Annotated in this window: 32 protein-coding genes (1 of these 32 only partly in view); 24 read left to right on the forward strand and 8 right to left on the reverse strand. The window is 46.1% G+C overall.

What is annotated here, in order from left to right; translation table 11 throughout:
- A protein-coding gene (locus tag WG943_RS02050; RefSeq protein WP_340406502.1) for an ABC-F family ATP-binding cassette domain-containing protein crosses the window boundary here: on the reverse strand, positions 1-1,483 show its 5' portion. The gene continues 161 nt to the left of window position 1, outside the view; only the first 1,483 of its 1,644 coding nucleotides appear in the window; its start codon is at positions 1,481-1,483; its stop codon lies off the left edge, out of view.
- Between the two features lie 196 nt (positions 1,484-1,679).
- Between WG943_RS02050 and WG943_RS02055 the strand changes: the two genes are divergently transcribed.
- From WG943_RS02055 to WG943_RS02075, 6 genes are all read left to right on the forward strand, one after another.
- Positions 1,680-2,249 carry an NADPH-dependent FMN reductase gene (locus WG943_RS02055; RefSeq protein WP_340406503.1) on the forward strand — a complete coding sequence of 190 codons (570 nt, stop codon included), beginning with the start codon at positions 1,680-1,682 and terminating at the stop codon, positions 2,247-2,249.
- Between the two features lie 80 nt (positions 2,250-2,329).
- Entirely contained in the window at positions 2,330-2,740 is a 411-nt protein-coding gene (locus WG943_RS02060; RefSeq protein WP_340406504.1) for a hypothetical protein, read from the forward strand.
- A 175-nt stretch (positions 2,741-2,915) separates the two neighbouring features.
- Positions 2,916-3,185, forward strand: coding sequence for a heme NO-binding domain-containing protein (locus tag WG943_RS21215; protein WP_445323617.1), 270 nt, complete (start codon positions 2,916-2,918; stop codon positions 3,183-3,185).
- A gap of 478 nt (positions 3,186-3,663) precedes the next feature.
- Positions 3,664-5,250: a M20/M25/M40 family metallo-hydrolase gene (locus WG943_RS02065; protein WP_340406505.1), complete on the forward strand. Its 1,587-nt coding sequence runs from the start codon at positions 3,664-3,666 to the stop codon at positions 5,248-5,250.
- A 190-nt stretch (positions 5,251-5,440) separates the two neighbouring features.
- Positions 5,441-5,995, forward strand: coding sequence for a peptide-methionine (S)-S-oxide reductase MsrA (gene msrA / locus WG943_RS02070; protein ID WP_340406506.1), 555 nt, complete (start codon positions 5,441-5,443; stop codon positions 5,993-5,995).
- Between the two features lie 90 nt (positions 5,996-6,085).
- Positions 6,086-6,787 (forward strand): DsbA family oxidoreductase, encoded by a 702-nt coding sequence (locus WG943_RS02075; protein WP_340406507.1) that lies wholly within the window; start codon positions 6,086-6,088, stop codon positions 6,785-6,787.
- A gap of 73 nt (positions 6,788-6,860) precedes the next feature.
- On the opposite strand, the gene WG943_RS02080 is transcribed toward WG943_RS02075, so the two are convergent.
- Entirely contained in the window at positions 6,861-7,292 is a 432-nt protein-coding gene (locus WG943_RS02080; RefSeq protein ID WP_340406508.1) for a YybH family protein, read from the reverse strand.
- A 161-nt stretch (positions 7,293-7,453) separates the two neighbouring features.
- Positions 7,454-7,966 (reverse strand): glycine zipper domain-containing protein, encoded by a 513-nt coding sequence (locus WG943_RS02085; protein WP_340406509.1) that lies wholly within the window; start codon positions 7,964-7,966, stop codon positions 7,454-7,456.
- Positions 7,967-8,244: 278 nt separating this feature from the next.
- On the opposite strand from WG943_RS02085, the gene WG943_RS02090 reads away from it, so the two are divergent.
- Both WG943_RS02090 and pbpC read left to right on the forward strand, forming a co-directional pair.
- The gene (locus WG943_RS02090) at positions 8,245-13,677 is read left to right on the forward strand and encodes an alpha-2-macroglobulin family protein (protein ID WP_340406510.1); all 5,433 of its coding nucleotides are present in this window, start codon (positions 8,245-8,247) and stop codon (positions 13,675-13,677) included.
- A gap of 14 nt (positions 13,678-13,691) precedes the next feature.
- Positions 13,692-16,040: a penicillin-binding protein 1C gene (gene pbpC / locus WG943_RS02095; RefSeq protein ID WP_340406511.1), complete on the forward strand. Its 2,349-nt coding sequence runs from the start codon at positions 13,692-13,694 to the stop codon at positions 16,038-16,040.
- A 40-nt stretch (positions 16,041-16,080) separates the two neighbouring features.
- Here the strand turns inward: pbpC and WG943_RS02100 are convergent, their stop codons facing one another.
- The 3 genes from WG943_RS02100 to WG943_RS02110 all read right to left on the reverse strand — a co-directional run bounded on the left by WG943_RS02100 (position 16,081) and on the right by WG943_RS02110 (position 18,958).
- Positions 16,081-17,394 carry a sensor histidine kinase gene (locus WG943_RS02100; RefSeq protein ID WP_340406512.1) on the reverse strand — a complete coding sequence of 438 codons (1,314 nt, stop codon included), beginning with the start codon at positions 17,392-17,394 and terminating at the stop codon, positions 16,081-16,083.
- Positions 17,395-17,404: 10 nt separating this feature from the next.
- Positions 17,405-17,998 carry a response regulator transcription factor gene (locus WG943_RS02105; protein ID WP_340406513.1) on the reverse strand — a complete coding sequence of 198 codons (594 nt, stop codon included), beginning with the start codon at positions 17,996-17,998 and terminating at the stop codon, positions 17,405-17,407.
- Between the two features lie 228 nt (positions 17,999-18,226).
- Complete coding sequence (locus tag WG943_RS02110; protein ID WP_340406514.1) at positions 18,227-18,958, reverse strand: RDD family protein; 732 nt, start codon at positions 18,956-18,958, stop codon at positions 18,227-18,229.
- Positions 18,959-19,036: 78 nt separating this feature from the next.
- Here WG943_RS02110 and WG943_RS02115 point away from each other — a divergent pair, with 78 nt between their 5' ends.
- From WG943_RS02115 to WG943_RS02165, 11 genes are all read left to right on the forward strand, one after another.
- Positions 19,037-19,999, forward strand: a complete 963-nt coding sequence (locus WG943_RS02115) for a stage II sporulation protein M (protein WP_340406515.1) — start codon at positions 19,037-19,039, stop codon at positions 19,997-19,999.
- Complete coding sequence (locus WG943_RS02120; protein ID WP_340406516.1) at positions 19,974-20,864, forward strand: hypothetical protein; 891 nt, start codon at positions 19,974-19,976, stop codon at positions 20,862-20,864. Before WG943_RS02115 ends, WG943_RS02120 begins: the two co-directional genes overlap by 26 nt.
- Positions 20,848-21,582: a DUF4129 domain-containing protein gene (locus WG943_RS02125; protein ID WP_340406517.1), complete on the forward strand. Its 735-nt coding sequence runs from the start codon at positions 20,848-20,850 to the stop codon at positions 21,580-21,582. The genes WG943_RS02120 and WG943_RS02125 overlap by 17 nt, the downstream gene beginning before the upstream one ends.
- Positions 21,579-22,775: a DUF4350 domain-containing protein gene (locus WG943_RS02130; RefSeq protein ID WP_340406518.1), complete on the forward strand. Its 1,197-nt coding sequence runs from the start codon at positions 21,579-21,581 to the stop codon at positions 22,773-22,775. The genes WG943_RS02125 and WG943_RS02130 overlap by 4 nt, the downstream gene beginning before the upstream one ends.
- A gap of 2 nt (positions 22,776-22,777) precedes the next feature.
- The gene (locus WG943_RS02135; protein WP_340406519.1) at positions 22,778-23,770 is read left to right on the forward strand and encodes an AAA family ATPase; all 993 of its coding nucleotides are present in this window, start codon (positions 22,778-22,780) and stop codon (positions 23,768-23,770) included.
- A gap of 345 nt (positions 23,771-24,115) precedes the next feature.
- Entirely contained in the window at positions 24,116-25,447 is a 1,332-nt protein-coding gene (locus WG943_RS02140) for a DUF58 domain-containing protein (protein ID WP_340406520.1), read from the forward strand.
- A gap of 46 nt (positions 25,448-25,493) precedes the next feature.
- Complete coding sequence (locus WG943_RS02145) at positions 25,494-26,648, forward strand: serine hydrolase domain-containing protein (protein WP_340406521.1); 1,155 nt, start codon at positions 25,494-25,496, stop codon at positions 26,646-26,648.
- Between the two features lie 164 nt (positions 26,649-26,812).
- A complete protein-coding gene (gene hrpB, locus WG943_RS02150; protein WP_340406522.1) occupies positions 26,813-29,368 on the forward strand; it encodes an ATP-dependent helicase HrpB in 2,556 nt (851 codons plus the stop codon).
- A gap of 190 nt (positions 29,369-29,558) precedes the next feature.
- A complete protein-coding gene (locus WG943_RS02155) occupies positions 29,559-32,036 on the forward strand; it encodes a penicillin-binding protein 1A (RefSeq protein ID WP_340406523.1) in 2,478 nt (825 codons plus the stop codon).
- A gap of 317 nt (positions 32,037-32,353) precedes the next feature.
- Positions 32,354-35,551: a SusC/RagA family TonB-linked outer membrane protein gene (locus tag WG943_RS02160; RefSeq protein ID WP_340406524.1), complete on the forward strand. Its 3,198-nt coding sequence runs from the start codon at positions 32,354-32,356 to the stop codon at positions 35,549-35,551.
- A gap of 11 nt (positions 35,552-35,562) precedes the next feature.
- Entirely contained in the window at positions 35,563-36,960 is a 1,398-nt protein-coding gene (locus tag WG943_RS02165) for a SusD/RagB family nutrient-binding outer membrane lipoprotein (protein ID WP_340406525.1), read from the forward strand.
- 74 nt (positions 36,961-37,034) lie between these two features.
- On the opposite strand, the gene WG943_RS02170 is transcribed toward WG943_RS02165, so the two are convergent.
- Both WG943_RS02170 and WG943_RS02175 read right to left on the reverse strand, forming a co-directional pair.
- Entirely contained in the window at positions 37,035-37,799 is a 765-nt protein-coding gene (locus WG943_RS02170) for an oxygenase MpaB family protein (RefSeq protein WP_340406526.1), read from the reverse strand.
- A gap of 66 nt (positions 37,800-37,865) precedes the next feature.
- Positions 37,866-38,723 (reverse strand): aminotransferase class IV, encoded by an 858-nt coding sequence (locus WG943_RS02175; protein ID WP_340406527.1) that lies wholly within the window; start codon positions 38,721-38,723, stop codon positions 37,866-37,868.
- Positions 38,724-39,050: 327 nt separating this feature from the next.
- On the opposite strand from WG943_RS02175, the gene WG943_RS02180 reads away from it, so the two are divergent.
- The 5 genes from WG943_RS02180 (at position 39,051) to WG943_RS02200 (ending at position 42,993) form a co-directional block, all read left to right on the forward strand.
- A complete protein-coding gene (locus WG943_RS02180; RefSeq protein ID WP_340406528.1) occupies positions 39,051-39,722 on the forward strand; it encodes a hypothetical protein in 672 nt (223 codons plus the stop codon).
- A 164-nt stretch (positions 39,723-39,886) separates the two neighbouring features.
- The gene (locus tag WG943_RS02185) at positions 39,887-40,219 is read left to right on the forward strand and encodes an ArsR/SmtB family transcription factor (RefSeq protein WP_340406529.1); all 333 of its coding nucleotides are present in this window, start codon (positions 39,887-39,889) and stop codon (positions 40,217-40,219) included.
- A 46-nt stretch (positions 40,220-40,265) separates the two neighbouring features.
- Positions 40,266-41,111 carry an arsenite methyltransferase gene (locus WG943_RS02190; RefSeq protein ID WP_340406530.1) on the forward strand — a complete coding sequence of 282 codons (846 nt, stop codon included), beginning with the start codon at positions 40,266-40,268 and terminating at the stop codon, positions 41,109-41,111.
- A gap of 188 nt (positions 41,112-41,299) precedes the next feature.
- Positions 41,300-42,379 carry an ACR3 family arsenite efflux transporter gene (gene arsB / locus WG943_RS02195; RefSeq protein WP_340406531.1) on the forward strand — a complete coding sequence of 360 codons (1,080 nt, stop codon included), beginning with the start codon at positions 41,300-41,302 and terminating at the stop codon, positions 42,377-42,379.
- Entirely contained in the window at positions 42,376-42,993 is a 618-nt protein-coding gene (locus WG943_RS02200; RefSeq protein WP_340406532.1) for a protein-tyrosine-phosphatase, read from the forward strand. The genes arsB and WG943_RS02200 overlap by 4 nt, the downstream gene beginning before the upstream one ends.
- Positions 42,994-43,038: the final 45 nt, after the last annotated feature.

Here is a 43,038-nt window from a genome sequence, read left to right on the forward strand (position 1 = left end):
TAAGTGTACCATCGAAAGCACGTAGGGCATCTTTCAGGATATCTTTTGTCTTGATGTCGAGGTGGTTAGTAGGTTCGTCAAGTATAAGCAGGTTAACCGGCTGCAGTAATAGCTTGATCATGGCCAGACGTGTTTTCTCGCCGCCTGATAGTACTTTCACTTTTTTATCGATTGTTTCCCCGCTGAACATGAATGCACCTAGTAAATCCTTTACCCTGGTACGGGCATCACCTACGGCAATCTCATCTATGGTCTGGAAAACGGTTAGTTCGCCATCCAAAAGGGCAGCCTGGTTTTGGGCAAAGTAACCTATCATGCAATTATGCCCCAGTTGCAGCTTCCCGTCAAAGTCGATCTCGCCCATAATGGCTTTCACCAGCGTAGATTTTCCTTCGCCGTTCTTTCCTACAAAAGCAATTTTCTCTCCACGCTCAATGGTTAGTGAGGCATCCTTAAAAACTGTGTAGTCGCCATACTTTTTGGTAAGCTCTTCGGCAATTACAGGGTAGTTACCAGAACGAGGCGCCGGCGGAAATTTAAGGTTCAGGGCAGAAGTATCCACTTCGTCCACCTCCACAATCTCCATCTTCTCCAGCATTTTAACGCGCGACTGTACCTGTAGCGTTTTAGAATATGTACCCTTAAAACGATCAATAAAAGTCTGTATCTCGGCTATTTCTTTCTGCTGGTCGTCGTACTGCTTTTGCTGTTGCTCGCGGCGCTCTTTGCGCAGTTGTAAATATTGGCTATATGGTACTTTGTAGTCGTAAATGCGGCCCATTGTTACTTCAATGGTGCGGTTGGTGATATTGTCTACAAAGGTTTTATCGTGCGAGATCACGATCACGGCCTTGGCATTGTTCACCAGGAAATCTTCGAGCCACTGAATGGACTCAATGTCGAGGTGGTTGGTAGGCTCATCGAGCAGAATAAGATCAGGTTGCTGTAACAGAATCTTAGCCAGTTCGATGCGCATGCGCCAACCGCCGCTAAATTCGCTGGTCGATCTTGTGAAATCCTCTCTTGTAAAGCCCAGGCCTTTCAGGGTTTTCTCTACTTCGGCATCAAAGTTAACCTCTTCAATAGAGTAGTACTTCTCTCCTAGTTCTGATACCTGCTCAATTATCTTGTAATACTCGTCAGAATCGTAGTCGGTGCGGGTTTCCAGTTCAGCGTTCAGGGCGTCCATCTGCTTTTTCATGTCCAGCACTTTGGCAAACGCCTTCGATGCCTCTTCGAACACGGTACAGTTATCTTCGGTAAGCAAATGCTGCGGCAGGTAAGCTATCACGGCCTCTTTCGGCGCCGATACTTTACCTCGTGTTGGCTTGCTAACGCCTGCAATTATCTTTAGCAGGGTAGATTTTCCTGCCCCGTTCTTGCCCATCAGGGCTATCCGGTCGTTTTCGTTTATGTTAAAGGCAACATTGCTGAATAGCGCCGAACCATTAAACTCAACGCTTACCGCATCAACTGAAATCATATCGTAAATTTTAAAGCTGCAAAGATAAAGGAATTCCGGTTGCTGTAATGCCTAAAGCATCCGGAGATTATACTTTTAGGGGTAAACTATCGGTCTGCTTGTTGAGTTCATACTTGCAGCAATAACCACATCACGACTCCATCGTTAAAGGAAAAATTGCCAAAACACTACATTTTCCAATCTTTATACATAAGCTATGCCACACATTGCCATCATCTCCTCCAGCGTGCGCACAGGTCGCAACACACATCGGGTAGCCCTGTTCTTTCAAAAGTATATTACCGATAACAATCTTGCCACCGCCGAAATACTGGACCTGAAAGAGTATAACTTTCCTATTTTTGAGGAACGCCTAAAGTTTCAGGAGGAGCCATCCAAAAAAACACAGGAGTTTGCAGATAAGATTGCGAATGCAGACGGTGTAATCATTGCTACTCCGGAGTATAACGGCGGTTACCCTGCCAGCCTCAAAAATGTAGTAGACCTGCTGTATGATGAATGGCATCGTAAACCGATCGGACTTGCAACAGTCTCAGCAGGTCCATTTGGAGGCATGCAAGTAATGCGCGCACTGCAGTTTTCGCTCTGGAAAATGCATGCATGGGTAGTGCCAGCCATGTTTCCGGTACCTAAAGTAGCAAGCAACTACGACGAAGAAGGCAACCCCACCGATAAAGAAGGCACAGAGAAACGAGCAAAAAGTTTGATGGATGAAATGCTTTGGTGCATAGAGGCAAAAAGGAAAATGGAGCAGGAAAAATCTTAGGTGTTTAATACAAGTAATTTTCTAAATAAACAGTTGTAACTTCGTCTATCTCTAAGGGTAATTTAACTACAACAAAAAAGATGATTATTCATCAGAACAGCATCATAAAGCTGGAGTACAACCCAGCCACAGACATACTAGACGTTAAGTATCCTGACTTACAAAAATTTATGCTCCTGGAGATAAAAGAGAGCCTCAAACTATTGGTATCGACAGTCAGAAACTATGATGTGAAGCGCCTGCTACTGGATGCTAGTCATACTATAATTGAGATAAACGAGGAGGAAAACAGAGAACTTACCTTTTATTTAGCAACTGAGCTTTCCAAAACACGGTTACAAAAGCTTGCCCGCATAAAACCTGCTGACCCAAATAAAGAAGCAAGGGCTCAGGAGAATATCAAGGAGATAGAGAAGTCAGGCACAATTCCCTTCTTGGTTCGTACCTTCTCAAGCAAAACAGAAGCTATTAACTGGCTAATAATTAAATAAGCATAACTAAAGTACTGTATTATATAACAGCAACCGACGCAGAAAAAGTGGATATGATGCACGGCTCTATGTTTATGTTACTTGTCTGTTTATAGAGCACAACTACGGTTATAGTGGCTGGGCCAACTTAGCAGAGGCAGCAGGCATACCTAGTTCTTATAATCAGATGATGTAGCTGTACCCTACTGCTAAACTATTCTCTATTTTAAAAGCTGACTCCTTTGTTAGTGGTACCTCAGAGTATGAACTGCTGGAAAAGTATGGTGAGTTTTTAGTACCTGATCTTCTCCTGGTTTACAAAAAGTATGTAAGCCCTGAGTGGCATACTTACGAAATGCTTCTTCATATAGAGACGGCCATGCACGGGGCTGTAAAACTGCAAGGCAACCGAACAACTCCACCAAAGCTGCTAATTACTAAAAGAGAGCCAACACAACTTATGTAAGTTATCACCCACACCGAAAAATGGCCGGCATGGCAGTTGGTATTATTAAAGGTATAACTCATTACTACCAGGAAAGCGATACTATAAATAGTATCATGCTCACGTCCTCGGATGCGGAGTGTGTACAGATTAAGGTAGATTTCAACTAGAAACTTAAATTTATTTAAAGGTGCTGCATTAATTCTATTTACTCCTACCCTACCTTATCTCTAATTTTATTTAAGCCAGATCCTCATATTTTCTGCAGTTTCACAGCTTCTGCGTACATCTCTTACTTCTCCATTTAAACCTTAGCAACTAAAAACAGTCTTAGTACCGGCCCGTGTAAAATTGGTCTTGCATGGCTGTTTTTAAATCTGATGCCTTCCAAGCAATGTAAACACTTTTTATCTAATCCTTAAGATTTGTTAATTTACGACTGCATTAGCTGAAAACGAACATATTCACACTTTCAACCTATACTTACAAATTATCTAACATGAAAAAACGCGCACATTTCCTGTTGGCGCTGTTGCTGTTAACCGGCAGCGTTGCACAGGCACAACAGCCGCAACAAACACAACAGACGCAGGTTAAACAAGATCCTGTTATCCAGAACATCATCAAGCAGGCAACCGAGAACTCTCATCTCCAGAAGCTGGGCCATGAACTGATGGACGGAATCGGACCACGCCTGGTAGGCACGCCGCAAATGGAGCAGGCTGCTAACTGGGCTGTAGACAAGTATAAAAGCTGGGGAATAGATGCCCGTACTCAGAAGTATGGTGAGTGGCGCGGCTGGGAACGCGGCATTACACACATTGATATGGTACACCCACGTGTAAAATCTTTGGAAGGAATGCAACTGGCCTGGAGCCCTGCAACGCCATCTAAAGGTGTAACGGCTGAGGTAATCACTATGCCAGATTTTGCTGACTCTGTTGCTTTCCAGCGTTGGTTGCCAAGTGTAAAAGGCAAATTTGTGATGATCTCGATGAACCAGCCAAGCGGCCGCCCAGAGTATAACTGGAAAGAGTTTGCTACCGAGAAATCATTTGAGAACATGAAAAAAGAGCGTGATGCGCAGAACGAAGCTTACCGCAAGCGCATTTCGGCGACTGGTAAAACTTCACGCACACTGCCTGTTGCTTTAGAGAACGCCGGTGCAGCTGGTATTATCATGTCTAACTGGTCTAGCGGCTTTGGTGTAAACAAAATCTTCAGCGCTTATACTAAGAAAATCCCTACAGTAGATATTGCCCTGGAAGATTATGGTATGCTACACCGCCTGGCGGAGAACGGCAGCAAGCCACGCATTAAAGTAGTAGCAGATTCGAAGCACGCTAAAAAGCCGGTTCCTACTTTTAACACGATTGCAGAAATCAAAGGCTCTGAGAAACCTGATGAGTACGTGATCCTTTCTGCTCACTTTGATTCTTGGGATGGCGGTACAGGTGCAACAGACAACGGCACAGGCACTATCCTGATGATGGAAGTTATGCGCATCCTGAAAGAAGTATATCCTAACCCAAAGCGTACGATACTTGTAGGCCACTGGGGTAGCGAAGAGCAGGGCCTTAACGGTTCGCGCGCTTTCGTAGAAGATAACCCTGAGATTGTGAAAAACACACAGGCCGTATTTAACCAGGATAACGGTACAGGCCGGGTAGCCAACATTTCTGGCCAAGGCTTCCTGCATTCTTATGATTACATGGGCCGTTGGTTAAACGCTGTTCCGCGCGAAATCACAAGAGACATCGAGACAAGCTTCCCGGGTATGCCTGGTGGCGGTGGTTCTGACCATGCCTCGTTTGTAGCTAAAGATGTTCCTGCGTTTATGCTGAGCTCACTTAGCTGGTCGTATGGCAACTACACCTGGCACACAAACCGCGACACCTATGACAAGATTGTGTTCGACGATGTGCGCAGCAACGTAATCCTGACTGCTATCCTGGCTTACATGGCCAGCGAAGAGCCTGAACTGGTATCGCGTGAGCGTAGTGTTATGCCTTTAAACCCTAGAACAGGTGAGCCTATGAGCTGGCCGCAAGCCAGACCAGCAACCCGTAAAGGTGGTTTAGACTAAAACTGAAGCATACATAAAGCTTTACTGCTTTTAATAAAAAAAGAAGCCGCTTAAGTTTATACTTGAGCGGCTTCTTGCTTTTCGTGCTGATATCGTTTAACAATGCCGTTTATACTTTGTTAAACTGTAATCTGATACAATTGCTGCGATGCAGCGTACAAACAGAAAGTATAAATAAAGAACCTGATTAATGGAAAATAGCAACGACAACAAGTATGAATTAGCCACCTTTGCCGGCGGCTGCTTCTGGTGCATGGTAAAGCCTTTTCATAAATGGGATGGCGTAATAAGCATCATCTCCGGCTACACAGGGGGCCATACCGAAAACCCTACTTACAAAGAAGTTTGCTCCGACACCACCGGTCACTACGAGGCTGTGCAGATAACTTTTGATCCAAGTATAATTTCTTATAAAGAGATACTGGAGGTTTTCTGGGAGCAAATAGATCCGACTGATGCCGGCGGGCAATTCGGTGACCGGGGTTCTTCTTACCAAACAGCCGTTTTTTACCACAACGAGGAACAGAAAAAGCAGGCAGAAGAATCTAAAAAGGAGCTCGATGAAAGTGGCAGGTTTAGCAGCCCAATCGTGACGCCTATACTACCCGCGCAAAAGTTCTGGCCTGCCGAGGAGTATCATCAGGATTACTACCAAAAGAACCCGGCGCACTACAAAATGTATAGCATTGGTTCAGGAAGAGTAGGTTTTATAGAAAAGCATTGGCGCGACAAGAATAAGGCTTAATTCTTCAAGCAGCAGGCATAGCTACATCAAAATACAAGTTTAAACTTTAATACAATACCTTTGTTGATAGAGAGGTAATTAAACTTTGACATGACAAAACAAAAGATAAAAATAGACATCGTTTCCGACATCAACTGCCCTTGGTGCTATGTAGGAGAAAAACGCTTGAACAAAGCTATTGAGGCCACCAAATACAAGTATGAATTTGATTTGTATTACAAGCCATTTGAGTTAAATGCCAGTATTCCACAGGAAGGGCAAAACAAGCTGGATTATTTTAAAAATGCCTATGGCCCGGCTATACTTTCTAAGCTAGATGCCATGAACCAGCAAATGACGGAAACCGGTGCTGAGGTAGGTATAGCGTTTAACTTTGATAAATCTACAACGGTAAACAATACCTTTAACGGGCACAGGTTAATCTGGCTGGCTGGCGAATGCGGTGTGCAGGAAAAAGTAGCAGAGGCTCTTTTCTACAGCTACTTTACCGAGGGCAATAACATGAACGACACAGAACTGCTAACAAAAATTGGACTTGAGAATGGCATTCCAGCAGAGAAGCTCGAAGGCTTTTTTGAAAGCGAAGCAGGAAAGGCAGAAGTGCGTGAGATGGAACAATGGGCACAGGCAGCCGGCATTACAGGTGTACCTGCCTTTATCATCAACGACAAATATTTAATTAGCGGTGCACAGCCAGCTGATGCGTTCCTGAATGTATTTCAACAAGTGGCGCCTAAGTTTGAAGAGGTAAAAGCAGAGGGCGGAAGCTGCGGTATAGACGGCTGCTGCTAATCTCAGAAATATAAATAGAAAGGCCGCTGAAGTATAATTCTTCAGCGGCCTTTCTATATGTATTAACATTAATTTAGAAGTTTCTGGCCTGTACCGGCAAATCTTCTAGTTGGGCATAGTTAAGTTTCCATTCGCCGTCTTCTCCTTTTTTCCAAAGCATGATATAGTTACCCTCTCCTGTACCATGCGGCTCCTGAGGTCCGGCTGGCAATACATCTACAGTAAATGTACCGGCACCGTATGCCAGGTTTTCGTCTACAGCAGAGCTTACGTTGCTTAGCCTTAGGTTGTTAATTGTATTAATCGTTTCACGAACCCAGCGGTTAGAAACATCAGACTTGCCTCTCAGGTGCATCTCACCTTGCAGAAACTGTACATCCTCACCCAGCATCGAAACTACCTTTTCAGAGTCTTTGCTGTTCCAGGCAGATATAAAATCCTGGTTCAACTGCTGCACATCCATTTCTTCCTTGCTGCCATTACACGCTACCAAGAAAGTAAACATAAGTATAAATGCTATATAACTAAACGGTTTCATGATTCTTAAATTTAGATATGTTCATTTTTTCATTTTGCATATACACGTAAGATTTAAATTAAGGGTGCACATGCTTTAAAGAAAAAGACCAGGCGCTGAGCCTGGTCTTCTATGTTGTAAAGATCCAATTACCAGCTTTTCACTCTATATTCTGAAGTATAGTATGGTTTGCTTGGGTCACCGTAGTGCGGGTTAAGCACATAACCTGAAGTAAACAATACGTTATCGTTGGCTGCGTAAGCCGGTGCAGCTGGCTCTGGAGCAGCAGGAGTTACCGCTTTTTTAGTGGTTCTGGCCTGTGCTGGGGCTGCGCTTCTGGCTGCGGCAACTTTGTATTGGTTTGATCTTTCGATTGCGGCAATACGCTCAGCTGCTTCTGCTGCTTCTTCTTTTTTACGCTTGTTGTCGATGATTTTACCAACACCGTAACCGGCACCGGCACCAACTACACCACCTACAACACCACCCACTACGCGGTTACGCTTATGTATAATGGCACCAGCCGCACCACCTGTGGCCGCGCCAATAACTGCACCTTTAGCCTGTGGACTCCACTTCTTTCTCTCCTGCGCCTGTGATGAGCTGCTCACCACGATAAACATTAAAAATGCAAGGCTCAATACTAGACTAATCTTTTTCATAACGATGATAGTTTGTTAAAACTAATACTAACTGAACAGGTATTTGCAAGTTGCGTGCCAACAGATGAAGGTGCAGAGCAAAATTTATCTACACTAGCACCAAAAATATTGCAACACACTGATAATCAATTATAAAATTTTTAACACAAGCTACACCCAGCAGTACAAAGAATAGACCTTATAAATTTAACACAGCAGCTTTACCTGTATTTTCAAGTCTTTCGTTATAATTAAACAATGCTTACATTTAGTAAACTATTTCTGCACCCGCTCTTACTATGAATTCTAAGTCTGCACCCCAACCAACCCAATTCCATATCTGGCTAAAGGCTATACTTCTACTGCTTTTGCTTGTAAACTGCCGGGGCAACGACGATGAATTACGACTGGAAAGCAGAAACTTTGAACAAGAAGTAGCACAGGAGCAAAATCTGGTGTTTAGTTTTGATAAGGATTTAGTTGGCGATTCGTTGCTGAACAAATGGGACACCATTCCATACTTCACCATCACACCAAAGGTACCTGGCAAGTATAAATGGACGGCCCCGAACGAGCTTGTCTTTTCTCCGGATAAACCGTTTGCGCCAGCCACCAGCTATAAGACCGAACTAAGCGATAAGCTACTCAGGCATTCCGGTACCAAGTATAAAATTCCCGCCGGCCAGGGTTTTACGTTTCATACCCCATACTTAAGGTTGCAAGAGGTTAAGAGTTATTGGGTAGCAAATGACAACAACCCAAACCAACTGGAGGCAAGCCTGTTGCTTGATTTTAACTACCCGGTGCTTTTCCAGGAACTGCGGAAGCATTTAAAGATATATGCAGGAAACAAGGAGTTGCCTGTAGAACTTGCCAGCGGCAACCGCGACAACATTACAATTCGGGTAAAGAACGTGGAGGGGCAAGCAGACAAGGAGATTCCGTTGCGTTTAAGTATAGCAAAAGGCCTGCGCATTGCCGGCAGCACCAACCTAACCGACCATACTTTTGAACGTGATGTACTGCTGCCCAGCCGCCAGCGCATGCAGGTGATGGAGGTAAGCACCGCTCTGGAAGAAGGCCAAGAGCGTATTTACATCTTAACCACACAGCCTGTTACAAACAGCAATCTCGGCAACTTACTTGAGATTAGTCCTCGGCAGGAGTTCACTGTAGAGCGCCTGCAGAACGGTTTGGTATTGAAAGGGAATTTCGAACAGAGCAGCACCTACACCCTTACCCTCTCCGGCGACCTGATGGGCATGGAAGGAAAACCGATGGGGCAGCCCTACAGGCACAGCGTAACGTTTGCAGATGTGCAGCCGAGTGTGGGTTTTATAAATGCTAAAAGCATTTACCTCAGCAGCCAGGGTGCCCGCAACATTGCACTTAATATCAATAAAGTGCCACGCATCAAGATCAGCATCAGCAAAGTATACGAAAACAATATTCTGCACTACCTGCGCGAGGGCAAAGTATACGACGGTTATTACGACGAGGCAACCGAAGAATACTACTCCAACACCTACTATGATGTAAACGAGAACAACGGCAACGTGCTTTTTGAACGCGAGTACAATACTGAAAGCTTGCCAAAAAAAGGGAGTTCTTATTTATTAAACCTTAACCTGCACGACCTTGATTTCGACAGTCAGTTTAAAGGATTGTATGTGATAGCCGTTTCCAGCACTGATAAAAACTGGCTGAAGGATTCTAAGATCGTATCTGTGTCTGATATCGGGTTGATTGCCAAGCAGGGCAAAGACGAAGTAGTGGTGTTTGCCAACTCAATTCGCGAAGCTACTACCATGGAAGGTGTGGAGATTCGCTTTATCAGCACAAACAACCAGGTGGTGCACAAAGCCATAACGGATAAAGACGGCGTAGCTCGGTTCAGTAGCATGAGCAAAACGGCTCCGGATTTTAAGGTTGGTATGATCACGGCACGCAAAGGCGACGATTTTAACTACATGCCCTACAGCCAGACACAGGTAAACACCTCGCGCTTCGAGGTAGGCGGCAAACGCCTGAGCGAACTAAACTACGATGCCTTTATCTACGGCGACCGCGACCTCTATCGCCCCGGTGACACCCTTCATGTAAACACGGTAGTGCGCACCCCCGACTGGAAAATAGTGGCTGGCTTGCCTGTAAAAGTGAAACTGCTGTTGCCAAACGGAAAAGAGTACCGCAGCACCAAAGGCAAACTAAACAGCCAGGGCGCCAGCGAAACAAGCTTTATATTGAACGGGGCAGCCGTAACGGGCACTTATACTCTAGAAGTATACTCTGGTAACGATGTGCTGCTAAATTCTAAGAAGATTGGCGTGGAGGAGTTTATGCCGGACCGCCTGAAGGTGACAGCTACTTTGAATAAAAGCATTTATACTTCCGGCGAGAAGCTTATACTTAACCTAACAGCGCAAAACCTTTTCGGGCCGCCAGCTGCCAACCGAAACTACGAAACACAGCTCAACCTGAAAAAGAAGACCTTTGAGGCCAAACGCTACCCAGATTATACTTTCGACATCAAAACCTCCGGCGATGTGAACATACAAACCAGCACCCGCCAGGGCCAGACAGATGAGCAAGGCAAAGCGCAGGAGGTGTTTGAGCTGGAGAATTTCCAGGATATAGGTTTGCTGGACGGTTCGCTTTATACCACTGTTTTCGACGAGACCGGCCGCCCTGTAAATCGCTTGAACAAGTTTGATGTAAGCACGCAGCAGGCTTTCTTCGGTATCAAGAACTTTGATGATTATGTGAGCACCCGCCATGCCATGAACATCCCTATCATTGCCCTTGATCGTAACGGTTCTCCGGTGTCATCAACAGCTAAGGTGCAGCTGGTGCGATACACTTACGAGTCGGTAATTGAGCGGAACGTAGAGGAGTATAACTATAAGTCGCAGCGAAGAGAAAACGTCCTGATCAGCAAAAACATTAACATACCTACTTCTGGCGCTACTTTTAACTTTACGCCTGCCGCTTCAGGGCAGTATGAGATTCGTGTGATGCGACCAGGCGCTTACAACTATGTGGCGCAGGAGTTTTACGCCTACGGCTGGGGCGATACCGAAAGCACCTCCTTTGCCGTGAGCACCGAAGGCGAAGTAGACATCTCTTTGGACAAAGAAAAGTATGAGGTTGGTGACGAAGCGAAAATCCTGTTTAAATCTCCATTTGCGGGTAAGATACTGGTAACGGTAGAGCAGGGTAATGTGCTGAGCTATCATTATCTGAAAACCGATAAGAAAGCCGCCTCAATTACTTTACCCATTAAAGACGAGCATCTGCCAACGGCCTACATCACTGCTATTGCGTTGCGCCAGGTAAAGGACAACCAGATGCCGCTTACCATAGCACGTGGCTTTAAACCGATTACCGTTACCAAAAAGAGTACGCAACTACCTGTAGCCATATTTGCCCCGGAAACATCCAGATCAAACAGGCTGCAAACCGTGAAGGTGAAAACTGCACCTAACGCTGAACTTACATTGGCGGTAGTAGACGAAGGTATACTTCAGATTAAAGATTATCAGACTCCAGACCCACACGCATACTTTTACCAGAAGCGCGCGCTGGAAGTAAATTCTTATGACCTGTACCCCTACTTATTTCCAGAGCTTGGTTTCCGCTCCAGCGTAGGCGGCGACGGCTACGATCTGGCAAAACGCATCAATCCGCTTACATCCAAGCGTGTAAAACTTGTATCGTTGTGGAGCGGGCAGTTAAAGGCTGATGGGAACGGCGAGGCCACCGTGCAAGTGCGCATTCCTGAATTCTCTGGTGCCGTTCGCATCATGGCAGTGGCTTACAGGGATAATGCCTTTGGCTCATCAGAAAAAATGATGCGGGTTTCTGATCCGGTTGTGATTAGTTCGGCTTTGCCTCGTTTTGTAAGCCCAAGAGATACGGTGCTGGTGCCGGTTACGCTAAGTAATACGACAGGCAAAAAAGCAAATGCCTCCAGTTCAATCTCTGTTACAGGGCCGCTGCGAGTAGTAGGAGAAAGTCGTAAATCAGCAAGTATAAACCCGAACGCCGAGGCACAGGTAACTTATAAATTAGTGGCTACACCTGCCATTGGTCAGGCAACAGTAAAGGTGGTTGTAAGTGCCCTAAACGAGCAGTTCAACAACAACACCGACATCACCGTTCGCCCTATTGCTCCACTTACTAAAGTAACAGAGGCCGGAAGTATAAAAGACGGAGCCACAGCTGACATCAAATTAGCCAACGACTTTATACCTTCATCGGTGTCGGCTAAGCTGGTAGTGAGTCGTTCGCCGCTGGCGCAGTTCACCGACGATATTACCTTCCTGCTGCGCTACCCGCACGGTTGCCTGGAGCAGACTACTTCCACTGCTTTCCCGCTGCTATACTACACCGACCTGGCCCGCTCACTAAACCAAGATAAGAAAAGCCGAACCTTTAACCCGAACTACCTGGTGCAGGAGGCTATTACCAAAATTGAGCTGATGCAGCAATACGACGGTGGTTTTACCTACTGGCCCGGCGCCACCTACACCGACTGGTGGAGCAGTACCTACGCCACACATTTCTTACTGGAGGCCAAGAAAGCCGGTTTCCCGGTAACGCAGGAGGTGCTGGATAAAGCCGTTCGGTACCTGCAGCAAAAGGTGAAAGGTAAGGCCTTGGAAGAGTACCGTTATTACGACGCCAGCCGAAAGGTACAGACAAAGTATATCGCTGCCCGCGAAACGGTTTACTCGCTGTACGTGCTAAGTATAGCCGGCAAAGTAGATTGGTCTACCATGAACTACTACAAAGCTAAACCGGAGCTGCTGTCGCTGGATTCGCGTTACCTGCTCGCCAGCACCTACGCCCTGAACGGCAGCCGCGAGAGCTTTAACCAAATCCTGCCCCGCTCCTTTTCCGGCGAAACTTCGGTTCGTGCTTTGGATGGCAGCTTCTATTCCCCACTACGCGACATGGCTATCTCGCTAAACGGTTTGATGGAGGCTGATCCGGATAATCCGCAGGTTGGTACGCTAGCCAAGCACTTGTCGCAGGAACTACGCTCGAAACGCTGGTACAACACTCAAGAACGTGCTTTTGCCTTAATGGCTTTGGGTAAGCTCTCGAGCAGAAGCGGAGGCTCACAAACCGCACAAGTATACCAGAATGGCAAGCAAATTGGCACCTTTACCGGCAAGGACCTTACCTTAAACAATAACATTGGCAGCGGCCCGATCAGCATACGCAGCAAAGGAACAGGCAGCCTGTACTATTTCTGGGAGCTGGAAGGAATCAGCCAAAGCGGCGATGTGAAGCGCGAAGATAGTTATCTGAAGGTTCGCAAAACATTTTTTGATAGAAACGGCAAACAGATTACTAACAACACTTTTAAACAAAACGACCTGGTAGTGGTGGGTGTCGAGTTGCAGTCGTTGGATGGTAGAAGCATACCAAATGTAGCCATAACAGATATGCTGCCCGCCGGCTTCGAAATAGAAAACCCACGCTTGATGACGGCTCGTGAATTCAGTTGGATAGAAGCTCAAAAACCAGCTACCCCGGATCATATTGATATCAGAGACGACAGGATCAACTTATACGCCACAGCCAAGCCTGAGCAGCAGTATTTCTTTTACCAGGTGCGTGCTGTTAGCAAAGGTGAATTCCAGTTAGGGCCTGTTGGCGCAGACGCCATGTATAATGCAGAGTATCATAGTTATTCGGGTGGTGGAGTTGTGAAAGTGAGGTAAGCGGATAAACCAAAATGCCAACACAAGAAACAAAGTATAACCTTAGCCAGCAGCTGCTAACCCACAGCAAGCCTTTGCTGAAGTATACTTTATACTTTGCGCTTATACTTTGCTTCGCCTTTGCTATCCTCAATCAACTATACCCGCTAAAAGTAAACATCTCCTACTCCACCGTCATCACCGCTTCCGATGGCAGCGTGATCAATGCATTTTTGAGCAGGGATGATAAGTGGCGCATGCAACTGGAGCCAGATGAGGTAAACCCGGTACTTAAAAAGGCGGTGCTGCTAAAAGAGGACAAGTACTTTTACTACCATCCCGGCATTAATCCTTTTGCTATTACCAGGGCGTTAGCAAACAACATAATCAGAGATAAAAAGACATCAGGCGCCTCTACTATTACTATGCAGGTGGCGCGGTTGCTGTACCCGCAGCAACGCACATATGCCAATAAACTGAAGGAGATATTCCGGGCATTGCAATTGGAGTGGTATTACAGCAAAGACGAAATTCTGCAGCTATACTTAAACCTGGTGCCATTTGGCGGAAACATTGAGGGCGTGAAAGCAGCTTCTGTTTTATACTTCCAACAGTCTCCAAAAAGGCTAAGTCTGGCACAGGCTGTAACGCTAACAGTTATCCCAAACAAGCCGTCTTCGCTGCGCATTGGCGAGCAGAACGAACAGATCGTGGAGTTCAGGAACAAGTGGCTGCGTTACTACCAAGATCTTAACACTTTTCCGGCTTCGGAGATTGAAGATGCCTTGCTGGAGCCGCTGGAGGCGCGCAGGCAGGATGCACCCAAAGTAGCCCCTCATTTTGCTTACCGGATGTACCGGAAGTATAAAAATCAGCCCATCATCAAAACAACACTTAACCGGCAGGTGCAGGAGAAAGTGGAGCAACTGGCTTACAATTACATGCAGCGCCTGCGCTACCAAAATATCCACAATGCAGCGGTGCTGGTCATAAACAACCAAACCAAAGCTGTAGAGGCATACTTGGGTTCGGCTGATTTTAACGATTATGCGCATCATGGGCAGGTAGATGGGGTGCGGGCAATTCGCTCTCCGGGCAGCACACTTAAGCCGTTTCTGTATGCAACGGCTTTTGACAAAGGCTTGTTCACTCCTAAAACTGTGATTACAGATGTTCCTGTAGACTACGCCGGTTATCGCCCTCAGAATTATTTTGGCAACTACAATGGCAATGTAACTATTGAGCAGGCGCTGGCTACTTCGCTAAATGTACCAGCCGTAAAAGTGCTCGACCAGCTGGGTGTTTATACTTTGGTGCAGAAGCTGCAGCAAGCAGAATTCTCTGAAATGAAGCACAGTGGCAACCAACTGGGACTGTCGTTGATCTTGGGTGGATGCGATGTGAAGCTGGAGGAATTAACACTACTTTACTCTGCTTTTGCCAACCAGGGAAAGTATAGCGCTGTTAACTGGCTGCAACAGGACTCTCTGAAACAAGAAACACAATTGCTCTCACCGGCATCGGCCTACATGACAAATCAAATTTTAACACAACTCACCCGCCCAGACCTGCCGCACAATGCCCATAACAGCCCGAACCTGCCCAAAATTGCCTGGAAAACCGGAACATCCTATGGCCGCAAAGATGCCTGGAGCATTGGCTACAATAAAAAGTATACTGTGGGCGTGTGGGTTGGTAATTTCTCCGGTGAGGGTGTACCTGAACTTAACGGCACCGATTCGGCCACTCCCCTGCTTTTCGACATCTTTAACAGCATCGACTACAACTCCACTTCAGGGTGGTTTCAGCAACCAAAGGGCATAGGTTTAAGAGTGGTGTGCGCCGAAACTGGCAATCCTGTTAACAGGTTTTGCAAAAACCAGGTACTGGATACGTTCATTCCCGGCATCTCCTCCACACAAAAGTGCAGCCATTTAAAGAGAATCGCAGTTTCTAAGGATAAAAAGTATAGCTACTGCACCAGTTGCCAGCCTGCTACAGGTTTTGTGCAGCAATTATACCCGAACCATGCTCCGGAACTGCTCACCTTTTATACTTCTGAGCATATTCCTTACCAGCAAATACCGCCTCACAACCCAGGCTGTAGTCGCATCTTTAAAGAAAACGCTCCTGTTATTACGTCTCCTGCCCCAGGCATGGAATACATTTTGGTACAGGAACAACAACAACAACTGATGCTGCATTGCAATACCCACAATGAGGTAAAGCAGGTTTACTGGTACATCAACAACAAGTTTATAAAAGCCGCAGCAGCCAACGAAAAAGTGTTTTTTGAGCCAAAACAGGTAGGAAAGTATAAAATATCCTGCACCGATGACCAGGGCAGGAATACAGACAGCTATATAACTGTGAGGTTTTTATAAGGGCAAATCGCAAATGTTTAAATCTTGATTGACTGAGTGTCTACTCCAGCACGAGTGGTTTTAAGGTTTTACAAAACCGTATAGATACTTCTGTACCTTTCTCTGTGTCCACATCCATACTTCCGTCTAGTTGCTTCAGCAGCGAGTTTACCAACTCTATACCAAAAGTCTTTGTTTTGCCGTTGGTTTGCATGCCGGGGCCGTTATCATAGACCTGCAGCAGGTAATCGTTTTGGTGGCTTGTTAGTTTTATCTTGAGTAATGGTTCCTCAGCGTCTTGGTAAGCATATTTAAAGGCGTTTGTGATGAGCTCGTTGCATATAAGGCCTACAGGTATGGCCGCCTCTACATCCATCCAAATAGGTTCGATGTCATACACAAGCATCTCTTCGTCAAAGAAACTGTTGTAGGTAAACATGATCGTTTCTGCCAGTTCTTTCAGGTAGTCAGGCATATACACCTCTGTGGCGTTCTCGTTTTGGTAAAGTCGTTGGTGGATTAGGATCATCGATAGCAGGCGGTTTTTACCTTCCAGCAGCGCTTTTCTGGCATTTTCGTCGGAAATGGCATAGGCTTGCAAATTCAAAAGGCTGCTTACCACCTGCAGGTTATTCTTAACTCTGTGGTTCAGCTCTCGCAACAGTATGTTAATATGCTCGTTCCGCTCGTTTGCAACCCTCACTGATTCCTCTAGCTCGCGGGTTTTCTCTTCCAGGTGTAGGCGCTGCTCCGATATTTTTCCATTAAGTGCTAATAACTGTTTATTTTGCTCCAACACTGTTTGCCGCTCTGTATTATAGCTCCTCCTGTAGGTAACAATTAACAGCGTAGAGTAAAACAGCGTGTACATCATCGTAACACCATGATCCAGCATCCGATCTTCTATTCTCTTGTAAGGCAGTACCCACTCTGGGTTATAATATTCCAGTAACAGCAGTAAAAGCAGGTCGCAGTACATAATTCCGAATACCCAGTACTGGTAACGCGGGGGCACCATCAGCAAAAAGATATTCAGGAACATGATGATCAGGTAGAAAATATTGCCGTCGACACCGCCGTTGTAGAAGTGCATAACACTGAGCAGCAGCAATGTGGCTATCACATAGCAAAAAATCAGGCTGGCCGAGAACTTACGCTTTATCCTTCCTACATAATATAGCCGAGCCGATACTACTGCACCAATAAAGCTCAGCCACACAGTTGGGTGAGGCAGTCCAATAAAATAATTAGCCGTTCCGCCAAGAATGGCAAAAGTAGTGATGAAGAAACCTGAGATGTTAAAGATGCGGTGCTCCAGGCTAAAGTCTGTTCTTTGGCCTGTGATAGTGCGTATAATGTTGCTAAGATACTGCATGCCTACTGTACTAGCCTCTGATCCACTTTAATCTTACAGCAATGGCAATAAGCTCAGAACTCGTTTTCAGATCATACTTCCGGAGGAGGTTGCGCCTGTGCGTGCGCACTGTGTTCTCGCTTATAAACAGCTTTTCAGCTATTTCGCGGCTTTTGTAGCCTTCTGCCAAATAGCGCACAATATCCATTTCACGGTCAGAGGGAGGCTGAATGTCTGGGTCTCCGGATCCAGTGGCGGCTTGTGTGCGCAGGGCCATCTTAACAGCTACGAGTAACTGCCTCTCAGTAAAGGGCTTTAGCACATAAGCAACAGGCTCAGTAGAGAGAGCATCTTCTAAAGTGTGCTGCTCTGAGTAAGCCGTTAAATAAATAACAGGTACTTGTTTAAATGCCTGAAGCTCTTTTACGATCAGATGCCCCTCGTATACGCCAAAAAGATTAAGATCACTGATGATCAGACTTATAGAATGCTCCTGATATAGCGCTGATGCCTCCTGCCTGTTACTCGCTATCAATACGTTCTCGTAGGTTGCCGATTTTAAAACAGAGCAGATGTACTCTGCTACAAGTCTTTCATCTTCTATTACCAGAATTTTGTTTTGCATAGAACAAGAGTTACAAATGTGAGGAGGCAAGGCTCTGGCAAACCAGAGGGTAATACACCAAACTAAATCACCATTAAAACATCCAATATAAATATTAGCGTTATACTATAGAAGTAAAATTCATACTTTATTTAAGATGCTTTGCTTTATCTTGATTAGAAAGTATAAAAGGGCCGCCTCCTGAAACAGAAGCGGCCCTTTTATACTTTCATTGTGTTTAACCAGAAGTTAGTTTACCTCCATCTCTCCATGGGTATAATGATGATAGTCTTTAACAACTGTTTTCAGAAATTCCCAATCGGATAACTCAGTTTGGATACCGGTAACTTCTTTTACACGCAGGGCAATTTTTTCGAGTAGTTCAAAATTCTGGTGCTGTTTTGCCTTGTACACCAGCTTCCTGATCTGGGCTACATCCTGGTCGTTTAACTGGCTAACTTCCGGAAACACGATCTGGTAGTTTTCTTCTGTGGTAAACACAGGCGCTCTTCTCTGAACGGCGCGTGTACGGATAACACAGGTACCGGCTGCCATATCGCCGAGGCGCTGCCCTTTGCTGCTGGCAGCAACAGTAATTACGGCCACCAAACCACTGGAAAGCCCCATATCCACCAGCCTAAACAACCAGCGCAGCAGGTAATCCCCTATTGTAGGCGACTCTCCCGATAACTTTATCACTTTGATATCGCGTGCCTTTTTGCCTATACTTTGCCCATTCAGGAATATTTCGCAAACTAAATGATAGAAAAGCAAAGGCAAGTATACCAGTACCATCATGATCACAAGGCCTATACCACCCTCCTGAAACCAATTGCCAAAAGCAAATATTACGGCAATAGCCATAGCCCATACAAACATCACTACCCCATCAATAAGGGTGGCCACAATTCTATCGCCCACACTTGCCAACGGATACTCTACCTCAACGTGCTGCGTCGTCTGAATTTTTACGGTATTCATTTAATAAAAAAGTTTGCTTTCTTTTATTTACATCACAAGATATATATATTTGATCTATAACACAACACGAACAGTACCGTGCGCGAGGCAGCCTTTATCAGAAAAAACAAACTTAAGTGGAAGTCCTACGAAACAGAGGCTGCGGCTAACCCCGATGCACTGGCCGACAGGTTTATAGAACTGACCGACGACCTTTCGTATGCCCGCACGTTTTACCCCAACTCCGAAACTACTGCGTACCTTAACAGCCTTGCCGGCAAAACGCACCAGGCCATCTACAAAAACAAGAAGGAGAAAAAGAACCGCTTTGTTACCTTCTGGAAGTATGAGTTGCCCTTGCTGTTCCGGGAGCACCACCGCCAGCTATTCTATGCTTTCCTGATTTTTGCAGTAGCCTGCTTTATCGGCGCACTTTCTGCCGCCATGGACGATACTTTTGTAAGACTTATACTTGGGGATGGCTACGTAAACCAAACCTTACAAAACATCCGCAACGGCGACCCTATGGCTGTTTATAAAACTATGGGCCAGGCTGAGATGTTTCTCATGATCACGATCAACAATATCCGGGTTTCTTTCCTGGCCTTTGTACTGGGGGTATTCTTTTCGCTGGGTACTTTTTGGGTGTTATTCAGCAACGGTATCATGCTGGGCGCTTTTCAGTACTTCTTCTACCAGAAAGGTCTGCTTTTAACTTCTGTACTCACCATCTGGATACACGGTACCCTGGAGATATCGGCCATTGTAATTGCCGGTTGCGCCGGTTTTGTGATGGGCAATAGCCTGCTATTCCCTAAAACCCATTCCCGACTCCACTCTTTTAAACAGGGTGCCCGACGTGGGCTAAAGATTGTGGTGGGGCTGGTGCCGATCTTTATAGCAGCTGGCTTTCTGGAGGGCTTTGTTACCCGCCACACCGAAATGCCAATGGCGCTGAGCCTGTTCATTATACTTACATCCGCAGCGTTTATACTTTACTACTTTATACTTTACCCACGTTTACTGCACAAGCAACATGCACCAGACCAGCCAGAAAATTAACTTAAGGCAAGAACGCGATTTTGGCGAGAAACTCAACGCCACTTTCCACTTTATAAAAGCCAACTTTAAACCACTGTTTAGGGCAATCCTGCTTTATGTAACCCCTGTGGCCTTACTGGCTGGCATTTTTTCTGGCTTATACCAGGCACGCTTGTTTCAGAGCATTACCGGCAACGGCGACTATAAAACCTACGGCGAGTTCAGCTTTTTTCAGCAGATAACCTCGCTTAACTACATCGTGATGCTGTTTTTCTCTATGTTAGGCTATATTATGGTGTCGCTGGTGGTGTACAGCTTTATGGTAGTATACATGGATAGCGAAGAAGAAGTATCGCCGGCTGCTGTCTGGGAGCACGTAAAGGCGAATATGGTACAGGCCATTTATGCCGGCATCGGCCTTGGCATTGTGTGCTTCTTTGGCTTCTTTTTGCTGGGCTTCGGTTTATACTTGGGTGTGGTTTGCTCTGTATTCTTTATGGTAATGATCCGCGAAGAAACCGGCGTAGTAGAGTCGATAGAGCGATGCTTTTACTTGGTAAAACACAACTGGTGGGCTACTTTTGGCTTTCTGATTGTAGTCGGGATTATACAGGGTATGATCGGCTGGCTGGGTGCATTACCGGCTGGCCTTGTTTCTATCCTGCGCATGTTTGAAATACCCGGCACGGACAGCGATGTACTGCTGGTTGTAACCAATACCATAGCTTCTATTTTCGCGATATTTGTTTCCACTATTTCTATGGTAGCGGTAGGTTTCCAGTATTTTCACCTGGTAGAGCAGAAGGACGGCATCGGCTGGATGGAGCAGGTAAACCTTATTGGCAAGCGCGACAGCAACACATTTAACAATGAGGGTGACTTTTAAGCAGCTTTATACTTTTATACTTATACTTTGCCTGCTGCTCGGTTTTGGCCCGGCTTCCTACGCCCAACAAGATAGCATACCGGCCTCAACAACACCTGTAACGGTACGTCATTTTAACGAGCAGGATCTAAAGCAACTAAAGTCTAGCAAAGACTTTGAGTATTTTGAAGAAGCAAAACCTGACCAGACGTTCCTGGAAAAGCTATGGAGCGGATTTAAACGGTGGTTAACAAAAGTGTTTTACGGTGGCCAGTCCAGCGGCATCTGGGAATTGCTTATCTATGTGGTTATAGTAGGCGCCATTATACTTCTAATCATCAAGATACAGGGAATGGATATTCCTAGCCTCTTCGGCAAAAAGTCTGAGGTAAGCGAAATGCCGTACCAGGTATACGAGGAAAACATCCACGAGATGGATATGCAGGCCCTGATTGAAGAGGCCGTGCAGCAACGTGATTTCCGTAAAGCCATACGCCTGCACTACCTGCAAAGCCTGAAGCACCTTACCAACCGTGGATTTATACTTTGGAAGCCAGGCAAAACTAACCGCAGCTATATCAGCGAGATCAACTCGCTGGAACTGCGCCGCGAGTTTGAGCAGCTTACCAGCATGTTTGAATACGTGTGGTATGGCGGTGCAGCCTTAGGCGACGAATTGTTTGCTTCTGCACGTGCCGAGTTTATACTTTTCGATAAACAGCTAAACCAGTACGCATGAAAGGATATCGCAACTATATCATCCTGATCGTGCTGCTGTTCGGTGCTTTAGTAATGCTGGAGTACTTCCGCCCAAAGCCAGTGGACTGGTCGCATACGTATAGCCGCAAAGATAAAATCCCGTTTGGCACCTACGCCCTTTACGACCTGCTGCCAGGCATTTTTCCGGGACAGGAAGTGCAGGAAGTGCAGGAAGTACGGGAGCCGATCTACAACCTGCTGCAAGACTCCACACTATCGGGCAACTATGTATTCATCAACAGTTATTTTGAGGCTGATAGTGTAGACACCAATGCTCTCTTGGACTTCGTGAGCCGTGGCAACCAGGTTTTTATTGCGGCAGAAAATATCTCCAGATTCCTGACCGATACCCTAAGGTTTGATACAGACCATATGGATAGCGACTCTCCGGATTCTACAGCTTTACACTTTACCAGCCAGCAAAAGCACCTTGTCTATAGTTATCCTAAAAACCAGGAAGCAGTATACGTAGATGCCGACCACAAAGCCGGACATGTGGCCTTGGGCCGTAACAAAGCTGGTTATCTGAACTTTATGAAAGTGCCATTTGGCAAAGGTTGGTTCTACATCAACTCTGCACCACTGGCCTTTACCAATTATCAGTTGCTTAGCCAAGACCAAAGCGAGTATGCTGCTACTGCCCTGTCGCACCTGCCTGTAGCACCAGTGTACTGGGACGAGTACCAGAAACAGGGCCGCATGGAAAGCCAGTCTAAATTCAGAGTGCTGATGGAGCATGAACCGCTTACCTGGGCTTACTATATTGCACTAGCAAGTATGGTGCTATTCCTGCTTTTCAAGAGCAAGCGCACGCAACGCATTATTCCGGTTGTGGAGCCACCACGCAATACTACCCTCGATTTTGTGAAGACGATCGGCAGTTTATACTTCAACAACGGCGACCACAAAAACATAGCAGAGAAAAAGATTGCATATTTTCTGGAGCACCTGCGCCTGCACTACCACCTCAGCACCAACACCTTAGACGAAGAGTTAAAAGACAGATTAGTAAATAAATCCGGGGCAGACGAAGCGCTGGTAGCCAATATCTTTAACCTGATCAGCAGCATCCGGGAGAGTAGCAGCATAACAGCACAAACGCTGATGATGCTCAACAATTATTTAGAAGAATTTTACGCACAAACATCCATAAGGCCAAAGGCTAACGCATAACCATGGAAGAAGAAATATTCATTACTGCACAGGAAAACAAAACAGACTACAGCGCCCTACGCGAGGCAACAAATCGTATTAAAGCAGAACTGCGCCAGGTAATCGTGGGACAGGAGAGTCTGATAGAGTTGTTGCTCGTAGCTATGCTGGCAGAAGGCCACGTGCTGATTGAAGGTGTACCCGGCATTGCCAAAACTTTAACAGCCAAACTGCTTGCCCGCACCGTGCAGGTAGATTTCAGCAGAATTCAGTTTACCCCAGACCTGATGCCATCTGACGTGTTAGGTACTTCGGTATTCCACCCCGGCACCGTGACATTTGATTACAAACGCGGCCCTATTTTCGCCAACATTGTGCTGATAGATGAGATAAACCGTGCCCCTGCCAAAACCCAGGCTTCGTTATTTGAGGTGATGGAAGAGCAGCATGTAACCCACGACGGTGAAGTATATATACTGGCATCTCCCTTTGTAGTACTAGCTACCCAAAACCCGATTGAGCAGGAAGGCACCTACCGCCTGCCGGAAGCTCAACTGGACCGTTTCATGTTTAAAGTTCTGGTAGAGTACCCAAGCCTAGAAGAGGAAGTAGCCATACTTGAGCTGCAGCATAACGGCAACAAACTGAAGCGAGACCTGGATTGCGTACAGCCAGTACTTTCTGCAGATGAACTGATCGCTTTAAGAGAAGCCGTGCAGCAGGTGCACCTGGACAAAAAACTACTGGAATATATTGCTCAGATCGTAGGCGAAACACGCACAAACAAATCGTTATACTTGGGAGCCTCACCTCGTGCCTCTATAGCGCTGCTAAACAGCTCCAAAGCCCTTGCCGCCCTGCGTGGCCGTGGCTTCGTAACGCCTGAAGATGTGCAGGAACTGGCCCCTGTAGTCCTCCGCCACCGCATTCTGCTAACCCCGGAACGCGAAATGGAAGGCCTAACCGCTGACGACGTGATCAAACAAATCATTCAGAAGATAGAAGTGCCGAGGTAGTATAAACTGCCCTGGCGCGGGAATTTTTCCCGTGTCTTAAAAATAATGTCGAATCTGAGATTCGACTGGGCCAGAGGCCCAACTATAGCAAGTCACGAGCGAGGACGCTCGCGCCATGATTATACTATAGCAACCAAAGCTACGTAGCAACGGCCTTGGCCATGTGCACTAATGACGGTCCACTGTTCGAGCGGTCAGCGAGTTTGGAGCGTCTTGACTTTTTTGCCTACTTTTTGTGTCAAGACAAAAAGTAGGGCCCAGCCGGCGAGGCGAAAAGCCAGCTAAGAGTAAAAGAGCTGAAATTTTGAAAAACTTTAATTTGATGATCAATTTAACCAAATTCTAGTGCAGTTCATCCGCAGTCTATACTTCACCAGTCGCCTATACTACAGCTTGGCAGCTTTAACCTGCCTGTTTGTAGTAGCATTCTTCATACCCGTACTACTAATATTCGCCAAAGTAGCCTTTGGTGTATTGCTGCTGCTTACCCTGCTGGATCTGTTACAACTTTACCGCAGCAAAGAAGGAATGCATGCCAGCCGCAGTATGCAGGAAAAACTCTCCAACGGCAGCGATAACGACGTTTATCTGTACCTGGAGAACAAGTATAACTTTGCCATAGATGCCGAAGTAATAGACGAACTGCCTTTCCAGTTTCAGCGACGTGATACTGTTTTTAAAGCACATATTCCGGAAGGGCGCACGTACATCATCCACTACACTGTCAGGCCAACCAAGCGCGGCAGCTACAACTTCGGGGCGATCAATGTGTTTGCCATGGGTAAGCTTGCTCTGGTAAAACGCCGTTACAAATTTGCCCAGGACCAGGAAGTGCCGGTATACCCGTCATTTATCCAGATGCGGCAGTATGAGCTGATGGCCATCTCGAACAGACTGCACGAGATTGGCGTGAAAAAAGTACGTCGTATCGGCCATAGTTCAGAATTTGAGCAGATTCGCCCATACGTTGCCGGCGACGACCAACGCACCATCAACTGGAAAGCTACTGCCCGCAAATCCGACCTGATGGTGAACAGCTACCAGGACGAGAAGTCACAGCAAGTATTTTGTTTGATAGACAAAGGCCGTGTAATGCAGATGCCATTTGAGGGCCTCACGCTGCTCGATTATGCCATCAACGCCTCACTGGTGATCTCGAATATCGCCCTTAAAAAGCATGACAAAGCAGGCCTGATCACTTTTTCAGACAATATCAGTAACATGCTGCCAGCCCAGCGCAAAGCCGACCAGATAAGGCGCATCATGGAGCTGCTCTACAACCAGAAAACCAAGTACCAGGAAACAGACTACGAAAGACTTTATGCCACCATCCGGCACAAAATTAAACAGCGCAGCCTGCTCCTGCTCTTCACCAACTTCGAAACGTTAAACGGTGCACAACGCCAGCTGCCCTACTTACGCGCTATGGCCAAGCACCATTTACTGGTAGTTATCTTCTTTGAGAACACTGAACTGCACGCCGAGCTGCACAAGCCAGCCGCCAACACCGAAGAAGTATACACCAAGGCTATTGCCCAGAAATTTGACTACGACAAACGCCAGATCGTGAAGCAGCTGCAACAGCACGGCATCCACGCCATACTTACTCCGCCTAAGGATTTGACGGTGAATACGATTAACAAGTATCTGGAGCTGAAGGCAAGGGGGTTGATATAATGCTGCAATTATGTTAAAACTAAAGTTGAAAATAAATTAGAGGCACATGAAGCAACTCCTCCTCATTTCTGTTCTTCTGTTAACAGCTTTAAAAGTAATAGGTCAGAATCATAGCGCCTCTTTAACAAAAAACTTAGCAAAACTTAATGAAAAGAAGGTGCTTCCGGGGTTTGCCGTCTCAGTGGTTAACTCTGATAGTATCATTTACTCCCACTCCTTTGGGCTCTCCAATATTTCTAGCCGGAAACCTTTTACTGACAAAACAATACTTAATATAGGCTCGGTAAGTAAGACGTTTGTTGGGGTAGCTTTGATGAAGGCAGTCGAACAAGGGCACTTAAACCTGGACTCAAACATTAATGATTTCCTACCATTTGAGGTCCGGAACCCATATTACCCCAACAGGCCAATCAAAGTTATTCACCTCGTCACCCACACCTCTGGTATAATTGACAGGGAAGAAGTATATAAACAGACTTATACTCAAGATCTGGATGCTGATGAATATAAAGCTTTCCTGAAAGAGTACTTGAGCAAAGAAGGCAGTAATTATTCAGAAAAGAATTTCACAAAGCATGAACCTGGAGAGTGGCAGGATTATAGCAACATAGCCTCAGCACTCGTGGCATGCGTAATTGAGGGCGCCACCAAGGTACCCTTTAGCGAATATACCAAGAAAAATATCTTAGAACCCCTAAATTTAAATTCAACTGGCTGGTTTTTCAGAGACATCGTTAAAGAGAGCCACGCCACACTATACGACGCCATCCAGCAACCTATACCATTCTACTCTCTCCTAACCTATCCTGACGGAGGTTTGAAATCTAACTTGAAGGATTTAAGCAGTTATCTACAGGAAATCATTAAAGGCTATGCCGGTAAGGGTGAGCTGTTTAATGAATCCTCCTACAGAATGTTGCTTGAGCCTAAGTTTGAGAACAATTTTAAACCCAAGAATATCAATCCAAAAGAGCCTAACATCGGAGTGTTTTGGGTGCATAAAAGGAACGGGGAGATAGGCCATTCAGGAGGCGACCCAGGTATAACAACTTTTGTGTTCTTCAACCCAAATACAGCTACGGGTAGAATATTCATGACTAATACCCTTCTTGAAGAAGAAGATCAGGTGGTGATGTTCTCTAAGGTATGGCAGCTATTGAGAACGTTTGAAGAAAAATCAACGACTAAGAACAAGAATTAAGACGTCCCTCGCTGCCGCGAGTTTGCAACTCGTTCATTGTAATGACATCGAGTTTATAAATAGACTGGGCCAAAGGCCCCCACTATAGCAGGTCACAAGAGAAAACGCTCGCACCATACTTCTGCCTCCTCCCCTGCTGCATCCCAACAATATTTTTCAGACCTTTGCAGCAGATGGTTATCACAGACTTATTTCACCGTTTACCCGATTTACCTGTAAAGGAGGCGCTGCCGCAACTATTAGCTGCCCTCGACAACCATACACGTGTGGTACTTGAGGCACCTCCTGGAGCCGGTAAAACTACATTGGTACCTTTGGCATTGCTGGAAGCATCCTGGCGAAGCGGTGGTAAAATTCTGGTGCTGGAGCCACGCAGGTTAGCTACCCGTGCCGCTGCGCAGCGCATGTCAGACATACTTTCAGAGCCGGTTGGGCAGACAGTAGGTTACTGGGTTCGGATGGAGCATGTGGTGTCGGCTAAAACGCAGGTAGAAGTAGTAACCGAAGGTATACTTACCCGCCTGCTGCAGGAAGACCCGGCACTGGAAGGCATTTCAGCCATCATCTTCGACGAATTTCACGAACGTAACCTGCAGGGTGACTTGGGATTGGCCCTTGCCCTGGATGCCCAGGCTGTACTTCGGCCCGACCTGCGCATTATGGTGATGAGTGCCACCTTAGATGCCGCTGCCATAGCCAGATGGTTGGATGCGCCGGTGGTGCAAAGTATGGGACGGCAGTACCCTGTAGAAACAAATTACCTCTCTAACTCCGAAGTAGCCGCAGCTGGTACACGTCCGGCACAACGCTTGGTAAGCCTGGTACCGAAGGCAATCCGGCAGGCGCTGGAACAGGAACCTGAAGGCGATATACTTGTATTCCTGCCAGGCATGGGCGAAATGCGAAAAGTAGCCGAGCAACTGGAAGGACGTTTATCCCAAAGTATAGACTTACACATCCTTCACGGCGACCTAACCTTATCGAAGCAGTTAGCTGCTATACAACCAGCCCCTAAAGGCAGGCGAAAAGTAGTGCTGGCCACCAGCATAGCCGAAACCAGCTTAACCATAGAGGGCGTAAAGATTGTAATTGATGGAGGATTTGCCCGTGTGCCTAAGTTTGTTCCGCGCACCGGGCTCACCACCCTCGTCACCATACCAGTTTCCAAAGCTGCTGCCGACCAGCGTCGTGGCCGTGCGGGTCGTTTAGGTCCCGGAATCTGCTACCGCCTATGGTCTACTGCCGACCAATTGCAACTCCCCGAGAACCAGACTCCCGAAATTTGCGAAGCCGACTTAACTGGTGTTGCCCTGGAGCTTGCCATCTGGGGAGTTAAGGATGCTACAGCTTTAAATTGGCTTGATGTACCTCCTGCCGCTGCCTTATCATTAGCACGTGACCTGCTTTTGCGCCTAGAGGCTATTAACGATGCAGGCAATGCCACCGCACATGGTAAAGCCATTGCTTCGATGGGTTTAACGCCACGCCTGGGGCACTTGGTAATTCGTGGACGTGAGCTAGGTCATACTTCAGCGGCGTGTGCTCTGGCTGCTTTGCTTTCAGAGAAAGATGTTGTAAAACCTGTGCAACAAACCTGGTCAGAGCCCCTACCCGACTTGCAGGTGCGCCTGGAGCTTCTGGAGGGCAAAAGGCCATACTTGCCCGGATTTACAATAGACGAGAACGCCCTGCGCCGGGTAAAGGAACAAGCACAGCACCTGCGCCAGCGTTTACGTGAACCTAATTCAGCATTGGTTCCTGAGGCAGTCGGTATACTGACAGCACTCGCCTACCCGGATCGTATTGCCCAACAGGAAACCTCTGGTCGTGTGCGTTTGGTAACTGGCCAGCGTGTTGCTTTACAAACTGAATTGTTCGGTGAGGTACCTTTCTACAGTATAGCTCACCTAGAGATTGGTTCCAGAGCACGTGCCTTGCTGGCTGCCCCACTTACAAAAACTGAACTACTAAAATACTTTGAAGACCAACTAGAAGTACTGGACGAAGTACGCTGGGATGAGCCAACAAACCGTGTAATAGCCAGAAGTGTAACCCGGCTCGGCGCTTTGGTGCTGGAGGAAAAACAGCAGCCAAACCCGGACATGGAGCAGATAGCCGATGCGCTGTTCCAGGCCCTGCGAGAGAAAGGTGTAGAACGCCTACCTTGGACTGATGAGGCTATCAAAACCCGCAGACGACTGGCGTTCCTGCACCAGCTGGCTTCTGAAAACTGGCCTGACGTAACTGACGAAACCTTGCAACAAAGTATGGAATCATGGCTGCGCCCTCACCTGTCTGGATTACGGTCTTTGGACCAGGTGGCGAGGCTGGATTTCAACGAAGTCCTGCTGTCTGATCTAAGTTGGGAGCAGCGCCAGGAATTGGATAGACTGGCTCCTACACACCTGCAGGTACCCAGTGGCTCAAGAATAGCCATTGATTATTCGGATGCTTCCACACCAGTACTTGCTGTGCGCCTGCAAGAAGTATTTGGTATGCTTGAAACTCCAAGGATAGGAGGCGGTAAAGTACCTGTTCTCATGCATCTGCTCTCCCCTGCCTCACGCCCCGTACAGGTAACCCGCGACCTCCAAAGTTTCTGGAATACAGGTTATTTTGATGTGCGCAAAGATTTGAGAGGCCGTTATCCGAAGCACCATTGGCCGGATAATCCCCTGGAGGCCCAGGCGACACGGGGCACGAAGAAGCGGCCGGGGTAATCTGTTTTTGCAAAACTGGGTCCAACCATCTACCCCCTTTTATCTATTCTGATCTAATAAATCCTGATTCAAATAAGGCCGGCCCAGTTATTGCTAAACAGATAATGCACCAAAACAACAGATAAATCGTTTGTATGCAGTATGCCCAGAAGCGGAGGCAATTCGGGCAGCAAATGTTCAAGATTATAACATGAAGCGTACGCTTAAGCAGATAATAAAATTTATTGTTACAAAAATAATGGCGCCGTTTGTGCGGCTTGTTCACGGCGAACTGTCGGCTTTTTTCGGTAGCCTTAAGTCAAAGTTCACCCGCACTTACTGGCAACGCAAATGGGCTGAGTGGCAGGAAAGCCGCAGCCAATCCAATTATAAATTCCTGTTCCGGATATTCTACAAGCTTGCTTTGGTCGGGATACTTATCCTGGTGCTCTTTTACTTTGCCATCTACACCGGCTTTATGGGCGGCATGCCGTCTACCAAAGAATTGCAGTCGGTGCACAACAACACAGCCTCCGAAGTATATGCTGCCGGAGGTGAGCTACTGGGCCGCTACTACATCCAGGACCGCACCAATGTAAAGTATGCTGATATCTCCCCTGCTGCTATTGATGCCTTAATCGCAACAGAAGACGTCCGCTTTTATAATCACAACGGTGTGGATGCGCGCAGCCTTGGTCGTGTACTGGTAAAATCGTTGCTGATGCAAAATGAGAGCTCGGGTGGCGGTAGTACTTTAAGTCAGCAGTTGGCAAAAAACCTGTATCCACGTAAAAATTACTGGTTCGGAGATATGTTGGTAAACAAGCTGCGCGAAATGATCATAGCCCGTAAGTTGGAAACCCTCTATACTAAAGAGCAGATACTGGAGCTATACTTGAACACGGTACCTATGGGCGGCAACTTGTATGGCATTGAGCGTTCGGCGCAGCGCTTCTTTAACAAACCTGCCAGCGAGCTCAAAACCGAAGAGGCAGCGGTACTTATCGGAATGCTAAAAGCCACTACCACTTATAACCCAAGGCTTTCACCTGAAAGATCACAAACAAGGCGAAATATAGTACTTAGCCAGATGGCAAAGTATGAATTTTTAACACCTGAACAAGCCGATTCGCTGAAGCAACTGCCACTAAAACTAAACTATAAAGTAGTTACCCATAACGATGGAATTGCGCCATACTTTCGGGAGCAGCTGCGCCTGGAGCTAGTGGAATGGGCAGCCAGCAAAAAAAAGAAGAACGGGCAGCCTTACAACCTTTACAAAGATGGTCTGAAGATTTATACCACTATTGATGCAGGAATGCAGCGCCACGCCGAGGCCGCTGTACGAAAACAAATGGCCCAGTTACAAAAAACCTTTAACGCACATTGGGGTGGCCGTAACCCATGGGGTAATAATTCTGATGTGATACAGCAGGCAATGCTGCGCTCAGAAAGGTATAAAAAAATGAAAGCTGCAGGTGCCTCTGACGGAGACATTGCAAAAGCTTTTAGAGAACCAAGAAAGATGCAGGTGTTTAGCTGGGCAGGAAATATCCAGCGCACTTTAAGCCCTATGGATTCTATAGTTTATTATCAACGGTTTCTAAACTCTGGCCTGTTCTCCGTTGAGCCGCATACCGGTTATGTACGTGCCTGGGTAGGCGGTGTAAACCATAATGTGTTTAAATATGACCATGTGCGGGCAAAGCGGCAAGTGGGCTCTACGTTTAAACCTATTGTGTATGCAGCTGCACTGGAAAGAGGCCTGAAACCATGCGATTACTTCCCGAACGAACGGATAACCTTTGAAACAAATGACCAATGGTCTCCTAGAAATGCCAACGAGCAGTATGGCGGAGAGTATACCATGCGCGGTGCTTTAGCACATTCTGTAAACACGGTGTCGGCCCAGATCATTATGAAAACTGGCGTGGACAAAACTATCAGTATGGCGCATCGCCTGGGCGTTAAGAGCGACCTGCCAGCGGTACCTTCTCTGGCTTTAGGTACAGCCGACTTATCGTTACAGGAAATGGTGACTGCCTATGCTACTTTCGCTAACCGGGGCCTGCGTGTAGATCCTGTTTACATCACCAAAATAACTGATCGTGAAGGTAACATTATTCGACAGCACCAGGATGGCCGCGATGTAAAGCGCGTGATATCGGAACAAACTGCTGCCGTAATGCTATACCTGATGCAAGGCGTTGTGGAAGAAGGAAGCGCAAATAAGCTAAGGACGCAGTATGGTTTGCAGATGGATATTGCCGGCAAAACCGGTACTACACAAGATAATGCTGATGGTTGGTTTATAGGTATCACACCCCAATTGGTAACAGGCGTATGGGTGGGTGGTCAGAGTCCGCAGGTACGTTTCAGAACACTGGAACTAGGCCAAGGCTCCAGAACAGCACTACCTATCTGGGGAGATTATATTCGTCGCATTGCCATAGACCCAGCTTACAAAGGCTATTACAACAGTAGATTCGACAGGCTGCCACCAAGTATACTCTCCAGCCTCGATTGCGAGTCTTACAGAGCGGAACCGCCTCGTGAGAATTTCCTGGAGCGTGTATTTAACACTGTGACTGGTAAAGCCGCTCAGTCTTTTGAAGAGTGGAAAGAAAGCTGGAAAGAAAGGCGAAAAGAGCGACGTGAAAAAAGAAAGAAAGATCGGGACCGAAATTAGTAGTAACACTGATTAAACCCACCTGTATTTATACCTGATTAATCACTCTACTTACTCAGTCCTAATGCATAACGGAGCCAATTTATACTTGGCTCCGTTTTTTTATACTTTAGCTTAAGATTCCGGCAACTTCACGCAAATACCTGGTATATAGCTATTCTTTATAATTAAATTTCTTAACGATAAGGACTAATACTAGTGCAATTAATATTGCCCAAACATGCGGGTATATATTATACTTTCACAGAAAACCGCACTTAACCTTTTGTTAATACAATAATATTGCTATTTTAGTATTAATATTAACTAACTATACTATGGATAAAAAACTTCTACTGATCGTGTTGCCCTTGATCCTGTTTATAACAACAGGAGCTTTCGCGCAACAAAGAGATGTACGCGGTAAGGTAGTGGGGGCCGAAGACGGCTTTGCCATACCGGGTGCAAGTGTTGTGGTGAAAGGCACAACCACAGGTGTTGCCACTAATGCTGATGGTACTTACCAGATACGAGTGCCTGATGAGAATGCTGTTCTTGTATTTAAATTTCTGGGGTACCTGCAGCAGGAAGTGCGTGTGGGCAACCAGAGTGTAATAGATGTAAGACTAGCCACAGACAGTAAACAATTAAGCGAAGTTGTTGTGACTGCCCTTGGCATTGAGCGAAGCGAGCGTTCGCTGGGTTATGCTACGCAGCAGGTGCAGGGCGAAAACCTTACCCTTACAAAAGAGCAAAACGTGCTTGGCTCACTAACAGGTAAGGTAGCTGGTGTGCAGGTAACAGGTGCATCAGGCGCTAGCATGGGTGGTACGCAGAAAATCAAAATCCGTGGTGTAAACTCTATTACTGGTGCAGACCAGCCTCTGATTGTGGTAGACGGAACGCCTATCTCTAACGCTAACTTTTCCGGCAGCGATAAAGCCGACTATGGCAACCTCGCTCAGGATATCAACCCTGAGGATATTGAATCGATCAACGTACTAAAAGGACCAGCTGCCTCTGCATTGTATGGTATTCGTGGCCAGTACGGTGTGATTATGATTACGACAAAGAAGGGAAGCAAAGGTCCAAAGAAGGTTAACGTACAGTTAAACTCTGCTTTCTCTATAGAAAGAGCGGCTAACTTTCTCCCACTGCAGAACATTTACGGCGGTGGATCAAGTCAGACTTGGAGAACGTTACCAAATGGCGACAAATATGTAGACATGTCGGTAGACGAAAGCTGGGGTCCGAAAATGGATGGCACTCCGGTTCGCCAGGTATTCAGCTTCTATCCCCAGGACCCTGAATATGGCCAATTAACACCATTTGTTCCTCATCCGGATAACATCGAAGACTACTATGAGACAGGCTATAACCTGAACAATGGCGTAACAGTAACAGGTGGTAACGAGAACTCGAATTTCCGTCTGAGCTTTAACGATGCCCGCATAGAAGGTGTAGAACCAAACAGTTGGTTGAAAAGAAACAACTTGGGTGTAAGCGCAGGTTTGGACATTACTGAAAAACTTAATGTTTCTACAAACATTAACTATGCCACCAACAGCGCACAGCGTCCGGCGCAGGGCTCTGAGTATGGTGCTCGATACATGGTGCAGTGGTTTCAGCGTAACGTAGACATGGAGCGCTTGAAGAACTACAAATACGACGACGGTACGTTCCTGAATTGGAACCTAAACAGGCCTAATGCCACTACCGGAGAGTTTACCAGCTTTAGACCACTATACTGGAACAACCCATACTTTGAGGCTTATGAGAACCTGAACAATGATAACCGTGACCGTTTCTTTGGGGATGTAGGTTTAACATACCAGTTCACGCCTGACCTGAAACTAAGCGGCTTTGTTCGCTCTGATATGTATACTCAGAATATTGAGGAAAGAACTGCATTTGGTGGACGCAGAGTACCGGCTTACACCGTAGGGAAGTACCAGAACCGTGAAATGAACTATGAGCTACTCGCGCAGTACAACAAAACATGGGGCGATTTCTCACTCAATACGAACCTGGGTGCTAACATCTGGGAAAGAAACTATACTTATGTATCGCAAGCAACAGTTGGAGGTTTATCAGCACCTGGTTTCTACAACATCGATGCCTCTATAGACCGTCCGACTACTAACTCTTACATACTGGAAAAACAACTGCGAAGCGGATACGGTATGGTCTCGTTAGGATATAAAGACACCTACTTCATCGATGCCTCTCTACGTAACGATATCTCCTCTAACCTGCCAACAGATAATAACTCGTACTGGTATCCATCAGTATCAGGTAGCTTCGTGTTTAGCGAGCTTGCCAACTGGAAGCCACTTTCTTTTGGTAAGTTAAGAGTAAGCTATGCACAGGCTGGTTCTGATCTGGATAACTTCAGAACAACCTTCTTCTACAATGCAGGCACAGTTTACGCTGATGAGACCAGAACCGTCAACACGATGTATGTACCGGATATCTTGAACAACCCTGATATCAAGCCATCTTTTGCACACTCTTATGAGGCTGGTGTTGACCTGAAGTTCCTGGATGGCCGTTTAGGTTTGGACTTCACATACTATCAGCAGAAGAACAAGAACCAGATTCTACCTCTTACAGTGTCAGGTGCCAGCGGTTACAGCTCCACGTACATCAATGCCGGCCTAATCGAGAACAAGGGTCTTGAGCTTGCTCTAAATGGTTCTATTATGAGAGGTAACCTTTTCTCGTGGGATGCTACCTTTAACCTGGCCAGAAACAGAAGCAAAGTAATAGAGTTGGCTGAAGGCATGGAGGTTTATCCACACTACTCTACCACCTACTCTAGTGTTACTAGCTACTTAAACTCGTATGTAGGCATGCCTTTCGGTAGCCTGATCGGAACTGCTTATCAGCGTGATGAGGCAACAGGGCAAATTCTGCTTGACAAGAACAACCTGCCACTATACACTGATGCGACATACAATTTCGGCACTGTATTACCAGATTACACTGGTGGCTTCCTGAACAACTTCAAGATCTGGAAATTTGACCTATCAGCCATGATCGATTACCAAATGGGTGGCCAGTTCTTCAGCCGTACTAAGATGCTTGCCATGCGTACCGGTATGGATGCTGAAACTGCCGTGCTGAACGACAGGGGTAAAAATGTTCGTGACCCACTGTCTGAAGGTGGCGGTATAAAAGTAACCGGTATTTCCGCTGAATCTGGGCAGGAAGTTACTGCTTATGTAGATGCCCGCGCATACTACAACGTGGTAGGGCGCAGAATTTACGAAGAGTGGTTATACGATGCTTCTTATATTAAACTAAGAGAAGTTCGCCTAGGCTATTCGTTCGACAAAAACGCTTTAGGTAAACTACCTTTTGAAAGAGTTAGCATTGCGCTGATTTCCCGTAACCCAGCGATGCTGTGGCAAAAAGCACCAGAAGGTATAGACCCTTCAGAGATTTCAACAGGTGCACAAGCCATCAGCTGGTACGAGTCTGGTCAGGCTAACACAGTTCGCTCTTATGGTGTTAACCTAAACATTTCCTTCTAATCCTGAATAGCATGAAAAAGTTATATATTTTCTTACTGGCCTGTTTACCGTTAACAGCCTGTACTGATTTTGAAGACGATATCAATATCAACAAAAACCAGCCAAGCCAGGCCTCTGGTACGCAGCTGATTGCAAACGCGCAGCTTTATCTGCCAGGCCTTAGCTCTTCGCCAACCGGTGAGTTCTTGGCCCAGTACCTTGCAGAAACACAGTACCCGGGAGCATCACTTTACCCGGAGGGTGGCACGAATTTTTATGGCCTGTATCAAGGGCCACTCCTGAACCTGCAGGAGGTACTTAACTCTCAACAATTAAGCACATTGGATGGTCCTATCAGTAACCAGCTAGCTGTTGCGAAGATACTCAGAGCCTACTTTTTCTGGCATATTACCGACAGATGGGGTGATGTGCCTTATTCTGAGGCACTGCAGGGCAAGGAGAACTTTAAGCCTAAGTATGACTCGCAGGAAGCTATTTACAATGGCTTATTTGCCGAGTTGGATGAAGCCAATAACATGATCGTAGCAGGCAATATCACCAATGATATTATCTACAACGGTGATATTAACAAATGGAAAAAGCTGGGCAATACCATTCGCATGCTGATGGCGCTACGCCTATCAGAAGTGGCTCCGGCAAAAGGACAGGAAGAATTTAACAAGGCGCTGACTGCAGGTATTATTACCTCTAATTCAGACAACCTTGTATTTAAACACCTGGCCAATGCCAATAACCAAAACTACTGGTTTGGCCAGATAGTAAACCAACGCCGTGAGTGGTGGGCTTTAACAGAAACGTTGGTAAATGAGATGAAACCTGTAAACGACCCAAGATTAGCAGTTTACGGCAATCCAACTAAAACAGGCGCACAGTTTATAGGGCTTCCTTTCGGTACAACTACAGGCCTGCCAAACGTAACTAATTACTCGCTTCTGGGTTCTGCTGTTCATGCTCAAAATGCTCCTGTATACTTGGTAACATATGCACAGGCATTATTTGCCAAAGCTGAGGCCGCAAAACGCGGCTGGATAAGCGGCGGCGATGAGGAGGCTAAAAAGAACTACGAGCTCGCTATCCAAAACTCTATTTCTCAATGGACTGGAAGCACGACAGGCGCTAGCACACTAATAAGCCAGTCTGGTGTAGCCTATAATCCAGCTAACGCCATAGAGCAGATCGCTACGCAGCGTTGGATCCACCTGTTTATGCACGGCTATGAGGCATGGGCAGAATGGAGAAGAACTGGTTATCCGGACAACCTAGTAGCTCCTGCAGGTGCCGCAGTACCAAACAGGCAGGGTTACCCTGCCGATGAAAGCTTTAATAATACTGAGAACTATAATACTGCATTACAGAGAGCATTTGGGGGCAACAACAGCCAGTACGGCAAAGTATGGTGGGATAAATAAACCACAACTACTATAAAAAGAAAGAGGCTGCGTAAATTACGCAGCCTCTTTCTTTTTATAGTTAGGTACTCAGATTATACCGGCGCATGATCCAAAGCCTTTATTTCCTTTTTATAATCTCCCGGAAGTATAGCCTCTTTCAAAAGCCAGTCTAAATTGAATTGGCGCGTAACCTTATATATAGCCAATACCGGCACCAACCAATTAATATTACTAAGCTTCAGCATACTTTTTACAAGTTGGGGCACTACCAGCTTCTGCGCCTCTAACAATAACAAGTATCTAATTGGCCCTAAGTGCTTTTTATACTGCTTATACAAATCAAAACTATACTTGCTATGGTGTAAGTTCTTTGCCAGGTGTTCCTGCCTTGCCACCAGCCACTGCGGATATGTTTGCGGCAGATCTTGTAAACCCATGCGGCTGCCTACCCTGTAAAAAGTATCAAATACTTCGGCCTTCTCCGGTTCGCTTAGTTTGCGTTCGAGTAGTTCAAAAGAGCTAATAGAGTAGTCTATCAGCATGAAAAGCACATCGCGGTAAGCCCAATCCGGTATACTTTGCCCCCGCTTCTGCTCCACCCCGGCATGAATGGCAGCCATTTTATCAATAGCTTTGTGCGCCACCTCCTCTGTAGAGAAAACAATCTGCCGCGCATAACCTACTGTAGAAAATAAACGCCCCAACGGATCGGCAGGCAGGCGTCCAGTAAAGTATAACCAGTCAACAGCTTTGTTTAGGGCAAACTCTGCAGAGGCACCAGCAAAGATAAAAAGCACCGTATCACTCTTGCCCCAAATCTGCCGTACCACAGAGTCCTTGTTCACGAACATTTTCATACTTTGAGAACGATAGGAGGTTTGAAAACGTGCCGTAAAACTGGCAGATTTAAACTTAATAAAAATTTATCTTACAACCTCTGCCACAACCTTCTCTTCCAGTGCAAACAGGTTCTGCAGCAGTTCTAATGTAACAGGACCGGGAGTACCAGCGCCTATTAAATTACCATCCACCTGCACAATAGGTAAAATTCGTTTAGTGGAGCTGGTCAGGAAGGCTTCTTTCGCCTGCATTACCTCATTCAGCGTTATATCCCTGGTCTCTACTTTATACTTTTTGGCGGCCAGGGCTAGTACGTTTTTGCGGGTTATACCTTTTAGTATGTTACGAGAAGGTGTTACAAGCGTATTATTATCGGTAACTATAAAGAAGTTGCAGCGCGGAAACTCGGTTACTATACCATTTATATAATAAAGTACTTCTTCGGCCTTGCGTTCTCTCATGTGGTGCAGCAGCCGGATACCTGTTGTATAATTTATACTTTTAACTTCAGGCAGGTCGCGCAGGTACTCATAGGTAATAATGCTGATGCCCTTTGCTACTTTGTCTGCAGATGGCAGCGTAAGCGGCTGTTGCTGTATGAGCAGGTTTGGCGCAGCCGGGTCAAAACCATTCTCGGAGTAGCCACCCGTTAGGATCATCTTCACTCCAGAAACATCCAGGTTATTAAGGCTGATAAGTTTCTCGATTATCTGCTTTAGTTCCTCCTTCTGATAAGGCACCGGCAGGTACATCAGGCTGGCAGAAGTATAGAAACGCTCCAGGTAATCATCCAGAAAAAGTGGCGTTTGTTTCTCTACTTTAAAAAAATCGAACACACCAAAACCACGCTGTATAGCCAGATCGCTGATGTGCAGAGATGCCTTATTTGATGGTAAAAACTCGCCGCTCAAAAAAACCTGTAGTATAGCCTGAGAATCCATAATATGAGTGCTTAATGGTTAAAGCAAATGTATCAGAAAATTTCATGTAAGGCACGTGCGAAGCTGCATTTTTAGCTCCTAAGCCATTACTAAGTACAATTGCCATTTCTGCAATCAATTAAAGATCGAATTAGAAATATGCAAACATAAAAGTTTGATTTTTTAAATTTTTAGGTTTTCTTCGAACTAAATACAATAATCAATCCTTTATAGTGTTTAGCTAAACAGGTGGCTACACCTGCTCCGGATGGTTAAGGCAGTTTATACTTTAACTTGTCTGGTAAAAATTTTCAACCTTTTTAAGTACTTAAATAATTGTTCAAGATTATGAAGGCATTTATTTTATCCCTGGTTTTTATGTCGTCTGTTGCTGTTACAACACAAGCACAGAACGCCGCAACGAAAGAGGTTAGGTCCTCTGACCAACTGCAAAATCAGTTTAAAAGCCTGAAAGAAAACGCTAACAGTTACAGAGAAGGCAACCGAGAGTATAAGGTAGTAAGCGTTAGCTCGCTGGATGCATTCTGGAAGAGCGTAGAAAGCAACATTAAAGTTACCGAAACCAAATTAGATAAAGCCAGAAGCGGATCTAAAGAGGAGATGGAGCAGGCACAGACTAAGATAGACGCACAGCAGTCGCAGATCGAAGCCTTGCAAAAAGACAATGCTCTGAAAGATGAGGAAGTAAAGAAAAGCGACAGCATTTCTGTTTTTGGTATCTTCTATATTCCGAAGCAGGCATTTGTGGTTATGATGTTCTCTGTTATTGGCTTACTGTTGTTAGTAGCAGGTATTTTATACTTCCAGTTTAAGAACAGCAAAATTGTAACTGACCAAAAAAAGAAAGCTTACGATGAAATTGATGCTGAACTGCAGGATGTAAAGAAGACAGCCCGCGAAAAAGAACTAAAACTGAAGCGTGACCTGCAAACAGAAATGAACCGCATCGAAGAACTGAACCAGGAAATAGCTGCCTTACAGAAAAAAGTAATGGCGTAAGTTGTTCTAGAGTTTAAAACAAAAAGCCCCGGAGAGTGTGAAACTCTCCGGGGCTTTTTGCTTCTCTGTCTTTTCTCACTGCATTCGAAATAACACTTTAGAATATTTTTTCTCAAAACCATTTGCATTCGCAACTATTAATCGTAATTTTACGATAATAAAATATGGGAGCTACAAAAACAGAAGATTTCACGCTGGCCGATATCACAATAGCCAGATACGCGAAGGCGCTGGGGCATCCGGCAAGGATTGCCATACTTCGTATACTTTTAGAACGCACCTCCTGCATTTGCGGCGATATTGTGGAGGAGCTGCCGCTGTCGCAGTCTACGGTGTCGCAGCACCTGAAAGAGCTGAAAGAGGCTGGCTTGATAAAAGGCGACATTGAGGGCAAAAAAGTATGCTATTGCATAGACACCCAAGCCTGGAAAGAAGCCCAGCAACTACTACAGGTTATGTTTGGCAAGTATAAGCCCTGCGATACCAGTTGCTGTTAAAAAAATTTGAATAATTTAATCGTAAAATACCGATAAATATAAAACTATGAGCAACGCAGAAGAATTAAAGAAAATCGTTCGCGAAAAGTATAGCGAGATCGCCAATCAAAGCAAAGATCAAAATGAAGCCTCCTGCTGTGGTGCCACAGGCTGCAGCACCGTAGATTACGCTATTTTTGCTGATAACTATACTACATTAGAAGGCTACAATGCAGATGCTGACCTCGGTTTAGGTTGCGGCCTGCCCACAGAGCTTGCCCAAATTAAAAAAGGCGATACGGTGATAGACCTTGGCTCTGGCGCAGGCAACGACTGCTTTGTAGCCCGTGCCCTGGTAGGTGAGAGCGGCAAAGTGATAGGGGTAGATATGACGGAAGCCATGATCAAGAAAGCACGTAAAAATGCAGATAAACTTGGCTTTAACAATGTAGAGTTTCGCCAGGGTGAGATTGAGGACCTGCCAATTGCCGGCAACCGCGCCGATGTGGTGGTCAGCAACTGTGTACTGAACCTGGTGCCAGATAAGCAAAAGGCTTTTGCCGAGACTTTCCGGGTACTTAAGCCAGGTGGCCACTTTAGTATTTCTGATGTGGTGCTAGTAGGCGAGTTACCAGAAGGATTAGGGAAAGCCAGCGAAATGTATGCTGGCTGCGTGTCTGGTGCTATTCAAAAAGAAGCTTACCTAAAAATTATCCGTGAGGCTGGTTTTGAGAACATTACCGTGCAAAAAGAGAAAGCCATACAGGTGCCAGACGAGATACTGAAAGATTACCTGAGTGGTACTGAGATCAAAGATTTTAGAAACAGTAACACCGGTATTTTCAGCATCACCGTGTACGGCGATAAACCAGCTGCCTCAGGTTGCTGTGAGCCTGGCGCCGGCTGCTGCTAAAGTATAGTCTTTTCAGCTGATTGTCATACCCCTGACTTTAAACTATTTTATGGTGCGAGCGTCCTCGCTCTCGCCAGCGAAACATAATACTAAAGTCACCCTCTAAAGTCTCAGACTAGTTTCTGAAAGGTGGAGGGGGATAACAATCAGCTGAGAACAACAATAAATAATCAGCAATTAAACACCACATGGAACATTGTGCACCTGCTCATAACCGCAAAAAATTAGGGTTCTTAGACCGTTACCTCACCCTCTGGATTTTCCTGGCGATGCTGGTGGGTGTGGGTATAGGCTATTTTTTACCAGAAAGCTCAGGTTTTGTAAACTCCCTCTCCAGCGGCACCACTAACCTACCCATCGCCATTGGTCTGATCCTGATGATGTACCCGCCGCTGGCAAAAGTAAATTACCGCCTGCTGCCGAAGGTGTTCGGTAATGTAAAAGTTATCGGGCTTTCGCTGCTGCTGAACTGGGTAATAGGCCCGGTGCTCATGTTTATACTTGCTATCACGTTTCTGCGCGACTACCCCGAGTACATGACCGGACTTATACTTATTGGTCTGGCACGCTGTATTGCCATGGTATTGGTTTGGAATGATCTTGCTGATGGTAGCCGGGAATATGCAGCAGGACTAGTGGCCCTTAACAGTATCTTTCAAGTGTTTTTATACAGCTTCTATGCCTGGCTGTTCATCACCAAACTACCTACCCTTTTTGGTTTTGAAGGCGCTATCGTGGACATCTCCATCAGTGTGATTGCGGAGAGTGTAGCCATATACCTGGGGATACCTTTTCTGGCTGGTGTGCTTAGCCGGGTTATACTTGTGCCGCTAAAAGGCCAGGAGTGGTATCAAACTAAATTCATACCTGCCATCTCCCCTATCACACTTATTGCCCTGCTGTTTACCATATTAGTCATGTTCAGTTTAAAAGGAGAACTTATTGTAAGCATACCGTTTGATGTGCTTCGCATTGCGGTGCCGCTGGTAATATACTTTGCCATCATGTTCCTGATCAGCTTTCTGGTAGGTAAGGCTGCAGGAGCCAATTACTCCGAAAACGCTTCGGTGGCTTTTACGGCAGCCGGTAACAATTTTGAGCTCGCTATTGCGGTGGCCATTGCGGTATTTGGCATTAATTCCGGCGAGGCATTTGCAGGTGTGGTGGGGCCGCTGGTAGAGGTGCCAGCCCTTATTGCGCTGGTAAATGTTGCCTTCTGGCTCAGAAAGAAACTATATACGAAACAAGCTAACACCATAAAAGTATGAGCTTACTCCCTACCCTTACCCAAACTGCACAGCAGCTTACCCATACGTTTGCTCAGATCTCAGAGGAACGAAAAGAAGTGTTGCAGCAATTATCTGCCTATATTCGTGAAAAAAGAGACGCAGGTAAGGCAACAGAACTAGTGTTTATCTGCACCCACAACTCCCGCCGCAGCCACATGGCGCAGCTATGGGCACAGGCCGCAGCCACATATTTTGCCGTTGACAGGATAGTTACCTACTCGGGAGGCACTGAGGCAACAGCCTTTTACCCAGCAGCTGTAAAGGCCATGCAAAAAGCAGGCTTTGATATTACCAAAACTGAAGAAAGCACGAATCCAAAGTATAAAGTGGTTTACGCTGATGACAGAGCACCGGTAGAAGTGTGGTCCAAGAAGTTTGACGATGCGGCTAATCCTGACTCCGGCTTCTGCGCCATCATGACCTGCTCCGATGCCGATGGCAACTGCCCGTTTGTACCCGGTGCCGAAAAACGGATTGCAATCACTTACGAAGACCCGAAGGTCTCAGACGGAACAGCAGCACAGCATGAAGTATACTTGGAAAGGGCACTCCAGATTGGCAGAGAGATGCTGTACGTTTTCAGTAAAGTATAAAATGAAATAGAGACGCAGGATATTGCGTCTCTATCTTTATAAATA

The organism is Pontibacter sp. H249 (assembly GCF_037892465.1).
Lineage (GTDB): Bacteria > Bacteroidota > Bacteroidia > Cytophagales > Hymenobacteraceae > Pontibacter.

Bases quoted from the DNA above. Each gene is read 5' to 3' on its own strand.
- WG943_RS02055 (WP_340406503.1), top strand. From the start codon at position 1,680: ATGCCACACATTGCCATCATCTCCTCCAGCGTGCGCACAGGTCGCAAC.
- WG943_RS02060 (WP_340406504.1), top strand. From the start codon at position 2,330: ATGATTATTCATCAGAACAGCATCATAAAGCTGGAGTACAACCCAGCC.
- WG943_RS02065 (WP_340406505.1), top strand. From the start codon at position 3,664: ATGAAAAAACGCGCACATTTCCTGTTGGCGCTGTTGCTGTTAACCGGC.
- msrA (WP_340406506.1), top strand. From the start codon at position 5,441: ATGGAAAATAGCAACGACAACAAGTATGAATTAGCCACCTTTGCCGGC.
- WG943_RS02075 (WP_340406507.1), top strand. From the start codon at position 6,086: ATGACAAAACAAAAGATAAAAATAGACATCGTTTCCGACATCAACTGC.
- WG943_RS02080 (WP_340406508.1), bottom strand. From the start codon at position 7,292: ATGTTTACTTTCTTGGTAGCGTGTAATGGCAGCAAGGAAGAAATGGAT.
- WG943_RS02085 (WP_340406509.1), bottom strand. From the start codon at position 7,966: ATGAAAAAGATTAGTCTAGTATTGAGCCTTGCATTTTTAATGTTTATC.
- WG943_RS02090 (WP_340406510.1), top strand. From the start codon at position 8,245: ATGAATTCTAAGTCTGCACCCCAACCAACCCAATTCCATATCTGGCTA.
- pbpC (WP_340406511.1), top strand. From the start codon at position 13,692: ATGCCAACACAAGAAACAAAGTATAACCTTAGCCAGCAGCTGCTAACC.
- WG943_RS02100 (WP_340406512.1), bottom strand. From the start codon at position 17,394: ATGCAGTATCTTAGCAACATTATACGCACTATCACAGGCCAAAGAACA.
- WG943_RS02105 (WP_340406513.1), bottom strand. From the start codon at position 17,998: ATGCAAAACAAAATTCTGGTAATAGAAGATGAAAGACTTGTAGCAGAG.
- WG943_RS02110 (WP_340406514.1), bottom strand. From the start codon at position 18,958: ATGAATACCGTAAAAATTCAGACGACGCAGCACGTTGAGGTAGAGTAT.
- WG943_RS02120 (WP_340406516.1), top strand. From the start codon at position 19,974: ATGCACCAGACCAGCCAGAAAATTAACTTAAGGCAAGAACGCGATTTT.
- WG943_RS02125 (WP_340406517.1), top strand. From the start codon at position 20,848: ATGAGGGTGACTTTTAAGCAGCTTTATACTTTTATACTTATACTTTGC.
- WG943_RS02130 (WP_340406518.1), top strand. From the start codon at position 21,579: ATGAAAGGATATCGCAACTATATCATCCTGATCGTGCTGCTGTTCGGT.
- WG943_RS02135 (WP_340406519.1), top strand. From the start codon at position 22,778: ATGGAAGAAGAAATATTCATTACTGCACAGGAAAACAAAACAGACTAC.
- WG943_RS02145 (WP_340406521.1), top strand. From the start codon at position 25,494: ATGAAGCAACTCCTCCTCATTTCTGTTCTTCTGTTAACAGCTTTAAAA.
- WG943_RS02155 (WP_340406523.1), top strand. From the start codon at position 29,559: ATGAAGCGTACGCTTAAGCAGATAATAAAATTTATTGTTACAAAAATA.
- WG943_RS02160 (WP_340406524.1), top strand. From the start codon at position 32,354: ATGGATAAAAAACTTCTACTGATCGTGTTGCCCTTGATCCTGTTTATA.
- WG943_RS02165 (WP_340406525.1), top strand. From the start codon at position 35,563: ATGAAAAAGTTATATATTTTCTTACTGGCCTGTTTACCGTTAACAGCC.
- WG943_RS02170 (WP_340406526.1), bottom strand. From the start codon at position 37,799: ATGAAAATGTTCGTGAACAAGGACTCTGTGGTACGGCAGATTTGGGGC.
- WG943_RS02175 (WP_340406527.1), bottom strand. From the start codon at position 38,723: ATGGATTCTCAGGCTATACTACAGGTTTTTTTGAGCGGCGAGTTTTTA.
- WG943_RS02180 (WP_340406528.1), top strand. From the start codon at position 39,051: ATGAAGGCATTTATTTTATCCCTGGTTTTTATGTCGTCTGTTGCTGTT.
- WG943_RS02185 (WP_340406529.1), top strand. From the start codon at position 39,887: ATGGGAGCTACAAAAACAGAAGATTTCACGCTGGCCGATATCACAATA.
- WG943_RS02190 (WP_340406530.1), top strand. From the start codon at position 40,266: ATGAGCAACGCAGAAGAATTAAAGAAAATCGTTCGCGAAAAGTATAGC.
- arsB (WP_340406531.1), top strand. From the start codon at position 41,300: ATGGAACATTGTGCACCTGCTCATAACCGCAAAAAATTAGGGTTCTTA.
- WG943_RS02200 (WP_340406532.1), top strand. From the start codon at position 42,376: ATGAGCTTACTCCCTACCCTTACCCAAACTGCACAGCAGCTTACCCAT.